The following is a 57671-nucleotide window of genomic DNA, read 5'->3' as shown; positions in this document are numbered from 1 at the left end:
GTTTGATGAACATCAGCGCACTGCGCGCGCAATCGTGACGGTCGCTGGCGGCGCCGAGCGCGGCCTCGCCGGTGATGCCGTTCATGAAGCGATTCGGCGGAAAGCCGTCGTGCCCGCTCGGGCCGGCCGCTTCCAGCACCAGACGGCCTTCGCCGATCGTCTCGATCGCGCGGGTGCGCGCCTGCACCGCGCGCAGCCAGTTCAGCAGCCGTTCGTCGCACGCGGCTTCGAGCGCACCGTGGCCGCCCGCAATGAACAGCACGTCGAAGCCGCTGCCGAAGCGCGCGTCGATACGATCGGTCCAGATGCGCGCCGACGACGAACTCGCGACACTGCCGCCGTCCATCGAAAGAAATTGCACTTCGTAGGGCGGTTCTTCGCCCGAGCGCGAACCAAGGAGTTCGTTGGCGGTCTGGAACATTTCGACCACCGTGCCGGGCCCGAGCAGCCAGAAGCCGTCGAACAGCAGCACGCCGATTCGCCGCGCGGCAGTACGCACGTTCAGTGTCGGCGTGTGTAGCCAGGTGACCCTCGCAGTATCCAGGTGCATGTGCGGCATGATCTTTCCCCAAACTATCGTAAGTTGTGGACCCCGCTGACCCGTCGGCCGGCTGTTTTTATCGAGTTGAATACGGCGATTGAAAATCGCTGACAACGCCGCTTGCCGGATTATGCGTAATGCTAGCGGAAGCAACCGCTATAGTAAATTTGAAAACAATTGATTATTGGTAAAGTCAATGTATGACGAAACGTATTATTGCGCGTTTCATATGACAATCATCGCACGCGCCGGACGGTTCTGCGCGGATATCGCAACATTTCGATGGACCAATGTTAAGAACCGCACACAGCCTGCGTTACGGGCCGACGTCCGTGCGGAACCGCGGAGCCGTGACACGGTGAATCGAATAACGCCATTCAGGAGAATACCGACGAAAAGTGTTTCAAACATGAAATAAAAACATCGCGGATAATGAACACACAATCCGCGAATTATTCGCAAACCGGGAATTTAAGCCGTGGCATGCGGTGATAATTAGCGAATTGCTATCCGATTCGTCGATTCACCGCAGAATGATCCGGACACCATTAACAGCACGATCAAAAAACGTTTCTATATTGAAACATGCGACCTGATAAAGTATGAATTAATCGTCTCCTGAACTTCGCCGCACGTTCGACCTCGGATGAACGCAAAACCGCGGCACGGAACGCGCCCTTCGTCCTTAAACAAAGTTTCATCAACGGATGATTCGCTTTAAGGCTCGTCTAAGAGTCGCGGCGGCATAATTTGTCCACCGTGATAGCTACAAGGAGCACCGCCATGACGCGCCCGATGAGCATCGAGAAGGTCAACGAGTATGGACAACACGCGGTTCGCATCGCGATCGACCAGAGCGCCGTGCTGCTGGAAGCCGACGATCTGGACGCGCTGATCGAACATCTTTCCGCGCTGCGCTCGAGCATGCGCCCGGAAATTCCGAAGGAGCCGCTGCGCTCGCATCAGTACGTGATCGAGATCGATCCGTGCTGGCACACGGAAAAGCACCCGCTGCAGGACAACACGATGCTGTTCCTGCGCCACTCCGGTCTCGGTTGGGCCGGCTTCGCACTGCCCACCGAAAGTCTCGCGAGACTCCATCACGCGTTGACGCAGCAACTCGAGGCCTCGCTCGAAGTACACGGCATGCTCAACTAGGCAGGCAGCACTTACGCGCTGCCTGCTTGTTGCCTGCTTGTTGCCTGCTTGTTGCCTGCGTGCCCCCCGCTTATTGCATTTGACGCAGCACAGCGTTTCAGATTGCACGCGCAGCGCGCGGCACTCCGGCCCTATACTTCACTCGCCGCATCACTGCGGTTACTTTCATTCAAGTCTCTTTCCGAAGCGCGGCTCCGTCCGCGCTCTTTTTTTGTATTTTCCTTAGTCTTGCTGACGATCAGCGTACGCGATCCTGTCATCGCATCGACCGGTTCATGAACATTGCACAAAATTAAAAAAGACTTAATCCACCTAGCAGCGCCGTTTTATCCACCATCGCCGATGATGCACGCATCGCCCTTCTCTACTGTGCTCAACATGAACCAGCTACAAGCGATGCGTGTCTTCACACGGGTAGTCGATCTCGCCAGCTTCCACCTCGCGGCGAGACAGTTAGGCATGTCCGCCGCCGCGGTCACGCGCAGCGTGGGCACGCTGGAAGCGCATCTGAACATGCGGCTTCTGAATCGCACCACGCGTAGCCTTTCGTTGACCGACGTGGGCCGCGAGTATCTCGACGGGTGTCGCGCGATCATCGAAAAACTCGACGAAATGGAATCGAATCTGCTGGAGACCACGCGCGATCCGCAAGGCACGTTGCGCATCGCCACGCCGATGACATTCGCGAGCGCCGGCCTCGGCGCACTGCTGGCCGCGTATCGTACGCTGCATCCGCGAGTGGATTTCGACGTGACGACCTTCGATACGCCGATCGATCTGGTGGAAGGCGGCTTCGACGTGTGCTTCTGCGACGACAAGCGGCTCCCCAATTCGACGCTGGTCAGCCGCACGCTCACCAGCGTCGACGAAATGGTGGTCGCTTCGCCTGCTTACCTTGCGCGCCACGGCACGCCCCGCGATCCATCGGCGCTGAACCGGCATGGATTGCTGACGGTATCCGACGGCACCTCGCGCAGTTGGGAGTTCTCCGACGCCGACGGCATTTACCGCGTCAGCACCGGCAGCGCGCTCACCGCGACGAGCAGCGCGATGGTGAGGGTTGCCGCGCTCAATCACATGGGTATCGCGCTGCTGCCGACGCCGATCGTCGCCGACGATCTGGCGCAAGGCCGACTGATACCGCTTCTCGAACAGTTCGACATCAACGGCGGCCCGCGTCAGGTGTCGATCCTGTACTCCGGCCGCAATTACCTGTCGATGCGCGTGCGCAGTTTCATCGACTTCGCGGTCAGCCAGTATCGCGCACCCGACCGTCAGGTCGCACTGCGGGCCGTGGCCTGACCCGGGCGCTGCGCATCATGCCCAGAATACTGACTATCGAAGACGACGAGCTGATCGCCGACGACATCGTGCGGACGCTCAGCGCGAACGGCTGCACGGTCGACGTGGCGCGCACCGGCCGCGAAGGCATGGCCAAGGTGATGGCAGGCGACTACGACGTCGTGACGCTCGATCGCATGCTGCCCGATCTCGACGGCCTCACCATCGTCGCGACGATGCGGGGCGTCGGCATGGAAACGCCGGTGCTCGTCATGAGTTCGATGTCCGACGTCGACCAGCGCATTCAAGGCCTGCGCGCAGGCGGCGACGACTATCTGACCAAACCCTTCTCGCCCGACGAGATGTCCGCGCGCATCGAAGTACTGTTACGCAGACGGCCACGCCACGCAAAAGTCGAAACGCTGTTGCGCAGCGGCGCACTGGAACTCGACCTGGTCAAACGCAAAGTCACCTACCGGCAGCGCGAACTCGATCTGCAACCCACTGAATTTCGCGTGCTCGAATTCATGATGCGCCACACCGGCCAGGTGCTCACGCGCACGATGATTTTCGAGGCGGTGTGGGGCTGCCGCTTCGACCCCGGCACCAACCTGATCGACGTGCACGTGGGCCGTTTGCGCAAGAAAGTCGACATGCCCGGCGAGCGTCCGTTGATTCGCACGATTCGCGGTTCAGGCTATCTGTTCGGCTGAAGCGCTGCTGCCAATGGCGCTGTCAATAGCGCCATTTCCCATGCTGCATGCGGTGCAAACGCCGCTGCACCAGCACACCCGCCAGGTGCGCGGCTTCCTAAAACTAGTTTCATTTGTTTAGTCCGTGGCTGTTAGGGCCCGCTCTTCAGAATGCCGTCACCAGGCCGCGTTTTCATTTCGCGCCTCCATCGCCACACGCCCGCGCAGATTCAATCGCGCCTCTGAACGGAGCAGCCTTCGATGTTAAAAATAGTCCGGTTAGCATTGACCCGGCCCTACACCTTCATCGTGCTCGCGATGCTGATTCTTCTGATCGGCCCGCTTGCCGCGTTGCGTACGCCAACGGATATCTTTCCCGACATCCGCATTCCGGTGATCAGCGTGGTCTGGAGTTATGCGGGTCTGCAACCGGACGACATGTCCGGGCGCATCGTCACCTACTACGAACGTACGCTCGGCACGACGGTCAACGACGTCGCGCATATCGAGTCTCAATCGTTTCGCGGCTACGGGATCGTGAAGATTTTCTTCCAGCCGACCGTGGATATCCGCACCGCCACCGCCCAGGTCACGTCCGTCTCGCAGACGGTGCTCAAGCAGATGCCGCCCGGCACCACGCCGCCGCAGATCCTGAACTACAACGCGTCCACGGTGCCCGTTCTGCAACTGGCGCTGACCAGCAACACGCTCGACGAACAGCAACTTGCCGATTACGCGACCAACTTCATTCGTCCGCAACTGCTGAGCGTGCCGGGCGTCGCGATTCCGAGCCCGTATGGGGGCAAAACCCGTGAAGTGCAGATCGATCTGAACCCGCAGGCGCTGCAGGCAAAGAAACTCTCCGCGAACGACGTGGCGACCGCGCTCGCGCAGCAGAATCAGATCATTCCGGCGGGCACCGAAAAGATCGGCCGCTTCGAATACAACATCAAGCTGAACAACAGCCCGCTCGCACTCGACGAGCTGAACGCATTGCCGATCAAAACCGTGGACGGCGCGACGATCTATATCCGCGACGTCGCGCACGTGCGCGACGGCAATCCGCCGCAAACCAACGTGGTGCGCGTGGACGGTCATCGTGCGGTGTTGATGAGCATTCTGAAGAACGGCTCCGCGTCGACGCTCGACATCATCGCCGGCGTGAAGGCCCAATTGCCGCGCATCGAGGAAACGCTGCCGCCGAGTCTCAAACTCGTCACGATGGGCGACCAGTCGACTTTCGTGAAAGGCGCGGTGAGCGGCGTTGCGCGCGAAGGCGTGATCGCCGCCGCGCTGACCTCGCTGATGATCCTGCTGTTCCTCGGCAGCTGGCGCTCCACGCTGATCATCGCGGCCTCGATTCCGCTCGCGGTGCTCGCCGCGATCGCCGGGCTCGCGGCGATGGGCGAAACGCTCAACGTGATGACGCTCGGCGGCCTCGCGCTCGCGGTGGGGATTCTCGTCGACGACGCCACGGTCACGATCGAAAACATCAACTGGCACCTCGAGCAAGGCAAGGACGTCAGGAGCGCGATCATGGACGGCGCCGCGCAGATCGTCGCGCCCGCCTTCGTGTCGCTGCTGTGCATCTGCATCGTGTTCGTGCCGATGCTGCTGCTCGACGGGATCGCCCGTTTCCTGTTCGTGCCGATGGCCGAAGCGGTGATCTTCGCAATGGTCGCGTCGTTCATTCTGTCGCGCACCTTCGTGCCGATGCTCGCGCAGTATCTGCTGAAGCCGCATGCGTCGGGCGGTCACGCGTCCGGTGAACTCGCCGCATTGATGGACCCGCATGGCGGCCACGTGCATGCGCCACCTTCGCGCAATCCGCTGGTACGTTTCCAGCGCGGCTTCGAAAAACGTTTCGAGCGCGTGCGCAGCGTCTACCGGATCGTGCTCGGTCTCGCGCTGACGCATCGCAAACGCTTCGTCACGGGTTTTCTGATCGTGGTGGGCGCATCGTTTCTGCTCGCACCGTGGCTCGGCCGCAATTTCTTCCCGGACATCGACTCCGGCGAAATTGCGATTCATGTCCGCGCACCGATCGGCACGCGCATCGAAGACACCGCCGCGCAGTTCGATCTGATCGAAAACGCGGTACGCCGCACGATTCCGCCTAACCAGTTGCGCAGCATCGTCGACAATATCGGGCTGCCGAACAGCGGCATCAACCTGACCTATAACAACAGCGGCACGGTCGGACCGCAGGACGGCGACATCCTGATCGCGCTGAATGAAGACCATGACCCGACTGCCGGTTTCGTGCGCACGCTGCGCGAGACGCTGCCGCGTCAATTCCCCGGTACGACCTTCGCGTTCCTGCCGGCCGATATCGTCAGTCAGATCCTGAATTTCGGCGCACCTGCGCCGATCGATCTGCAAGTCGCGGGGCCGAACCAGGCCGCGAATCACCGTTACGCGAACGAAGTGATGCAGCGCATGCGGATGATTCCGGGCATTGCCGACACACGCATCCAGCAGGCGTCGACGTATCCGCAATTCACCGTGTCGGTGGACCGCTCGCGCGCCGATCAACTCGGCATCACCGAGCAGGACGTCACCAATTCCGTGGTGGCGAGTCTGTCGGGCACGAGTCAGGTGTCGCCCACCTACTGGCTGAATTCGAAGAACGGCGTGTCGTATCCGATCGTCGCGCAAACGCCCGAATACCGGATGACGTCGCTGTCGAATCTGAACAACCTGCCGGTGACCGGCAAGACCGGCGACGCGCAGATTCTCGGCGGCATCGCAACGATTCAACGCGGCGTCGGCAACGCGGTCGTGTCGCACTACAACATCGAACCGCTCTACGACGTATTCGCGACCACGCAAGGCCAGGACCTCGGCGCGGTCGCAGCGAAGATCGACGACATCGTGCATGCGACCGCGAAAGACGTGCCGAAAGGCTCGCTCGTCACGCTGCGCGGCCAGGTGCAGACGATGAACAGCGCGTTCCTCGGTTTGTCGCTGGGTCTTGTCGGCGCGATCCTGCTGATCTATCTGCTGATCGTCGTGAACTTCCACTCGTGGAGCGACGCGTTCGTGATCGTCACCGCGCTGCCTGCGGCGTTGGCCGGCATCGTCTGGATGCTGTTCACCACGCATACGCCGCTGTCGGTTCCCGCGTTGACCGGCGCGATTCTCTGCATGGGCGTCGCGACGGCGAACAGCATTCTCGTGGTGAGTTTCGCGCGCGAACGGCTGGCGGTGACCGGCAACGCGCTGGTCGCCGCGATGGAAGCCGGCTTCACCCGCTTTCGCCCGGTGCTGATGACGGCGCTCGCGATGATCATCGGCATGGCGCCGATGGCGCTCGGTCTCGGCGACGGCGGCGAACAGAACGCGCCGCTCGGCCGCGCGGTGATCGGCGGGCTGATCTGCGCGACGTTCGCGACGCTGCTGTTCGTGCCGGTCGTGTTCAGCCTCGTGCATCGGCGCGACGCCGCCGATCCTCACGCCTCGCAAGATCCCTCGTTATCCGAATCCGGAGTTCATCATGTCCACTGACATCGAGATCAATTCGCCCAAGCGCTTGCGTCATCTGAAGCTCGTCGGCATCGTCGCGCTGCTGGTGGCGGCGGGCATCGTCGCCAGCGGTATCGCGAGCCGTGTGCACGCGAAGCAGGAACTGACCACGTGGTCCGCACAGCAGGCGGTGCCGACCGTGGTCGCGTACACGCCGAAACACGATACGAGCGGGCAAGCGCTGGTGCTGCCCGGTCGTCTGTCCGCATTCGTCAATGCGCCGATTTATGCCCGCGTATCCGGTTATCTGCACGCGTGGTACGCGGATATCGGCACGCATGTGAAGGCCGGCCAGTTGCTCGCGTCGATCGACACACCCGACCTCGATCAGCAATTGCAACAGGCGCGCGCCGATTGGCAGAACGCGGTGGCCAACGAGAAGCTCGCGGCGACCACCGCGCACCGCTGGACCGAAATGCTGAAGCAGGACTCGGTCGCCCAACAGGATGCCGACGAGAAGACCAGCGATCTGACCGCAAAGCAGGCCACGGTTGCCGCCGCTGAAGCAAACGTGCGGCGGCTCGAAGCGCTCGAATCGTTCAAGCGGATCACCGCGCCGTTCGACGGCGTGGTCACCGCGCGGACCACGGATATCGGCGCGCTGATCAATGCGGGTGGCGGCAACGGGCCGGAGTTGTTCTCCGTGTCCGACGCGCATCAGTTGCGGGTCTACGTGAGCGTGCCGCAGGGCGATGCCGCCGCGATCAGGCCGGGGATGACGGCGACGCTTACCGTCCCCGAGCGGCCGGGCCTCACGTTCGACGCGAAACTCGTCGACACCGACGACTCGATCACGCCCTCCTCCGGTACGTTGCTCGTGCAACTTTCCGTCGACAACCAGAAGGGCCTGTTGATCCCCGGCGAGTACACCGAGGTTCATTTCGTGTTGCCGACCGATGCGCACGCAATGTCGATTCCGGCGAGCTCGCTGATTTTCCGGCAAAACGGGCTGCAGGTCGCGGTGGTCGGCAACGACAATCGCGCCGTGTTGAAGCCGGTTTCGGTGGCGACGGATCTCGGCACGCATGTCGAGATCGCCTCGGGTCTGAACCCGACCGACCGTGTGATCGACAACCCACCCGACTCGCTGGCGGACGGCGACGAAGTGCGGCTCGAAGCTCACACCGCCGATGCCGCCAGCAATGCCGGCACGTCGCTCGCCGCACGCCGTGCCGCGGAGGGCACTCATGGATAAACGCCGCCTCTCAATCGCGCTGGCGGCCGCGGCGCTGGTCAGCGGCTGTTCGTTCGCGCCGCCGTATCACGCGCCGGCCACTGCCATCCCGACGAGCTTCAAGGAAAGCGGCCCCTGGCAACTCGCGCGGCCGGCAGACCGCGTGCCGCGCGACGCCTGGTGGCGCGTGTATCGCGATCCTGTGCTCGACCGTCTGGAGCAACAGGTCGCCATCGCCAATCCCGATGTCGCCGCCGCGATCGCGCGCCACGACGAAGCCACCGCGTATCTATCGCAGGCGCGCTCCGGCCTCTTTCCGACGATCGGCGCCGAGGCGTCGGTGGAACGTCAGCGGCAATCGGACAACCGGCCTTTGCGCGGCGCCGATCAGCCGTCCGTGTACGGCACCAATGACGTCGACATCGGCATCGGCTACGACCTCGATCTGTGGGGCAAGATCCGCAACGAAGTGTCGGCCGGCCGCGCGGCAATGCAGGCCAGCGAGGCCGATCTCGCGTCGGTGCGCCTCAGCTTGCAGGCGAATCTCGCAACCGCGTATTTCAACCTGCGCGGGCTCGACGCCCAGCAGCAATTGCTCAACGATACGATCGACACCTACAAGCACGCGTTGAAGCTGACCGTCAGCCGTCACGCCGGCGGCATCGCGTCGGACCTCGATGTGTCGCGCGCGCAGACGCAGCTCGACACCGCACGCGCTTCCGCCGACGACGTCGCCGCGCGCCGCGCGCTCTACGAACACGCGATCGCGAGCCTGACGGGTGCGCCCTCTTCGAGCTTCGCGCTTGCACCGGTCACGGACGCCGCTTATCTGCCGTCGATTCCTGCCGGCGTGCCCGCCGCCTTGCTGCAACGGCGGCCCGACATCGCCGCGGCCGAACGGCGCGTCGCCGAGGCCAATGCGCAGATCGGCGTGGCGAAGGCGGCGTTCTTCCCGGACATCTCACTCGGTCTCGACGGCGGTTTTCAAAGCGATACGCTGTCGCCGTGGCTGGCGGCGCCAAACGAAATCTGGTCGGTCGGGCCGAGCCTCGTGTTGACGCTGTTCGACGGCGGCCGCCGCGAGGCGATCACGCAGCAGGCCCGCGCGAAGCTCGCCGAGAACGGCGCGAACTACAAGGCGGCCGTGCTGCTCGCGTTCCAGCAGGTCGAGGACAATCTCGCGCAACTGCATCATCTCGGCGACGAAGCCACCCAGCAGAACGAAGCGCTCGTCGCCGCGCAACGCACGTTGAAGCTGTCGATGTCGCGCTATCGCGACGGCGTGGTCAGCTATCTCGACGTGGTGACCGCGCAAACCACCGAGCTCACTACGCAGATCGCCGCATTGAACCTCGATACGCGGCGTTTGCTGGCTTCGGTGGGCCTCATCGAGGCATTGGGTGGCGGCTGGTCGACAGACGGCGCTGCGGCCGTTCCTGCCGTGCAGGCAGTGCAGACCTCACAGGCCTCGCAGGACTCACAGGCATCCCCTCCGCGAACACTCGCTTCCGCTGACTGATCCGCACAGAGCGGCTGAAGCAAAAAAATCGCCGGCGTGATGCGCCGGCGATTCTGTTTGTGTCGAGCCCGTTCGAAAACGAGCTCTGACAGCGAGATCAGAAGCGATGCCGCATGCCGACGCCGACGATTGCCTGCCGGTCGCTCGACGAGGCCGCGAGCGAATAGATCGACGCATTGCCCAGCACCGAGATGCCGTCCGCGCCCGACACGTGTTGATACACGCCTTCCAGATAGACGTCGGTGCGGCGCGACAGCGAGTAGTCCGCCTGAAGCATGAACTGATTCCACTTCGGCGACACGCTGCTGTTCGCGGTGCTGAAATGGCCGTCGGTGAAGGTGTACGAGCCGCCCAGCGACAACGCCGGCGTCAGCGCGTAACGAGCGTTCAGTTCGTAGTTGTTGAAGGTCAGCAGATTGCCGTTCAGCGTCGAATATGCGCCGCCTTGCGTGATCTGGTGCGGATCGTCGAGTATGGTGCGCGTGAAGACGAGGCCGACCGTCGCCGCGCCGAACGTATAGCGCCCTGCCGCGCCGAGGATGCGCTGGCGTGCGCCGGTGAAGGTCGCGTCGCCGTCGCTGCTGCTCGCCGCGCCGCCGGCGTTGGTCGGCTGGTTGACGCCGCCCGGCTGGTTCAGTTGCAGGTAGGCGACCGCGAGGTTGAACGGACCGCCCGCCCACTGCGCGCCCAGGCTATACGCGCTGTTGTTGCTGAAGCCGCCCGCTGCGTTGCTGAACGCGTACGCGCCGCCGAAGCTCAGACCGTCGTAGGTGGCGCTGCGGAATTTCACTGCGTTGTTCAGGCGCAGATCGTTGTTGAGGTTGTCGTTGTCGAACGGATGATCGGCAATGTTGCCGCCGAAGCCGGAACCGGTCGCCGACAGCGGCGCCACGAAGTCGACGATAAAGTCGTATTGGCGGCCGAGCGTCACCGTGCCCCACTGCTTGCTCGCAATCCCGACCCACGCCTGACGGCCGAATTCGTCGCCGCCGTTCGAGAACTTGCCGTTGTCGATGTTGAAGCCGTTCTCGAGATCGAAGACCGCGCTCAAGCCGCCACCCAGATCTTCGTTGCCACGCAGACCCCAGCGGTTCGTGCTCACATTGCCGCTTTCCATCATCCAGTTGCTTTTCCCGCCCGACCCCGCTTTCTGATTGCTCACGTAGTCGAGACCGGTATCGAGCGTGCCGTACAGCGTCACGCTGCTTTGCGCATGCGCAGCCGCGCCGAGAGTGCCGGCCAGCGCGACGAGTGTGGTTGCCAATGCTTTATTCATGTTTGATTCCGGGTAAGAGAAGGCGCCGGTCCGCGCATCGACGGACCGATCCCGCACACCGTGCGGGTAGCCGCAATGTAGATTCGCGCGGTGACATACCCGTGATCAAAACGGCCCGCTTCATGAAACGTTTTTTAACTTCGTGACATGTATCGGCAAGACTCCGCGAATACCGCCGCGCCGACGCTCGAACGGATAAATATCTTTTCATGCGCGCACCGCCGATCCGCTATACCCCGGTGACTATCCTTCTTATCAACCGATCCACGAATGCCATCCGGTTCGCGAGTCGGTCCCATCCAATCTGATTTGTGAGGATTACGACATGAAATCTCTGACACTCGCCATCGCTTTCATCGGTGTCACGGCAACCGCCTCTGCATTTGCCCAATCGACTCCTGCGCCGTCGCAACAAAACGCGGCGCCGGCACTGCAAGTCGCGGCGAACAGCACGGCCGCCGTCAATGCCGCGGGTTCATGGGTGCCGCCGTACGGTCAGCCTACTGTGGGAAAGACGCGTGCGCAGGTCTATCGCGAACTCGTGCATGCGGAGCAGGACGGCCAGCTCGCGTATCTGAACTCGACGATCTACGCGCACTGACGCGTGCGTGTCGAGCGAGCGTGCGCGGCGGCATGCCGTCGCGACGCTGCTTCGGTTCGCTGGCATTGGCATCGCCGGCGCTGAATACTCCGCCATTTCAGCTTCACGACATCGATGACATTTCGTACTGCACTCAAGCGATCCGCACGCTACGCGATTGCGGCGGCGGCAGCCGGGCTGCTGTTATCCGGCTGCGCGACGACGGCTCCGGCGTCCGCCGACAGTTGTGTCGGCCCACCCAGTTTCTGCAACATCTACTTTGGCTCATGAGAAAAAAGAGCGCGCGGCCCATCCGGACCGCGCGCTCTTTGATCTGGCGCGAACGTTTTAGAACGAGTGCCGCACACCGATCCGGCCGACTACCTGTTTGCCGTCGGACGACGGATCGAAGCCGGCGATCTGCGCGACCGCACCGCCGCTTGCTCTTTGCAACGCAGCGAGTGCATAGAGTGCGGTACGCTTCGACACTTCGTATTCCGCACTCAGATTGAGCTGCTGATACTTCGGTTCCTGATCGGTCGCGTGATCGCGGCCATCGGTGTACGTATAACCGACGGCGAGATTCAACTGGCTGGTCGCCGCGAACGTGCCGGCGATTTCATAGTTCTGGAATTTGACGTCCTGCCCCGCGTCGCCTTGCTGGAAATCCACGTTGGTGAAGTTGCCCATCACCTTGAACTTGCCGATCTGATAAGCCGCGCCGACCGCAAAGATGCCCTGGCTGCGCGCATTGGCCAGATAGGTGCCGTACACCGCATTGGTAAAGCCTGAACCGTTCTGATAGCTCTGCACGGCCACTTCGGGATCGTTCACGCGCAAATAACCCGCGCCGGCAGAAAAGCCGCCGTTGACGTAGTTCGCGGCCGCGCTATACGCCGAGTTGTTGGAGAACTGCCCTGCCTGACCGCCGAACGAATACAGTGCTTCGCCGGTAAAGCCGCCGATGGTGGGACTCGTGTACTTCACTGCATTGCTGATGGCGAAGCCGTTATCGAGGTTATCCATATCGTTCGGATGGGAGAAGTACCAGCCGCCGTAGGTGCCGTTCAGCGAAAACGGTTCGATGAGATCGACGAGCGGATCCCACTGGCGCCCGAGCGTCAGCGTACCGGCAGTTTGACTCGCGAGCCCGACATAGGCGTTACGCGAGAAACCCAGACCGCTCCCAAGACTACCGTTAGCGGAATTGAAGCCGCTTTCCAGATCGAAGATCGCCGACAGTCCACCGCCGAGATCTTCTTTACCGCGAACGCCCCAGCGGCTTCCCGCACTGACGCCGCTCGCCATCTGATACAGATGGTTGCCGTTGACGTTGCTGGCGAAGTCGATACCGGTATCGAGCAAGCCGTAAAGCGTAACGCTGCTTTGCGCGTAAGCGGAAGATACGGCGCCGATGGAAAGGAGCGCTCCGACCAGGAAGGTCAGCTTCATCTTTTGACTCATGAATCACCTGTAGATTTAATTAAGGATGCCTGACAGCAGTGGAGACTGATTTGCGTGTGACCACGAGACAAATATATCGACGCCTAAAAGCGTCGCAGCTGCAACACAGACTTTCAGAATTTGCGTTGCATTTTCATGAATGCATCATTGACCTGAACCGCGATGCGTACTCGCATCCGCGATGCATGAATCGGTCCACCATCAAGTCAACCTACCAAAACGGTCTGACACAGACCATTTTGGTATATAGTTCGGCACTCGACACTTGATGAGCGATTCGGGCTCGCGACATATCCGGACATGACTACCCACTCTGACATCTCCCCCTCGCTGCGTGTGCTGCCGTCCGTGTGGCACGGCGTACTGGTCTACCTTGCGTATACGGCCGTGTTCTATGGCGTGTTCATTCTCATGAGGGTCGAATATGCGCGTGTCGGCGAAAGCGCTGACACACTGCGCAGCTGGCTATTGCCGCCGACGATCGCAGGATTCGTCGTGGCTGTGGTGCTGGTGTCGGTATACGGCTGGTGGCGGCTCGCACTGACCGATCGACGGCGGCTGCCTCGCTGGGCCGCGTTCGTTCCCGCCCTCGCGGCGGTCGTCGCGCTCGTCAACATGCTGCTCGGCAACTACGCCACCGTTACCCCGCAGATGTGGGTGTACCTGATCGGCGGCTGCGCGATGGTTGGCTTCAACGAGGAGATGGTCAACCGCGGCACGCTCGTCGTCGCGCTTCGCAGCCGGTTCGGTGAGACCGGCGTGTGGCTTCTGTCCAGCGCGATGTTCGCGGTGTTCCACTTGCCGAACATCTTCTTTGGTCTGGGTGGCCTCGCGATCGTGCAGGTGGTTATCGCGTTCGGCATGGGAACCGTGTTCTACCTTGCACGCCGTACGACCGGATCGCTGATTGCGTCCATGCTGCTGCATGGCCTATGGGATCTATCGGCGTTTGCCTCTCACGTGCCGTACAGCGGCGTGCTGGCACCGTTGCTCGGTATTGTCGCGGTGATTGTCGCTGCGATCGTGCTGGCCCGCGAGCGGCGTGGAAAAAGCGCCGCCGGTCTGGCGACGGCCCGGCAAGGCTGACAGGCGCAGCGCCAGGAGCGACTGAGCAACCGGTTCGTTGTGTTCAATCGACCAGAACCTGATACCCGAACCGGCTCACCGTTTCAATACTGACTTCAGGCAAATCAAAAGAAAGCTTGCGCCGCAATCGGGAGACAACAAGATTGACGCTGGCAGGATCGACGTCTTCCTTCTCAGGCCACGCATACCGGATCAACTGATCCCGTGCCACCGGCGCACTCACCTGCTTCAACAGGCACTCGAGCAAAAGGAACTCGCGCCGCGTCACCGCCACTCTCCTGCGCCGAAACACGAGTTCGCGAGTCGCGGCATCGAGCGAGATATCCTGAACGACGGTTGAAGACACTGCTGTCGCGCGAGCCGACCCGATCCGTCGTAAAGCCTGCATCCTCTCGTGCATTTCAATAAACGAATAAGGCTGACAGAAACAGGCATCGGCGCCCGCGCGAAGGATTCTGGTCCGCTGCTGCGCGTCGGCAACCCCTAGCACGACAACCAGCGCGGCCCCGCCCGCAGCAGCAGAAAACTCCGCGACGAGTTCATGCAAACCGGCATACGCCCCAGCATCGAGCACCATCAGCACAACGGCATCGAACGCTTCCTGCGACGCAAGAAAAACCCCGTCCCGCGGATCGTCGGCGCGCTGCAAACTATGCGCGCTTTCCTGCAGCGCCTTGAAAAGCCAGCCGGCTTCGGGATGAGAAGGCCCTACGAACAGCACGCGCATTCACTTACCTGCCAGAACGAATGAGTCGAAAAAGAATCATGCAAGCGTCCTCGACCAGCATTCGATGGACACCTTCGCGCCAGGCCCGGCACTGCCGATCTTCAACGTGAAATCGTGCACGCGCATCACAGCGGAAACGATGCTCAGGCCAAGACCGGACCCCGCGAGATGCCGGGTACTCTCTCCGCGATAAAACCGCTGCAACACCGCGTCGCGTTCACCGGCCGCGATGCCCGGACCGTTGTCGACGATATCGACCTGCGGGCCGGCCGCGGTCTGAGTCAACACCATGCGCACCGCGCCGCCTTCCGGTGTGAACTTGATTGCGTTGTCCACCAGATTGCTCAGTGCTTCGAACAGCAACGCGCGATCGCCGTGAATGATGTCGACGGTTTGCGCACGGACGGAAAACTGAATCCCGCGGCTCTCGGCCAACGGCTCGTAGAGTTCACCGACTTCCTGCACCAGCGTCTCCAGTTGCATCTCGCCGAAACCGCCGCGCCGTTGCAACGTGCCGATTTCGGAGATCCGCAACATCGCGCGGAAACGATCGAGCAGCACGTCGGTTTCCGTGCGCGCCCGTTCGACCAGTTTCGCGAGTTCGGCATCTTCGTGCGTCTTCGGACGTTCGGCCGCGTGCGTCAACAACGTCCGCACATGCGCGAGCGGCGTGCGCAGATCGTGCGCGATCCCATCGCACGCGCCCTTCACCTCGTTCATCAAACGCTCGACTTCGGTGAGCATATGGTTCACAAGATGCGCGAGCATATCCACTTCGTCGTGCCCGCCGATCGGCAGACGCTGCGCGAGATCGCCCTGCGCGATGCGCTGCGTGACCCGCCGGATCGCCTTCAGCCGGCGCATCTGCCGCACGCTCAGCGCAAGGCCGCCGATTACGCCCGCGACGAGGCACAACACACCGCCGCCCACCAGCGCATTGAGGATCGTCTCGCGAATCTGCAAGATGTGCGTAAGGTCGCGCGCGACCACGAGTATCGAGCCGTCCTGGCGCCGCTCCGCCATCACCCGAACCACCGGCGGCGACTCGTTGCCGGCCCTCGAAAGCAGCAGATCGCGGGTCGAGCCGGTCCGTTCCATCGGCATCGACGGGTCGGGCAGCAGCGCCGTCAAGTCGGGCGGCAGCGCCAGCACGTCGCCGGCCACCTGCCGCCCGTCCGGATTGAACAATCCGTAGTAGTTGGTGTGCATGCGCTCGTGCTCGACGCGCCGGCGAATCGCGTCGGCCAGTCCTAAATCGGGCAGCGTATCGAAGTAGATCAGTTGCCAGACCAGCACCTTATCGGTCGCGCGCTCCATCACACCGGTCACCGCGCTCGCGATGAATCCCAGCAGCAGCATCACCGACAGCGAAAAGATGACCGCGTAGACCGACAGCAAACGAAAGGTAGTGGACTGCCAGCGCCGGGCGAGTGCCGAGCGGGCAGGGAAAGTCGTGTCCATCAGAAAGCCCTGCTCATGCGAGGATATAACCCGAACCGCGCACGGTCTGGATCATCGGCTTGACGCCGGGCGGATCGATTTTTTTACGCAGACGGCCCATATGCACGTCGATCAGATTCGTGCCCGGGTCGAAGTGATAACCCCACACCGCCTCGAACAGCATCGTGCGCGTGATGGTCTGGCCGGCGTGACGCATCATGAATTCGAGCACGCGGTATTCGGTCGGCAGCAGCACGATTTCTTCGCCGTCGCGCTGAACCTTGCGGGAAATCAGATCGAGTTCGAGCGGGCCGACCCGCAGATGCGTGTCGAGCTGCGCAGCCGGCGTCTGACTGCGGCGCAACAGCACTTCAAGGCGCGCGGTCATTTCTTCGGGGTCGAACGGTTTGGTGAGGTAGTCGTCGCCGCCGGCGCGCAGACCGCGCACCCGTTCGTCGACGTCGCCGAGCGCGCTCAGCATCAACACAGGCGTTTGAATGCCGATACTGCGCATCGTGGTGAGAATCGTCAGACCGTCCACGCCCGGCAGCATGCGGTCGAGCGTGATGACGTCGTAGTCCTCGCTGATCGCGCGAGCCATGCCGTCGCGGCCGTTAGCCACCCAATCCACGGTGAAGCCGCGGCTTTTCAGCTCACCGACAATTTCATTCGCGGTAATTTCGTCGTCTTCAATCGTGAGTACTCGCGACATGATCATTGCACGCGCCGCAGCCAGTTCTACCGACTCAAGCGGCGGACGCGACCGGTTATCAGTGGAAGGACATAATGCCATATTCGGCTTGCGTGTTTGGTGCCCGGGCTTGCGACGACGGGTGTCGCCGCTTCGTTCGGGGCCTGCACGCAGGCTACGCCGTGGGAGCTAGCGCGGGCGTGTCCGGTTCATGAAGAAAAATTTAAGTTCGCGGCCACTTGCCGAGCATGCTGGACATGCCGGAACGATAAAACAAATTTCATCCTGCCGACGCCGCTCCGGTAAGCCCTCTCCACTAGTCTGACTCCGTCGCGCTGCCGCTTTTCATCCTTTTCCGGCGCGATTCGAATCCTTCTCGTGGACGACATGACAATGAAACTCGTAACGAAAACCCTCGCCAGCGCGCTTCTTCTGATCGGCAGTGCATCGGCGATGGCCGCGCCCGGCCTGACGCAGCAACAATGCCACGACTATCCGTTCGTACGGACCAAAGGCGAAGTGACGCACAAACAATTGATGCAGGAGTTGGGCGAACTCGAAGCGGCCGGCTACAGCCCGGACGATTCGAACACCTACCCGGACGATCTGCAAACCGCCGAGCAGAAAGTGCAAGCGGAATATCGCGCGGACTGCTTGCAGCCTGCGGTGCCGACGTCCGCGCAGGCTTCGAGTCAACCGGCGGGTTGAGAGGTCGGCTTAGCGTGCAACTGCTTGCGCGGGTTGGCATCGTGAGCGCGGCGCATGAAACCGCGAACGCGCAGCAAGCCACGCGCGATCAGCGGCCGTTCGTGAGGCGCCCGTTGTTTTCACTGGCCGCGCGGCGCGCTCGCCGCTCTTCACGCTTACGCCGCAATTCGCCGAGCCGCCGCCGTCCATGCGTGAGCGACGCCACCGCGTAAAACGCGGCAGGCGCGAACACGAGCCCGAACAAGGTCGCCGCGAGCACGCCGCCGAACACGCCGGTACCGATCGAGCGGCGACTCTCGGCGCCCGCTCCGCTCGACAACACCAGCGGCACCACGCCCAGCAGAAACGCCGCCGAGGTCATCACGATCGGCCGGAAACGCGCGGCCGCTGCTTCGGTAACCGCGCGCGTCAGCGGCAACCCGCGAGCGTGCAGATCGCGCGCGAACTGCACGATCAGAATCGCGTTCTTCGCCGCGAGGCCGATCACGGTAATCATGCCCACCTTGAAGTACACGTCGTTGGGCATCCCGCGCAACAGCACCGCGACGATCGCGCCGATCACGCCGAGCGGCACCACCATCAGCACCGCGAGCGGCACCGTCCAGCTTTCATAGAGCGCGGCGAGCGCCATGAACACCGCCAGCAGCGACAACGCGATCAGCAACGGCGTTTGCCGCGCCGCCGCGGTTTCCTCGCGCGCCGCATCGACCCAGTCGTAACCGATGCCGGCCGGCAGCGTCGCGGCGAGCCGCTCCATTTCCGCCATCGCCGCGCCCGAGCTATAGCCGGACGCCGCGCGGCCGCTCACGTCGAGCGACGGATAGCCGTTGTAGCGCGTGAGCGTCACCGGACCGATCGTCCAGTGACGCGTGGCGATCGCCGACAACGGCACCATCCCGCCCGACGAATTCGGCACCGACAAAGCCATCAGGTCGGCTTCGTTCATTCGCGTCGCGGCGTCGGCGGCGATCATCACGCGACGCATGCGGCCACCGGCGGGAAAGTCATCGATATAGGTGGAGCCGAAGGTGCTGCCCAGCACCTCGGCGATCCGCTCGAACGGCACACCGAGCGCATACGCTTTCGCGCGGTCGATCACGAGTTCGACGCGCGGCGCGTCCGGCAGATCTTCGGAATGCACGGAGGCCAGCACCGGGCTCGCGCGGGCTTTGTCGAACAGTTGCTCGCGCGCCGCCTTCAGCGCGTCGAGGCCCATGCCGCCGCGATCCTCGAGCCGGAACACGAAGCCGTCCGAATGCCCGAGACCCGGCACCGACGGCGGCAGTTGCGCCTCCACGTCACCGTCGAGAATCTTGCCGAACTGTTCGTTGAGCCGGTCGCGCAACGTCAGCGCGTCGGTGTGGCGCTTGCTCCAGTCCTGCAACTGGACAAAGCCCATCGCGACGTTCTGCCCGCTGCCGGTAAAGCTCCAGCCGATCACGCTCGTGACGTTCGCGATCGCCGGTTCCGCGCGCAGCACCGCTTCCATCCGTTCGACAACCGACAGCGTGCGCGCCTGCGTCGCGCCCGCCGGCAACTGCACCATCACCTGCAGTTGCCCTTCGTCCTCGCTCGGCAGAAAGCCGCCCGGCATCTGCCAGTACAGCAGACCGCAGAAGCCCACGAGCACCGCGTAGATCGCCAGCACCGTGCCGATGCGGCGCAAGCTGCGCGCGGTGAAACCGCGGTAGCCGTGCGCGGCCCGCTCGAAGGCCGCCGCGAAACGGCTCGCGCCACGCGCGGCCAGCCCGCGCACGCCGCGCCGCGCTTCACGCTCGCGCACCGGATGCTTGTGCGGCTTCAGCAGATTCGCGCACAACGCGGGCGTCAGCGACAACGCCATGAACGACGACACCAGCATCGACGCGATCATCGCGACCGCGAACTGCCGGTAAATACCGCCGACGCCGCCCGGAAAAAACGCCATCGGCACGAACACGGCCGTCAACACCGCGGTCACGCCGACAATCGCGCCGCCGATCTGCGCTATCGCCTTGCGCGTGGCTTCGCGCGGCGGCAGGCCTTCGTCTTCCATTACGCGATGCACGCTCTCCACCACGACGATCGCATCGTCGACCAGAATGCCGATCGCGAGCACGAGGCCGAACATCGTGAACACGTTGATCGACAGCCCGCATGCGTACATCGCGAGAAACGCGCCCATCAGCGTGACCGGAATCACGACGGTGGGCACGAGCGTGTAGCGCAGATCGCGCAGGAACAGCCACATCACGAAGAACACCAGCACGACGGCTTCGGCGAGCGTCACCAGTACTTCGTGAATCGCGATCTTCACGAAATGGGCATTGTCGAACGGTATTTCGACAGCGACGCCGGGCGGCAAGCCCTTCTCCAGTTCGGCGAGACGCGCGCGAATTGCATTCGACGTTTCGAGCGCATTGCCGCGCGGGCCGAGTTGAATACCGACGGTAGCCGCGGCCTTGCCGTTCAACCGCGAGTAATACGAGTAACTGTCGCGCCCCAGTTCGACCCGTGCGACGTCGCGCAGACGCACCGCCGAGCCGTCGGGCTGCGCCTTCAATACGATCTGGCCGAACTCTTGCGGCGAGATCAGTTGCCCTTTCACGCTGACCGATGCGGTCAGTTGCTGGCCGGGCACGAATGGCGCGTCGCCGAGCGTGCCCGCGGTGACGGTGGCGTTCTGCGCAGAGATCGCCGCATTCACCTCGGCCGCGCCGAGCCCGTACTCGCGCAATTTCATCGGATCGAGCCAGATACGCAGCGCCTCGTCGGCGTCCCACAATTGCGCGGAGCCGACGCCCGGTGCGCGCTTCAGCTCGCGCATCACGTAGCGGCTCAGGTAATCGCTCAGTTGGACGGAGTCGCGCGTGCCGTCGGTGGACGTAAGCGCGACCAGCATCAGAAACGTATTGGCCGCCTTGAACACCGATATGCCCTGCTGCACGACCTGCTGCGGCAAACGCGGCTCGATCTGCTTGAGGCGGTTCTGCACGTCGACCATCGCCATGTCCGGATTCGTGCCCGGCGCAAAGGTCACGTCGATTTCGAGCTCGCCGAGGCTGTCGCTGGTCGTCTCGTAGTACAGCATATTGTCGGCGCCATCGAGACTCTCCTCGATGATGCTGCCGACACTCTCGTCCACCACCTCGGTCGATGCTCCCGGATAGGACGCACTGATCACGACGCGCGGCGGCGCGAGACGCGGATATTGCGCCACCGGCAACTGCGGAATAGCCAGCGCGCCCGCCACCACGATGGCGAGCGCGACGATCCAGGCAAAGATCGGGCGGTCGATAAAAAAGAATGGCACTCGGATTTCCGGTCAGGGGGCCTCGAAGCGCGTTGCTTCGATGGGGGCCGATGTACGCTTCGTCGATCTGCGGCGGCGCGCATAGCGCGCGCTGCCGCGACACGTCGATCATGATAGCGTCGTGAGCCGTCAATCCTAACTCAGCGCCGGGTGCGCGGCGCGGGCGACATGCCGTAAGCGTGGCCGCGCACCGGGTTACACGCTCATAGCGTCAACTCGAAAGACTTCGCCAGCACGCCGGGCAATTGCATACCGCCCGTGGCACGCTCGCCCCAGGTCGAGTCGCTCAACAGCAATTCGGCGTGCGCGCCGAGTTGTTCGAGTTCGCCGCCGAGCAGACGGTACAGGCTGTCGTCGAAACGCATCGCGTCGAGCGGCGCGACGATCTCGCCCCCTTCCACCCAGAACGTGGCGAAGCGCGTCATGCCGGTCAGTCGGCAATTCATCCGGTCCGAAAAGTTCACGTACCAGAGATTGCCGATGTAAAGACCGGTATCGAGTTTCGCAAGGACGTCTTCTTCCAGCAGATCGCCGGGCGCCATCGCCAGCGCGGCCGGCGACTCGTTCGACAGCGCGCCGTTCGGCGTCAATCCGTACTCGCGCGCACTGCGCGCATTGGTCAGACGTTCGGCGCTGCGGCCCGCATGAATTAGCGACACGCTTTCGCGCAGATAGCCGTCGTCGTTGAAGCCCGGCGTGATGCCGAGATTCAGGTCTTCGCTCAGGCTCACGCGCGGATCGAGTGTGACTTCGCCGGTGTGCAGCTTGTAGAGCTCGCTGCGAGAACTCGCCTGGGCTCGCGCGGAAAAACCGCCCCATGACGCGACGCCGAGCAGTTCCGACAGTGCCGCGGGCGCAAGATACGAGCGATAGCGCCCGGGCGCCAAGCCGCGCGGCGTCAGTGCGAGCACCGCGAGCCGTGTGGCCGTCTGTTCGACCTTGCGCGCAAAGACGGCGTCGTTCCAGTCGTCGCCCGCGTAGGTGGTCTTGATCGCGCGGCCGCTCGGATCGTAGAGCGACCAGCTGAAATTGAAGTTGTCGACTTCGTACCAGCCGCGACTGCCGCGGGTGGACGCAAAACCGCGCACGATCGTGCCGCCCGCATAGAAGCCGACGAAATCGAGCCCGCTTGCACACTCGGCGACCGTGCGCAACAGCGCCTGCGGCTCAGGCAATTTGCCCGAGCGCTGCGTGACGCGCTGCCATTGCGTCGTGTCGACCAGCAGATGAGGATCGTCCGCCGCGCCGCGCAGACCTTCACGCAATGTGGCGAGCGCGGCGCTCACTTCGTCGAGATCCTGCTGCAGATCGCCGCACACGGTCAGTGTCGAATAAGCCTGACGCGCGCCATCGATCAGACGCAAGGTCAGCTTGCCTTGCGACACGTTGCCGATCTGCCGCACCTTGCCCGCGTTGAAGCGGATGAAATCGGACTGCTCGCCGGCAAACGAACTCAACGTGAGTTCGGCGCCTTGCTGAAAGCGTTCGATCGCGTCGGCCAGCGCGGTGAAATGCGTTTGCCAGTCGAACGACGCACCGGTTCGGGACGACATGAACTGGCTCATCACGCGCCTCCGAACACGTCGACGTTGCTGAACACGCAGGCCGGCGACGCATGGCCCACGCGAATGATCTGCATCGGTTCGCCCTTGCCGCACATCGAGGTGCCGTACACCTCGCGCGTGCCTGCATTGCCGACCGCGCTCAGACTGCGCCAGAAATTCGCCGAAATGCCGCGGTAATTCGGCTGCTTGACGACTTGAGTCAGTTTGCCGTTTTCGATCAACTGCCCGAACTCGCAACCGAACTGGAATTTGTTGCGATGGTCGTCGATCGACCAGGACGTATTCGTGCGCATCAGAATGCCGTGTTCGATATTGCCGATCATCTCGTCCAACGTACTCGCGCCCGGTTCGATGTTCAGGTTCGCCATCCGGTCGATCGGCGGCCGGTTCCAGTTCGACGCACGCGAATTGGCCACGCCGGGCATCTGTGCACGCTGTTGCGAAAGCGCGCCGCCGAGCGGCCGTTCGAGCACGCCGTTGCGAATCAGGTATTGCTTGTGCGCTTCGGTGCCGTCGTCGTCAAATGCGTAGGCGGCGGCCTCTTCGCGCAATTCGGGATCGAAGGTCACGTTCAGCAGTTCCGAGCCGTAGCGGTAAGAACCGAACATATCCTGTTTGACGAAGCTCCAGCCCGCGAAATTGCGTTCGTCGCCGAGAATGCGATCGAGTTCGAGCGGATGACCGATCGACTCGTGAATCTGCAACATCATCTGGTCGGGCATCAGCAGCAGATCGCGCTTGCCCGAAGGACAATTCGGCGCGGCCAGCAATTGCAGCGCGTCGTTCGCGACGCGCGCGCCGGAGCCTTCGAAGCCGAAGCGCGCCAGCACTTCGACGCCGCCCTGCGCGAGCGTGCCGTAATTGCCGCCGAGCGTGCGCATCTGCGTGTCGCCGTTCGCATGCGCGGCCACGCTCAGTTGCGGCATGACGAAGCGGAACTGTTGATCGATCCGCACGCCGTCGCTGGTGAGGTAAAGCTGGTCTGTGTGCGTGATCTGCACCGCCGCGATCCGTTCGACAATGCGCGCGTCGAGCTTCGCGCTCGCGCATTCATGACCCAGCAAGTCGAGCCATTCGCTGCGGGCCGGCAACGCCTGCAATGCATTCGGCGATGCATACTGCCCACTGACGGCCGGGCGCGCGACCTCGCGATGGTCGATCAACGACAGCTCCGCGCTTGCTTCCGCGCGTGCGGTGGCAATATCGAGCGCCGCCTGCAAACCCGCCGCCGACAGATTCGCGGTCGCCGCATACCCCGCCCCCGCGCCGACCCACGCAATCAGCATCGCCCCGCGATCGCGCACCGTACGCAGCGGCTGCGCGATGTCGTTGCGGACTTCGTGGTCGTCGATCTGTTCGTCGACAATCCGCAGCGACCAGAACGCCGCACGGCTCTTCAGCGAGCGGGCGGTTTGCGCCCAACGTTCGTCAATCATTCGAGGTTCTCTGATGAGACGTTGTTGAACCCGGCTGCCGTGGCCACGGCAGCCGGGGATAAGGGTGCGAAGCGACGCGGAACAGGCGCTGCTGCGCGCTAGCCGTTCGTGCCTTCGCTCACTTCGACCGGCGCCGCCCGAACGTTTCCGGCGCGCGCGAGTACCGGCTTCAACGCAGCGCCCGTGTGACTCGCACGAACTTGCACGAGCCCTTCCGGATCGGTCGCCGCGACGATCGATCCGCCGCCCACACCGCCTTCCGGGCCGAGGTCGATGATCCAGTCGGCCTCCGCGATCACATCCAGATCGTGCTCGATCACGACGACGCTATGGCCGCCGTCCGCGAGACGATGCAGCACGCGAATCAGCTTCGCCACGTCCGCCATATGCAAACCGACGGTCGGCTCGTCCAGCACATAGAGCGTATGCGGCGCTTTCTGTCCGCGCCGCGTGATGTCGTCGCGCACCTTGCTCAACTCGGTGACCAGCTTGATCCGCTGCGCCTCGCCGCCCGATAACGTAGGCGACGGCTGACCGAGCGTCAGATAGCCAAGGCCGACGTCCTTCATCAACTGCAACGGATGCGCGATGTTCGAGATCGGCGCAAAGAACTCGACCGCTTCGTCGATCTCCATGGTCAGCACGTCGCCGATATTCTTGCCACGCCACGTGACCGCGAGCGTCTCCGGATTGAAGCGCTGCCCGTGACACACGTCGCACGCCACCTTCACGTCGGGCAGGAAGCTCATGCCGATCGTGCGCACGCCCTGGCCTTCGCAAGCGGGACAGCGGCCCTCGCCGGTGTTGAACGAAAAGCGCGACGCCGTATAGCCGCGCGCGCGCGCTTCGAGCGTACCGGCGAACAGCTTGCGGATGGCGTCCCACACGCCGATGTAGGTAGCCGGACACGAGCGCGGCGTTTTGCCGATCGGCGTCTGATCGACTTCCAGCACACGGTCGATCGTTTCCCAACCGGTAATCGAGTCGCAGCCTTGCCACGCATGCGTGACGTTCAGCGGCGCGCGGGGCGCGGTACGTGCCAGCACGCTCGAGCGCCGGTTCGCCGCCGGCTTCTCTTCCGCCGCCGCTCGCGCACGCCGCGTGGCCGGCGACGACAACACCGAGCGCCCGACCGCGTCGAGCAGATTGGCCATCAACACGTCGCGCGCGAGCGTCGACTTACCGGAGCCGCTCACACCCGTCACCGCGACGAGCCGCGACAGCGGAATGCCGACCGTCACGTTGCGCAGGTTGTGCAGCTTGCCGCCGTGCACCGTCAGCCAGTTTTCCGGCACCGCGGCCGCGCGCTTGCCTGGCGCGACGACCTGGCGGCGCGGTTGCAGCGGATGCACGATCGGCGACGCGAGGAACTGCCCGGTCAGCGAATCGGGCTGTGCCGACAGATCCGCGACGCTGCCTTGCGCGATCAGCGTGCCGCCGCGCTTGCCCGCGCCCGGCCCGATATCGATGATGTGATCGGCGCGCCGGATCGTGTCTTCGTCATGCTCGACGACGACCAGCGTGTTGCCCTTCTCGCCCAGCTTGCGCAATGCATTGAGCAGAATCTGGTTGTCGCGCGGATGCAAACCGATCGTGGGTTCGTCCAGCACGTAGCACACGCCTTGCAGGTTGCTGCCGAGTTGCGCGGCGAGCCGGATGCGTTGCGCTTCGCCACCGGACAAGCTCGGCGCCGCGCGATCGAGACTCAGATAGCCGAGCCCCACCTCTTCGAGGAATTGCAGGCGGCTGCCGATTTCACTGACCACGTCACGCGCGATTTCCGCGTCGCGGCCCGTCATTGTCAGCGCGTCGATCCATTTGCGCGTATCGGACACCGTCCATTGCGCGACGTCGACGATCGCCTGCGCGTCGAACGTGACCGCACGCGCGGTGGGATTCAGACGCGTGCCCGAGCAATCCGGACAGGGTTCGTCGGCGAGACCTTCCGGCTCCTGCTCCTCGGACGGCAAACTCTGTTCGCGGCCGCGATTGTCGTCGACGACGATCGTGTCGTCGTACGCCGCGCGCTGTTCACGCGTCAACGCGAGGCCCGTGCCGACGCAGGTCGTACACCAGCCGTGCTTGCTGTTGTACGAGAACATACGCGGATCGAGTTCCGGATAGCTGGTGCCGCACACCGGACACGCGCGTTTGGTGGACAACACCTTCACCGCGCCGAGCTTCGCGGTGGTTCGGCCACCGCTGATCGCGTCGTGCAGGCCGTCGAGCGGCGCGAGCAGATGCATGACGCCCTTGCCGATTTCGAGCGTCTGATCGAGCGCGCTGCGCAACTCCGCTTCGTGATCGGCGGACACGACGAGATCGGTCACCGGCAATTCGATCGTGTGTTCGCGGAAACGGTCGAGCTTCGGCCACGGATCTACCGGCACGAACTCGCCGTCCACACGCAGATGCGTATTGCCGCGCGCTTTCGCCCACTTCGCCAGATCGGTGTACACGCCTTTGCGGTTGACGACCAACGGCGCGAGGAAACCGACATGCTGGCCCTTGTGATCGCGCAGCAATTGCGCGGCGATCGATTCGACGCTCTGCGACGTGACCGGCGTGCCGTCGTGAATACAGTGCTGCAAGCCGAGCTTCACGTACAGCAGCCGCAGGAAATGCCACACTTCCGAGGTGGTCGCGACAGTACTCTTGCGGCCGCCGCGCGACAGACGCTGCTCGATCGCGACGGTCGGCGGAATGCCGTACACCGCGTCCACTTCGGGACGGCCGGCCGGCTGCACGATGGAGCGCGCATACGCGTTCAGCGATTCGAGGTAACGGCGCTGCCCTTCGTGGAACAGAATGTCGAAGGCGAGCGTGGACTTGCCCGAACCGGACACACCGGTGATCACATTGAACTTGCCGTGTGGAATGTCGACGTCGAGCGACTTCAGATTGTGCTCGCGCGCATTGACGATGCGCACCACGTCCTCACCTTCGATCGCCCGACGCGCGCGCGCCGCGCTCAGCGCCTTTTGCAGCGGCACACCTTGCGCGGACGTCTCGTGATTCACCGAATTCATCGCACGGTCGTATTGCAGCAGCGCCTCGCCGGTATGCGATCCGGCGCATTGCTTGACCTCATCCGGCGTGCCCGCGCAGAGCACGCGCCCACCGCCGTCGCCGCCTTCGGGACCGAGATCGATGATCCAGTCGGCCGCGCGAATCACGTCGAGGTTGTGTTCGATCACGATCAGCGAATGGCCGCTCGCGAGCAGCTTGCCGAACGCCTGCATCAGCTTCGCGATGTCGTCGAAATGCAGGCCGGTGGTCGGCTCGTCGAACATGAACAGGCGCTTGGCCACCGCCTGCTTCGCGCTGCGCGCAGTGCGCGCCTGCGCCGATTCCGCGAGGAAACCGGCGAGCTTCAGACGTTGCGCCTCGCCGCCCGACAACGTGGGCACAGGCTGGCCGAGCTTCACATATTCAAGACCGACGTCGACGATCGGTTGCAGCACGCGCAGTACCTCCGCGTCTTTCGCGAAGTACGCGACGGCTTCGTTCACCGTCAACTCCAGTACGTCGGCAATGCTCAACGCACGCGCGGGCTCGCCGCGCTCGATCTTCACCTCGAGCAGTTCCGCGCGATAACGGCGACCGTCGCAATCCGGACAGCGCAGATACACGTCGCTCAAGAACTGCATTTCGATGTGCTCGAAACCGGAGCCGCCGCAGGTCGGGCAACGCCCGTCACCCGAGTTGAAGCTGAACATGCCGGGACCATAGCCGCGTTGCTGCGCGAGCGGCGCCTTCGCGAACAGCTTGCGGATCTCGTCGAACGCGCCGACGTAGCTGGCCGGATTCGAGCGCGCGGTCTTGCCGATCGGCGACTGGTCGACGAATACGACGTCGGTGACCTGGTCGGCGCCCGTCAGGCTTTTGAACGCGCCGGGCGATTCGGTTGCGAGACCGAAATGGCGCGCCATGGCCGGATACAGCACGTCTTGCAGCAACGTGGATTTGCCGGAGCCCGACACACCGGTGACCACCACCAGCCGTTCCAGCGGAATCTCGACCGTGACGTCGCGCAGATTATGTTCGGTCGCGCCTTCCAGCACGATGCGCGGCGTCCTGGCCGTCACCGGACGCTGCGACCAATGCGCGGCGTCCGCGACATGCCGGCGGCCACCGAGATATTCGCCGGTCAGCGTGCCGGACGAACGGATCGCCTCGGGCGCGCCGTCGTAAATGATCGAACCGCCGCGCTCGCCGGGCCCCGGGCCCATGTCGATCAGGCGGTCTGCCGCGAGCATGACCGAAGGATCGTGCTCGACCACCACCAGCGTATTGCCCGCGTCGCGCAGACGATGCATCGCCTCGACGATCCGGTTCAGATCGCGCGGATGCAGGCCGATACTCGGCTCGTCGAGCACGAACAGGGTTTTGGTCAGCGACGTGCCGAGCGCGGTAGTGAGGTTGATACGCTGCACCTCGCCGCCCGACAGCGTGCGGCTTTGGCGATCGAGCGTCAGATAGCCGAGGCCGACGTCGCACAGGTATTTGAGACGCGTACGCACTTCGGCGAGCAGCAGCTTGAGCGCGTCGTCGAGCAACGCGCTCGGCAGACTGATTTCGTCGAAGAAGCGCCGGATGCGTTCGATCGGCAACAACATCAGGTCGTGCACGGTCAGGCCCGGCAACGCTTCGAGCTGTTCGCGCCGCCATTGAACGCCGCGCGGCATGAAGCGTTTTTCGGGCGCGAGCACGTCGTCCGCATTCTGCTTGCTGCCGAGACGCCACAGCAGCGATTCCGTTTTAAGACGTGCGCCGCCGCAGGTTTCACACGGCGTATAGCTGCGGTACTTCGACAGCAGCACGCGGATATGCATCTTGTACGCCTTCGATTCCAGATACTCGAAGAAACGTTTGACGCCGTACCAATGGGTTTGCCACTTGCCGTTCCAGTCCGGCGAACCGTTGATGACCCAGTCGCGCTCGGCGTCGGTCAGTTCGCCCCACGGCGTGCCGCGGCGAATGTCGGCTTTCGCCGCATAGCGCATCAGATCGTCCTGGCATTCCTTCCAAGCCGGCGTTTGCATCGGTTTGATCGCGCCGTCGCGCAGCGTCTTGCGCGCATCAGGAATCACCAGACCGAGATCGACGCCGATCACGCGGCCGAATCCGCGGCAGACTTCACACGCGCCGTATGCCGAATTGAACGAGAACAGCGCCGGTTGCGGCTCCGCGTAGCGCAGATCGCTGTCGGGACTATGCAGCCCCGTGGAGAAACGCCAGATTTGCGGCTCGGCTTCTTTGGCTTCCGGCGCTTCAGGCGCGGGCGGCAGCACGTAAATATTGACGCGGCCGCCGCCGCGCTTGAGCGACGCTTCGATTGCTTCGACCACGCGCTGCTTGTCGGTGGAACTCAGCCGGAAACGGTCGGCCACCACGTCGAGCAGCTTGCGCTTGCCCGTGGGCGAATCGACTTCGCGTTGCGCCTGCACGCGCGTGTAGCCGCTCGCCGACAGCCATTGCTCCACCTCCTGCTCGGACGCGGATTCCGGCAACTCGACCGGGAACGTGACGACGAGCCGCGGATCTTCTTTCGCCGTGCGTTCGAGCAACTCGGCGTAAATGGTTTCCGGCGTGTCGTGACGCACCTGATGCGAGGTCTGACGGTCGAACAGTTCGGCCGCGCGCGCATAGAGCAGCTTCAGGTGGTCGTTGAGTTCCGTCATCGTGCCGACGGTGGAGCGCGAACTGCGCACCGGATTGGTCTGGTCGATCGCGATGGCCGGCGGCACGCCGTCGACACGGTCGACTTGCGGCCGGTCCATCCGGTCCAGAAACTGCCGCGCGTAAGCGCTGAAGGTTTCGACGTAGCGCCGCTGCCCTTCCGCGTAAAGCGTGTCAAACACGAGACTCGATTTGCCGGAACCGGACGGGCCGGTCACTACCGTCATCTCGCCGGTTCGTACGTCAAGATCGACGTTTTTCAGGTTGTGCTGACGCGCGCCGCGAATGCGGATCAAATTATTAGATGCCAATTTTCCGACCGTCTGAATGAGTGGGCCACCTCTCACGGACGCCTCGCGGCCGCGCAAGTTCAGTACGGCCCGGCCGGCGGGACCACACGCCGAAGGCCGGGCTGCAACGGGATACTATACTGTATATTTATACAGTTTTCCATGACACGGCACGGTGGAGGGGGCAATACGCGCCGCGCGCTGAACGGCAGTGCGGGACGCACGCCGTGCAGGTGTGCCGCAAGCGCTGTGCCGCCGGGAAAAAGCAGAATTCCGGCTCCGGGCTCGGCTGCGGGCTCGGTTGCGAGCCGGGAGCCGAAGGCTGGAACTACCCGTACGCGCGTTCCGCGCCGAGCCGGTGAGCCGCCACGCGCATCGTCTTCACCGGCGCGCGGTCCGCCATGCTTCGTGCGCCCAGCGCATAGGCCACGCAGCGTTTCGCGAGCACCTCGGTCGGATCGACGAGCCGCACCACGACGCCACCCGGACGCGCGAGCGTCGAGCCGCGCAGCAGTAACGGCAACTCGGTACAGCCGAGCACGATCACTTCCACGCCTTGCGCGATCAGGTCGTCCACCGCGGCGTAAAGATCGTCGATGCACTCGCCCGACGTGAAACCGGCCTTCGCGCCGTCATGGCCGTAGACCGCATTCATCAGCCGCGCCTGCGCAGCGGGAGACGGCACGACCGGCACGAAACCGCGCGCCTGCAAAGCCGTTTCGTAGACACGGCTCGCGAGCGTGCCCGAAGTGGCCAGCACGCCGACTTCCCGCAACGCCGGAAAAGACTCGCGCAGATGATCGGCGGCGCAGCTCAGCATATTGACGATCGGAATGCTCAACGACGGCTGAATCGCGTCGACGAACGCATGCGCGGTATTGCAGGGAATCGCGATGATATCCGCGCCGCCCTCCTCCAGCGCCTTGCACGCCGCGTACAGCGCGAGTGTCGGATCGTCGCCGTTGCCGAGCAACGCGGCGGTGCGATCCGGAATCTTCGGATTCTGTTCGACCATCACCTTCAGATGGTCCTGATCGCGCGTGGCTGGCGTGTTGCGCACCAGTTTCGACATGAAGTCGACGGTCGCCGCGGGGCCGACGCCGCCCACCACGCCCACCTTGAAACCACGCCGCGGTTGCGGAAATCGTGCGCTCGCCGCGTAACGCGCATAGACCAGGTTGGAATCGATCAGCGGCACTTCCAGCGGACCGAGCGCACTTGCGACCAAACCGATTTCGGCGAGTCCCGGCACGATGATTTCCGCGCCCTGCGCAATCAGATCCGCGCAAGCCGCGCGCAGTAACTCGACAGGCCGGCCGAACAGAAAGCCGCTGCGAATACCGTTGTCCGCATACACCGCGCTCGTCACGCGATCGACGCCCGCTTCGTTACGCGGATGCAATACGTCGAATTCGGTGGAGTCGAAATGACGCTCGAAGAGGCCGTTCGCGCGAATCGCGTCCGACGTCAGCACGCCGATGCGGCGCACCGACGGAAACGCTCGCCGCACATGCGCGGACAACGCGCTCATGATGTTGGCCACCGGCAGCGCGAGACTCGCCTCGAGTTCGCCGATGAACGTATGACTCAGGAAACACGGCAGCACGATCGCATCGACATCACGGCGCTCGAAAGCGCGGATCGCATCGAACACATGGAGTTTGAATCGCGTGCTGGCCGCGCTCTCCGAAGCCGGGCCCTGCCAGGGGCTGCGCTCCATCGCGAAGTCGAACGGCTGGGCGATGCAGGAACGGCGCGACGCGGCGGTCAACTTGCGCAGCACATCGGCGCTGGCGAGCGGCGCAGCGCCGGTCACGATGCCCAGCGAACGATAGCGATTCATGATGACTTCCCCCGTCGTTTTTCAAGTTCGCGTCGATCTTAGGCTGGTTTTGTGACTTTGAGGATTGGATTAACTACCAAGTGAATATTTTTGCCTTACCAACCACCGGCGCGTAAGCCGCGACCGCCGTGCAAAAACGCAATCGTCACTCGTCGCGCCGCCCTTCGATCGCAGTCAACAACCGATGCGCGACCATATCCATCGCCGGTTTGATCAGGCCGTTCTTGTCGGTCCACACTTTGGGCGTCAGCGCACCGCTCAACGCAACGCTGTCCGCATCGTTTAGCGCGAGCAAGGCGGTTTGCAGGTCGTCGTCGAACGCAATCACATTGACGAAAATCGTATCGCCATCGTTGGTGGTCGCCCGCACCTTGCAAGTCACGAACCGCTTACCGTTCTGCCCCGTGCGAATCTGCGCGTCGCCGTACAAGCGCCCGCCCACCAGTCCATCGATCATCGTCCTGCTCCTGTTATCTGCTCATCGTGCCAAACACTATCGCTCGCACGGCCCGTATGATCTCACGACATGCCGCACGGCCCGCGAACGTCCGACCCATTCACACCGAATCCGTCGTCGCGCTCGCCGCCTCGAAGATATCGCGCAGCCACTGCGCAAACACCCGCACCCGCGACGACAACTGCCGGTTCTGCGGGTACAGCACGGAAACCGGCAACGGCGGCGGCGGAAAGTCTGCAAGGATGATTTTGAGGTGCCCCGCCGCGAGTTCCGCCGCGACGCGATAGCGCGGCACCTGCACGATGCCGAGGCCCGCCACCGCCGAGCCGGTGTAAAGCTCGGTTCCGGTGACCGACACCGCGGCCGGCAACCCCACCTCGCTCACACGACCGTCGACGGTAAATTCGAGCGGCAACGCTTTGCCCGTCGCGCTCGACAGATAGTTGACCGCGCGGTGCGCGGAGAGCGCCGCCGGATCGGTCGGCTCGCCATAGGTGTCCAGATAGGCGGGGCTTGCCACCGTCACCTGCGGCAGTTGAGCGACGCGCCGCCCTACCATCGACGAATCCTGCAGATTGCCCGCCCGCAACACGCAGTCGACGCCCTCGCGAACCAGATCGACCAGCCGGTCGTCTTCGCCGATCGTCAGTTCGATGTCCGGAAACTGCGCGAGAAACGCCGGTAACGCGGGCACGACGAAGTGCCGCGCCAGCGTGCCTTGCAAATTGACGCGCAGCAGCCCCTTCGGCGCGATGTTCGTAAACGACCCTTCCGCTTCCTCCATGTCGGCGATCAGCCGCACGCAACGGCGGTAATACGCGTCGCCGTCGTGCGTGAGCCGCACCGAACGCGTGGTGCGCTCCAGCAAGCGCGCGCCGAGCCGCTGTTCCATCCGCTGCATCAGGTTGGTGACGGTAGCGCGCGGAATCTGCAGGTCGTCTGCGGCGCGCGTAAAACTTTGCCGCTCGGCAATCCGCACGAACACCCGCATTTCCTCGAATCGATCCATGTTTGCCGCCTCCACGCGGCCTTCCCGGCACAATTGTTAAAGTAAATGGAATTATGATAGCAAATTACACCCAATTATCTCAGCGACGAATGCGTCCATGATTCCTCTCACCCACTCACCCGACACAAGGAAGCGAATCATGAACACGACCACCAACGCCCGCGTTGCCATCGTTACCGGCGCATCCCGCGGCATCGGCGCAGCGATTGCGCGGCGTCTCGCCGAAGACGGCCTCGCGCTCGCCGTGAACTACGCGTCGAGCGCGAAAGAAGCCGACGCGCTCGTCGCCGAATTGACGGCAGCCGGCGCCAAAGCGATCGCGGTGAAGGCCGACGTCGCGAATGCCGACGACGTGCGCCGCATGTTCGAGACCACCGAGCAGCAACTCGGCAAGGTGGACGTGCTGGTCAACAACGCCGGTGTGCTGAAGACGCTGCCGCTCGCCGACACCAGCGACGCGCTCTACGACCAGACCTTCGACATCAACGTGCGCGGCACCTTCAATACGCTGCGCGAAGCGGCTGCGCGGATGAACGACGGCGGGCGCATCGTCAATTTTTCGAGCACCACGCTGGCGCTGAACCTGCCGGGCTACGCGATCTACAACGCGACCAAGGCGGCGGTCGAAGCGTTCACGCATGTGTTCGCGAAGGAGCTGCGCGGCCGCAACATCACCGTCAACGCGGTCGCGCCGGGTCCGGTCGCCACGGCGCTGTTCCTCGACGGTAAGACCGACGAGCAGATCCAGACCTTCGCGAAAATGCCGCCGCTGCAACGTCTCGGCCAACCGGACGATATCGCCGCGGTCGTGTCGTTCCTCGCCGGCGCGGACGCGGGCTGGGTCAACGGCCAGATTCTGCGCGCCAACGGCGGCATTGCTTAAGCGCGCGGCGGTTTCGTCGCGGCTCGGACCACGCTTGCATCGACGAATCGAACTCCTGATGAAACCCCCGATCCTGATCGCCTGCGCCGTGCTGCTGCCGCTTCTACTCGCCGCGTGCGATGGTCGAACCGAGCCGCACGCCGCATCGTCCACCACGCGGAGCATGGCAATGAAACCCTCGGTGACTTACCTTCATTTGTTGAAGCACACGCCGTTTTTCACGAGTCTCACGACCGCGCAGTTGCGCTCGGTGATCGGTCATTCGCGCGAATGGGAAGCGCAGCCCGGCACCGTGGTCGCGCAATGCGGCGACGCTGCGACGAACGATCGCGCGATGTGGATTCTGCTGGACGGCGGCTGGCAGGTTGAATTCGCAGACCATGCGTATCCGGCGGATCATGCCGGCGCGGGGAAGTGGTTCAGTGCGGGGCTCGACACCGCCGGGACGGGCACGCGATGCCGGCTCGTCACGACCGAACACAGCTATGTGATGAAGATCGAACGCGCCGACTTCGACGCGATGATCGAACAAGGTTTCGCGTTCGGCCCACATCTCGATGCGGGCCGCCGCTACTATGACGAACTGTTTGCTGCTCCAGCCGGTCACGTCGTTAAATGAAGCCGGGCCGGAGCGATGAAACGACGCTATACGGCGCAGGAAAACACTGCGCGCTTAAACCGCCTTCGGATTGCGCTCCGTGAATCCTTCCTGATGCCAGTACGGATACGCGGGACGCACGGCGCTCGCTTCGTCGAGTTTAGCGACCTGCTCGGGCGTCAGATTCCAGCCGACCGCGCCCAGGTTCTGCCGCAACTGCTCCTCGTTGCGCGCGCCGATCAGCACCGTCGACACCGTCGGCCGTTGCAGCAGCCAGTTCAGCGCGATCTGCGGCACGGTCTTGCCGGTTTCCTGCGCAACTTCGTCGATCGCGTCGAGCACGCGGAACAGATAGTCGTCCGGTACCGGCGGCCCCATGTCGGCGGTCTTGTGCAAACGGCTCGTGGCAGGCAGTGCTTGCCCGCGCTTGATCTTGCCGGTCAGGCGCCCCCAGCCGAGCGGACTCCACACTACCGCGCCCACACCCTGATCGGCGCCGAGCGGCATCAGCTCCCATTCGTAATCGCGGCCGATCAGCGAGTAATAGGTCTGATTCGCGACGTAGCGCGGATAGCCGTAACGGTCCGCGACGTCCTGCGATTTCATCAGATGCCAGCCCGAAAAATTCGACACGCCGGTGTAGCGGATCTTGCCGGCGCGCACCAGATCGTCGAGCGTGGACAGCACTTCGGCAACCGGCGTTCGCGCGTCGAAACCGTGCAACTGGAACAGGTCGATGTAATCGGTCTGCAAGCGCTTGAGCGCCGCGTCCACCGCCTGAATCAGATGGAAGCGCGACGAGCCGACATTGTTCGGTTCGTCGTTGAAACGGAAGGTCGCCTTGGTCGAAATGATCGCTTTATCGCGCTTGCCTTTGAGCGCTTCGCCGAGCACCGACTCCGATGCGCCGCTCGAATAGATGTCCGCGCTGTCGAACATCGTGACGCCCGCGTCGAAACAGATGTCGATCAGACGACGTGCTTCGGCGACATCCGTCGCGCCCCACTCCTGAAAAAATTCGCCCTTGCCGCCGAACGTGCCCGTGCCGAAACTCAGCACCGGCACCTTGAAACCGGATGCACCCAGATGTCTGTATTCCATTGATGAATCTCCATGGCATTGCCGTCGATAAAACGGACGTTCAGTCTACGCGTGTCCGGAAAAATTCGTCGGCGGGCGCGCAGGGTCGAGGCTTAAGTCGCGAGTTCCGCAAGCGCTTTGCGCGCGGCTTCGATCGTGCTGTTCCAGTCGCCTGGAGCGGGCTGCCGGAATAGCGTCGCGCTGCGATACCAGGGCGTGTCGGTGCGCTCCAGCATCCAGCGCCAGCAAGTGTCGAAGCGATTCAGAATCCATACCGGCTTGTCAAGCGCGCCGGCCAGATGCGCGGTGGATGTGTCCACCGAAATCACCAGGTCCAGGTTGGCAACGAGTGCCGCAGTGTCGGCGAAGTCGTCGAGTTCGGCCGTGTAGTCGACGATGTCCGGCGCCGATGGATAATCGGCGAGTTGTTGCGCGGGCGGCCCCTTCTGCAGACTGACAAACTGCACATCCGGCACGGCGAGAAGCGGCGCGATCCGCTCGAACGCGATCGACCGGCGCGCATCGTTCTTGCGAAGTTCCGCCACATGCGGCCGGTTTCCACCCGCCCACACCAAGCCGACTTTCAGACGGCCGTCCGCTTTTGCATCGATACGTTCGCGCCATTGCTGGGCCGCTTCGGGTTCGGCGAACAGATACGGCGTGTGCGACGGAATGCTCGCGAGGTCGGTCTTGAAAGCGAGCGGCAGACTCAGCAGCGGACAGTGGCAATCGAACGGCGGCAGCGGCTCGCCGGCTTCGATCAACTGGTCCACGCCGTCGAGCGTCGACATCAGCCGCGTCAATTCGCGCGGCGCCTCCAGCACCACCTTCGCGCCGAGCTTCGACACCAGCGCGGCATAGCGGCAAAATTGCAGCGTATCGCCGAGCCCCTGCTCCGCGTGCAGCAGAATCGTTTTCCCTTCGATCGAAAAATCGCCGAGCCACAGCGGTTGCGCGAACACGCGCTTCGTCGCCTTGATGCGGCTGCGCTCCCAACGCCATTCGTATTTCTGCCAACCGGCTTCGAGCCGGCCCAGTTGCAGCAGACACAGCGATTCGTTCCAATGCGTTTCCGCTGCATCTGGATTCGCGGCCAGCGCGCGTTCGTAGCTCTGCAACGCTTGCGTGTGCTGGTTCAAGTCGATCTGCGTGAGACCGAGGTTGTTCCAAGCATCGGCGAATCCGGGCGCCAGTTCGAGTGCGCGACGATAGCTGCGCTCGGCCTCTTCAGGCTGATTCAGATCGCTGAGCGCATTGCCTCGATTGCTCCATGCGTCCGGATAGCCCGGTTGCAACGCGAGCGCCTGATCGCAACTCGCGAGCGCATCGGCGGGACGGCCCAGATCGCGCAGCACACATGCGCGATTGTTCCAGGCTTGCGCAAAAGCGGGCGTCAGCGAAAGCGCGCGGTCGAAGCTGGCGAGCGCGTCGAGCGACCGGTTCAAACCCGCCTGCGCGTTGCCGCGATTGTTCAATGCATCGGGAAACTTCGGCTGTATCGAGAGCGCGCGATCGGCGCTTGCGAGTGCATCGGCGAAACGTTGCTGGACGTTCAACGCATACGCGAGATTCGAATGCAGCGGCGCCTGCTTCGCGTTGATCGCGAGCGCCTTGTTGAGCAGGTCGATGCCCTCGACGATGCGGCCGGTTTGCAGCGAAATCGCGCCCAGCAATTGCAGCGCTTCGAAGTGGCGCGGCTTGAGTTCGAGGATCTCGCGGTAGAGCGCTTCGGCGTCTGCGAGTGCGCCGTTCTGCTGTAGCGCGACGGCTTGCCGAAGCATGTGGTCCAACTGTTGCGGGAGATTGGCGGGCTTGCTCATACGGTGAGCTTGGGATCGGAACGAAATCGGAGCGGCTTTCGAAACGCGTTGAATGGCACGTGTCGACGTGTCACCTAGTGTTCGAAAGAAAGAAGCCGATTATCGCCGAAAAGACTGCATCCGATTCGCCGCCGGTTACTTCATGCGTGTCGCGCCGCGGCACGCCACGGCACGACATGCGCTACACGTTACTGCGTCGTCGTGGCCAGATGCTTGCGCCTGGCGAGTTCCTGCGCCATCGCGTAATGCTGCTGGATGGTCGGCAGCGCCTTCGTTGCCGCGGCCTTCAACTGCTCGTCGCGGCCCGACGCGATTTCCGCCTGGAACGCGGACAGCGCCTTCTGTTCGCCGGCGAGCGCGACCTGTTCGATGTAGGTCTTGTCGAAGTCGGCGCCGCGCAGGTTGTTGATGCTCGCGAGCACCGCCGCGTCCGGATCGTTCTTCGGCACATCCACGCCGCGCGGGCTGGCCGCGCGCAATGCGTCGGAGATCTTCGCGTTGTCGGTCGACACGCGTTCGGCAAACGCCTTCACGTCGCGGTCGCTGGAACGCGACGTGGCGATGCGCGCCGCGTCGCGCTGGGTCGCCACGGCTTGAGTCGCGTCGGCGATGAACGCCTGGTCGGCGGCATGCAAACGGCCCGCGTCCGCGGCGGCGGCATTCGGCGCGGCCGGTGCGGTCTGAGCGCTGGCCGCGGTGGCGACGGCGAGCAGGCTGGCCATGCAGGCACTGGTGAGGGCGAGAGGCAAGCGGATCATACGTTCTCCTTGGAATGAAAGCGAAACTCGGGCGATGCGTGTGCGTCCCGGTATCCGCAAACGATTGCGGCAGTCCTTGCAGTTCGCTTGCAGATATCGATGAAGACGCCACGCGTGATCGCTGTGCATTCTAGAAGCCGCGCTACAGCCCATGTGAAACGACGCTGTCGCTTCTGTAACCTTAGGTAACCTTCATAGGAATGTCGCATCGTTGTGCTGATTAGGCCTCCTCTTTGCGCCCCGTTTTGCGAACGCACACAGCGCGCGCCAGCACGTGAGTGTTAACCAGCACACGCGTGTGAATCGCTGAACTTTCCCCATCCCGCGCCGATAACACAAGCTATGGCGCGGATATGGCGCATCACACGCACCGCAAACCCAGGAGAGTTCCGATGGCAGTAGACCAACGCGCGACGGACGAACGCAGCAACCTGACGAGTTCCAACAAGTTCGAGTTGCTGCTGTATCGGCTGGGCTCCGTTCCCGGCAGCGACGCGCACGAGCTTTACGGCATCAACGTGTTCAAGGTGCGCGAAATCTCGACGATGCCGCAGGTCACGCCGATCGCCGGTTCGTCGCCGTACGTGATGGGCGCGGTGGACATTCGCGGGCAGATCATTCCGGTGATCGATCTGCCGCGGCTGATGGGTTGCGAACCGACGCGCGGTTTGAACATCCTGCTCGTGACCGAATTCGCGCGTTCGACGCAGGCGTTCGCGGTCGAAGAAGTGGACGATATCGTGCGGCTCGAATGGAACCAGGTGTTGTCGGCGGAAGGCGCGGCGGGCGGCAATCTGGTCACGAGCATTGCGCGTATCGACGGCAACACGGGCGACTCGCGGCTCGCGCAGGTGATCGACGTCGAGCAGGTTTTGCGCGACGTGTTTCCGTCACAGCATCCGAGCGTCGACCCGGCTTCCGTTGGCGACGCGCTGGGCATCAAGGCCGGCGCGAAGATTCTTGCCGCCGACGATTCCGGTTTCGCGCGCAAGCTGATCGAACAGGCATTGAGCGCAATAGGCGCGGACTACGTGATGACGAAAACCGGCGAAGAGGCGTGGCATACGTTGCAGGCGATTGCTCGCGACGCGCAGTCGAAAGGCACGCGTGTGAAGGACAGCATCGCGCTGGTGCTGACCGATCTCGAGATGCCGGAGATGGACGGCTTCATGCTGACCCGGCAGATCAAGGCCGACGAACGGACTCGCGACATTCCGGTGATCATCCATTCGTCGCTGACCGGCGCGGCGAACGAAGCGCATGTGAAGAACGCGGGCGCGAACGGCTATGTCGCGAAGTTCGCCGCGGCCGAGCTGGCCGATGCCATACGGAATGCGCTAGCGGCGTGATGCGCTCAACGATGCGGCTCGAGTTCGACTGACAACGCGAGCCGCCCGATCTCGACGCCCATCGTGTTGAGCATTTTCGGCGCGTGGAACGCGTCCAGTGCCGCGCGCTGCGCGACCGTGCCAATGTCGAGTTGCGCGAGCAGTTCGGCCACCACCGCATAGAGCACGCCGAGATTGCCGTTTTCGATCTTCACCGCCATGCCGATCGCGCCGTCGGCCTCGGCGAGCTTCGCCGTTTGCGCGGACGCCCGCACGCCGATTGCATAACTGCCGTCCGCGCCCACTTTGCCGACCAGCGCGCCGTCGAACGCGCGCATCAGCAGCGTGAAAAAGCGCCCTTCGCCGCCAACCAGCTCCGGATAGCGCGTCATTGCGCGGTAGATGCGCGCGAGCGCCGCCGTGCGCGGTGTGTCGCCGGACGAGCCCGAAGAACTCGCATCCTGCGCCGCGGCAAGCTTCGCAAACAATCTCGCCAGACGATCGAGCGCGAATGCGGGCGTCGGCAGATTGCAGCCGTCGGTGGCCCATTCGACCGCGTCGTCCGGCAAGTCGCAAACATCGGCGACCGTATGCTTCACGCGCTGCTGCAACGGGTGATCCGGCAATTCATAACCGCTCAGCGCGGCGCCGATCGAACGCGCACCGGCCAGCATCCCCGCGTGCTTGCCCGAACAATTGCTGCACACGCCGCCCGGTTTGAAGTCGCGCTTCAACCAGTCGACATACACCGCGTCGGACAAAGGCGGATGACCGCCGCAGCGCAAATCCGCTTCGCCGACGCCGGCTTTTGCGAGCATCTGCTGCGTGCGTTCGATATGACGCGGCTCGCTGCTGTGCGACGCGCACATCAGCGCGAGATCGGCTTCGTCGAAACCGAAGCGCTCGAGCGCGCCGGTTTCGAGCACCGCCAACGCTTGCGCGGGCTTCGCCGCGGAGCGCACCAGGGTCATCCGATACGGGTCGCCGAACGAATACAGCAGGCGACCGTTCGCGTCCACCACCGCGACATGCGCGAGATGCGTGTTCTCGATCGAATCGCCGCGGTAGACGGTTGCCGCGATAGATGTGCTTGTGCTTGCGCGTGTGCTCATGCCTGTTCTCCTCCTGATCGCCTGCCCGGATGGTTGTGATCGCACTCGCTCGTGCCGATCACACTGAATGATGTTTTAGGTTAGCCTGCGCGATTCTACAGTCGGCTCTTTCACAGGAGACCTATCCGCGTCACGGCGTGCGTTTTTATGCATGCTTATTGCGAAGGCTGGATACGCTGCGCCAGGTAGTCGATCAACACCCTCACCTTCGGCGGCAGGAAACGATTCGGCGGATAAAGCAGCCACACGGAACCGACATAAGGCCGCGCTTCGATAGTCCAGTCGGGCAGCACCTGCACCAGTTCGCCGCGCAACAACGCGTCGGTCGCGGCGAATTCCGGCAAGCTGGCGATGCCGAAATCCTGTTGCGCCGCTTCGAGCCGTGCGCCGACATGGTTGGCGATGTAACGGCCTGTCACGTCGACGCTTTGCGTTTCCGTGCCGCGGCGAAAGCGCCAGCGATTGTCGTCCGCGGTTTCGCCGAGATAGATGCAGTCGTGCTTCAGCAGATCGCGCGGCTGTTGGGGCGTGCCCCGCGCATCCAGATACGCGCGCGACGCAACCAGCAGCCAGCGCACCGAACCCAGCCGCCTTCCCGCGAGACCTTGCGGCGGATGCTCGGTCAGGCGGATCACCAGATCGATATCGTCGGCGAGCGGATCGATGTCGTGATCGGTGAAACGAAGTTGCAAGTCGACTTCATCGTAGGCACGCAGGAAGTCCGGGATCAACGGATGGATCACCTGCTTCGCGAACGCGGTGGGCGCGCTCAGGCTCACCTTGCCTTGCGGCCGGCCGGCCAGTTGCCCGGCTGCATCGACCGCGCCCGACGCAGCGCTCACCATGTCGCGACAGAAGCGCACCACCTGGGCGCCCGATTCCGTCACTCGCACCATGCGGGTGGAGCGTTCGAGCAGGCGCGTGGCCAATGCGTCTTCGAGCCGCTTGATCTGGCGGCTGACCGTGGAAGGTGTGCTCCCCAGCTGCCGCGCGGCCACCGAGAAGTTACCGGCATCGACCACGCGCGCGAACACCGCCATGTCGGGGAGTAAAGCGAAAAGATCGGTTGGGTTCATCTTTGGCTGACTTCCTGAGCAGACAGACGGGACGTGCGGATTAATGCATCTACGACATAAACACTGTGCGCATCGGCCCGATTATCACCGCATACGCAAAGCTCGACAATACGCGCTCATCTGCGTTGAGGTCCGCCATGTCGAAACAAGAACGCCTGCTCCTGCTTTCCGATCTGATGCTGCTCGCGGTCGCCGTGGTGTGGGGCACCAGCTACGGCGTCGTCAAAAGCGCGCTGGTCTTTTACCCGGTGCTGGGTTTGCTGGCGATGCGCTTCGGCATCACGTTCGTGATTCTGTCGCCGACATTGCGCCACCTGCGCGCCGCCGACGCCCGCACGCTGCGCGGCGTGCTGATCGCCGGCGCGCTGCTGCTCGGCATCTTTCTGTGCGAAACCTTCGGCATTCTGCTGACGCACGCGGCCAACGCGGCGTTTCTGATCAGCCTGTGCGTGGTGCTGACGCCGCTCGTCGAATGGTTATTGCTCAAGCGCCGGCCGACCCGGATCGAATGGGCGGCGGTAGCGTTGTCGCTGTTCGGCGCCTGGTTGCTGGCCGGCGACGGCGCGCTCAGCTTCAATCCCGGCGACGCACTGATTTTGCTTGCGGCACTGCTGCGCGCATTGAATGTCTGCGTGACCAAACGTGTGATGCGCGATTCCGCGTTGCCGCCTTTGTCGGTGACCGCGGTTCAGTCGGGCGTGGTGGCGTTCGGCAGCGCAGCGGTGGCGCTGCTGTTGATGCCGCATCAGTGGCAGCCGGTGCCTGGGTTCGCCGGACACGCGGCGTTCTGGGGCTATATCGCTTATCTGGTGCTGGCCTGCACGTTGTTCGCGTTCTTCGCGCAGAACTTCGCGATCAAGCGCAGCAGCCCGACGCGCGTGTCGCTGCTGATGGGCAGCGAACCGGCGTTCGGCGCGTTGTTCGCGTGCCTCTGGCTAGGCGAAAAGATTTCGCTGACGGCGTGGGTAGGCGGTGCGCTGATCGTCGCCGCGGCGATTCTCGCGACAGTGCGATGGCGTGCGTGGCGTGTGAGCCCGGCGAACGCGTGACGGTTTGCGGCGACGGGATCGAAGTGGAAACACGCACAACGCTTCGATCCGGACCCAAACCCGCGGCACGGTGCTTGCTGCCTTCATCGTCAAGCAGGCAGCGACCGTCTGCTTTTCTCTATTTCAGTCCGATCAAGGAGGGAGAGGTCATGAGTAAGGCAACCAGCACATTAATCGCGGCCCTCGCCGCGCTCACGCTGTCGGGTGGCGCTTATGCCCAGGCGGCCGGCGGTTCGAGCGGCAACGGCACATCAGGCAGCACGGCGAGCCCGTCGAATCAGGTCAGCCAGCCGAACAACGCAACGGGCGGCTACGGCACGCCGGGCACCACCCATTCAGATAGCGGGATGTCCGGCAGGGCGCCGAATTCGGGCCTGCCGAGCAGCAACAGCAACTCGACGACGACCAGCGCGCCGAAGACCAACAACACGCTGGCGACTCCGAGTGTCGTGTCGCCGGCTGCCGGCCAATAACAGCGGTAAAGATGACAAACCGTTGCGAATAAGCGCGACGGGTTAAATCGCGTGGGGCGCGGGTTGTTCGATCCGCGCCCCTTTTACTTTGGCGCACCGAGCCCCGCGAATAGAAGCGCCACATGGGGGCGCGGTAGAATATGGGGTTAATACACGCACGCACCTCTCGTTGAATCCACGCGGGAATAACCCATCCAACAGCCGTCCGCTCCCACCGATGCATTTGTCTTCGTCGCTTCGCCTCGCTGTCCTCGTGCCTTGTTACAACGAGGCCGCAACGATCCTCTCTGTCGTGAACGATTTCCGCCAAGCCCTTCCGGGCGCCGAAATCTATGTCTTCGACAACAACTCGACCGACAACACGCTGGAAATCGCGCGCAACGCCGGCGCTATCGTGCGTCAGGTTTCCTATCAGGGTAAGGGCAACGTCATTCGCAGAATGTTCGCGGATATCGACGCCGACGTTTACGTCCTCGTTGACGGCGACGACACGTACGACGCGTCCGCCGCGCCGGCGCTGGTTGAACGTTTGATCGAAGATGTTCTGGATATGGTGGTGGCGCGCAGAGTGTCGGATGAACAGGAAGCGTACCGGCTCGGGCACCGGTTCGGCAACGTCGCGCTCACTCGCTTTGTCGCATCGATCTTCGGCAAATCGTTCACGGACATGCTGTCCGGATACCGCGTGTTCTCGCGGCGCTATGTCAAATCGTTTCCCGCCCATTCGACCGGCTTCGAAACAGAGACGGAACTGACCGTACACGCCCTCGAATTGCGCATGCCGGTCGCCGAAATTGCAACGACCTATAAATCGCGGCCGGAAGGTTCGGTCAGCAAGCTCAACACTTACCGTGACGGTTTCAAGATCCTCGGGATGATTCTGAAGCTGTTCCGCGCCGAACGGCCGTTGGCGTTTTTTTCCATAGGGTCGGCGGTCTGCGTGCTGACTTCGGTTTTGTTGGCGCTCCCCCTTTTTGAAACGTACTTTTCCACCGGGCTGGTACCTCGCATACCGACCGTCGTTCTGTGCGCAGCGTTGGCCATCCTCGGCGGCATCTTCCTCGTGTGTGGAATCGTGCTCGATACCGTGACTCAAGGGCGAGGCGAGGTCAAGCGCGTCGCGTACCTGAGCCAACCTGCGCCGGGCAGCGGTACAGGACGAGCGCTGCAATGAAACGGGAGTTGGTTCGATTCGCAATCGCCGGTGGCGTAGGCTTCGCGGTCGATGCCGGCATTCTGTACGGGATGCTCGCGATTGGAGCGGGCTACTTCGTCGGTCGGCTGGTGTCGTTTCTGGCGGCCGTATGGACAACCTGGCAGATCAATCGGCGCTTTACGTTTGCGCCGAACGACTCCGGCACGCTCTGGCAGGAATGGTGGCGGTATTTGTCCGCGATGCTCGCTGGCGGATCGCTGAACTATGCGGCCTATAGCGTGACCGTGATGCTTCTTCCAGGTACTCCGCTCAAGCCGCTGTGCGCTGTCGCCGTGGGCTCGATTGTTGGCATGATCGTCAACTTCCTCAGCGCGAAGCTGTGGGTTTTCAAAAAGCGGTAGCAACACACCATGAACTTCAAATTCCCGCGTTTCGATACGCCGCGCTCGATCACGCGGGCGTGCATTCTCGTTCCGCTTCTGTTCGGCCTCTATTCCGTCTGGCTGGGTGCCGATTCAAACTGGGACCTCTACAACTACCATCTTTATAACCCGTTCGCGTGGTTGCATGGAAAGCAATCGATCGATCTCGCGCCAGCCGGGATGCAGTCGTACTTCAACCCGCTCATGGACGTGGTGCTGTTCACACTGAACACACATCTGCCGTCCCGGCTGGTCGGATTCCTGTTGGGAACGTTACATGGGTTGACGTTCGTTCTTCTCGTCGGCATCGCACGTCATGCGTTTCCCGACGCATCGGAGACCGGGCGCATGCGCGTTCCGGTGCTGCTTGCCGCGGCCGGATGCCTGACGGCCAATTTCCTCTCCGGCCTGGGCAACTCAATGGGCGACGATACGACAGCGCTGCTCGTGCTGGCAGGCGTGCTCGTCGTGCTCTCCAACTGGAAACAACTCGTGCGGGCTGATGGAGCGGCTCTGGCCGTCTCGGTCGGAAGCGGTGTTCTCGTGGGCCTCAGCGCCGGTCTCAAGCTCACCAATGCGATTTTCGCCGTTGCGCTGTGTCTTGCACTGCTCAGCTACCCCGCCCCCTTGCTCGCGCGGCTCAGAATAAGCTTCCTGTTCGGTATCGGCGTGTTGGCCGGCATCGCGATCACCGGCGGGTACTGGATGGTCCACATGTGGAACCTGTATGGCAATCCACTGTACCCACAGTTCGGCGGGTTCTTTCCCAACGTCCTGACGCAACCCGGCGCGGCAGCCGATTCGAGATGGCTGCCGCATGGACTATATGAGTCGCTGCTGTGGCCCTTCATCATCACGGCCGATTCTCATCGCGTCGGCGAGACGCCGATCCGGCAGATCATCTGGCCGATCGTCTATCTCGCTTTCATCATGGCCGGCGTCGCGTGGGCGAAACAAAGGCGCTCCCATGCAACGCATCCGTCGTTGGATCCCAGGCAGCGACTTGTCGTTCTCTTCGTCGGCCTCGGCTTTATCGTGTGGATGAAAGTCTTCAGCATCTACCGTTACCTCGTCGCCGTGGAAGTACTGGCTCCGATGGCTGTGTGGATCCTGCTGAACTATGCACTGCCACAACAGCGGCATGCGAAGCGCGTAGCAATAACGCTGCTTGTCGTCGCCTCAGGTGTCGTCGTGACCGGGGGAGCGCGAACGTGGGGGCACGAGGGTTGGTCGGATCCCCTCTACCATGCCGAGATTCCTCCCCTCACCGAACCGGACCGGACGACCGTTGTGATCGTCAGTGGAACGACCGCATGGGGATGGGTCGCGACCCAGTTCCCTGATAGCGTCGCGTTCACACAGCTTGAAAGCAGTTTTCCGGCAACAGATGTGTTCCGCGGCCGGATACTGTCACTGGCCCGGGAGCGCAGTGGGCCAGTTTTTGGGCTGATCAACGGCACCTATAACTGGCGCGACGACAACGTCGCTGACGTGAATCGGCTGGTGGGCCGTCTCGGGATTAACGAAGGACCACGCGGATGCGCTGCGATGCGTTGGGCCGTATCGAGGTTACGACTGCACGCAAGCGTAGTCGATAGCAGTGCCGCGAATGAACAGTGCCGCCTGACCGTGCGGGCCGACGACATCCGCGACACCGTATCCGAGAATCGCGCCATCGTCGGCGAGGCGGCTCCGGTCTTTGAACGAAACGGATTTCATCTCGACGAGAAGTCTTGTGTGCCGTATCGGTCAGGCATTGGGAAGGGCGTACAGATCTTCCAGTGGTGCAGGTTGACGATCAAATAGGAACTTCAAAAGGATCGCCCCGAATCTGCATCAACCCGCCACAACCGCGCCTCGCTCGCTCACCACCTCGCCACGTTGCAGCACATACGCGAGGCGCTCGCCCTGCCCCGTCAACACGCCGATGTCTTTCAGCGGATCGCCATCGACCACCAGCACGTCGGCAATCGCCCCCACTCGGATCGCGCCGAGCTTGCCGCTCAGATCGACGATCTCCGCGGCGATCGCGGTAGCCGATCGCAGCGCTTCGAGATTGCCGAGCACTTCAGCGCGAATCCGCAATTCATCGCTCTGGAACGTATGCATTTCGCCCAGCAGGTCTGAACCGAAACCCATCCGCACGCCGGCGTTCGCGTAGATCTGCAACGAATCGCGCCCTGCCTGCCGCACGGTTTCGATCTTCGCAATCGAATCGGCCGGCAAGCCGTAATCGGCGCCGTGCCTGGCCAGCGCGTCGTAGGTCACGAGTGTGGGCACGGCGAACGCGCCGTGCTCGTGCATCAGTTTCGCGGCGGCTTCGTCGACCAGATTGCCGTGCTCGATCGTGCGCACGCCGCAGCGAATCGCCCGCGCAATCGCGCGGCCGGTGTACGCATGCGCCATCACGTAGGTGTTGGCGGCCTCCGCTTCGGCGACGATCGCGCGGATTTCATCTTCGGAGTACTGGGTATTGCTGATCGGATCGGTCGGCGAAGCCACGCCGCCGGAGGCCATGATCTTGATCTGCGTCGCGCCCTTCTGAATCTCTTCGCGCACGGCGAGACGCACCGCATCGACACCGTCGACAACCCGCGCAATCGCCCCCGCGCGAAACGCGCACGAACACGGTTCGAGCACGTCGCCGCGCGGACGGAAGTCGCCGTGACCGCCGGTTTGCGACAACGCCTTGCCCGATGGGAAAATCCGCGGCCCCGGAATCAGGCCGCTTTCGAGCGCCTGCGTCAAACCCCAATCCGCGCCGCCGGCGTCGCGCACGCTTGTGAATCCGCGGCCGAGCATCGCTTTCAGAATCGGCAGCGCGCGAATCGCGGTGAGGATATTCGGCTGCGCCGCATTCACGCCGAGATTCGCGCGCGACGCCAGCACATGGACGTGGCAATCGATCAGACCCGGCATCACTGTCTTGCCGCGCGCATCGATCACACGCGCATTCGGCAGATCGACCGGACGATCGGTGACTTCGACGATATGGCCGTTTTCGATCACCACATGATGATGCTCGAACAACACGCCCTGCACCAGATCCAATACGTTGCCGCCGCTAATTACCGTAATACTCATTACTTTCTTCCTGACTGAATGACTCGAGAATGCCTCAAGCCCGCACGCTGCCGGGAGCGCGCAGATAGAACGTGCCGACGAGGCTGATCGTCGCGGCGATCATCACGTAGATCGCGGGCGCCATATTGCTGCCCGTCGACGCGATCAGCCACGTGATGAAGAACGGTGCGAAGCCGCCGAAAATCGTCACCGCGAAGTTGTACGCAACCGACAGTCCCGTCGACAACACCTTGGTCGGGAACAACTCGGAGAACGCCGCGAGAATCGGGCCCGTGTAAGCCGCGATCAGCAGGCCGAACACGCCCTGAAACACCATCAGCGAAGCAAGACCGGGCGCACGGTTGATGTACGCGAACATCGGCCACGCAAGCACCAGGATCAGCGCTGCCGAGCCCGACAGAAAACGGCGACGGCCGAACGTGTCCGCGAGTTTGCCGACCACCGGCGAGAAGCACATGATCATCGCGCCGCCGAACATCCCCGCGAGAAAGCCGGTGGATTGCGGCAGGTGCAACGTGCGTACCGAATAGGTCGGCATGTAGAACAGCAGCACGTACGTGCATACCGTCCACAGGATCACCATCGAGAAGCTCGCGAAGGTTTCGCGCGGGAACGTGCGGAATACTTCGGAGAGCGGCGAATCCTTCTTCGCCTGCTCGGCGACCGCGCTGAACACCGGCGTTTCGTCCATCCGGCTGCGAATGAAATAGCCGACCGGGCCGATCAGAATCCCGATCAGGAACGGCATTCTCCAACCCCACGAATGCAATGCGTCCGCGCTGAGGTTCGCCGTGACGAAGGTGCCGACCGCCGCGCCGAGCAGCACCGCGAAACCGATGCTCGACTGGATCCAGCTCGAGTAATAAGCGCGCTTGCCGGCGGGCGCATATTCGGTGAGAAACGCGGTCGCGCTGCCCATTTCGCCGCCGGCCGAAAAGCCTTGCAGCAAACGCGCGACCACGATCAACACCGGCGCCCACACGCCGATCTGGTCGTAAGTCGGCGCGAGACCGATGAGCGCGGTGCCGCCCGCCATCAGCAGAATGGTCAGCGAAAGCGCGGCCTTTCGTCCGACCTTATCCGAGTACACGCCGAGCACGATGCCGCCCACCGGCCGCATGAAAAAGCCCACGCCGAAGGTCGCGACGGCGAGCAGCAGCGAGGTCAGTTCATTGCCGGTCGGGAAAAACAGCTTCGCGATGATGACCGCGAAAAAGCTGTAGACGGTGAAGTCGAACCACTCGAGCCCGTTGCCTAGCACGGTGGCGATAATCGCGCGGCGCCGCTGCCGCGCAAGCGTATCCACGGATATCGCGACGTTGGATGAAAGCGTTCCTTGCATGGTCTCTTTCCTCATCTGGCTGCCTGTCTGGCGGATCTGTCGTCACACGCCGCGCCATCTGGAGTAGCGCTTTCGCATGCATAAAGCCGATCGTAGAGAGACCTGATTTGTTTTCGAAACGAAAGATTCGCATGCATGCATGCGTGCAGCGCATGCGAACTTCGCTTAGGCCGCCGCCCTGCCGACCTGTTCTTCCGCCTGATCGAACAGCCAGCGCGTGAATACCCGGGCCGCCTGGTTTTGCGCGCGCTCGTTCGGCGACACCACGTAGTAGCCGCCGCCGTGACTCGCGGACGCTCGCGTGGCCCGCACCAGCAGCCCTTCGTCGAGGCATGCGTCGATCATATGACGCCAGCCGAGCACCACGCCCTGGCCGAGAATCGCCATCTGCACGAGCTGCGGATAATGATTGATGACGACGGTGTGCGGCGCGCCCGGCATCGGCACGTCGTTCAGACGGAACCATTCGGCCCACGACATCCATTGCCGCTGACCGTCTTCCTGCATCAGCAGCGTTTCATGCGCGAGGTCGGCGGGTGTAAGCACGCGGCCCGCGAGATAAGCGGGCGAGCAGACCGGATAGACCTCTTCGTCGAAGAGACGGCGGGCCGTGAAATGCGGCTCCGCGCGCTGGCGGATGTAGTACAGGCCGACGTCGAATTCCGCAGGCGACAACGACGCGAGGCCGTCGCGCACGATCATCCTGATCTTCACGTGCGGATACGCGGCGCGGAAAGCGCCGAGCCGCGGCGTGAGCCACAACACCGCGACGCCGGATGAACAGGCGATCGTCAATTCCTGATCGCCGTAGCGCTTCATCACGTCGAGCGTTGCTTCGGAGCATTGGGTCAGTAGCGTTTGCACGTGCCTCGCATATTGCTCGCCCGCGATCGTCAGACGCAACGCGCGGTGCTCGCGCACGAACAGCGAGCGGCCGAGGAAATCTTCAAGTTGCGCGATCTGACGGCTGATCGCGCTTTGCGTCAGATGCAGCTCAGCGGCCGCTTTGGTAAAGCTCGCGTGCCGCATCGCCGATTCGAATGCGATCAGGCATTGCAGCGGGGGTAAAGGAGCGATGCGCATGATGAGCGTGTCCGTTGCGATGACGTGAACATCATCATAGCGGCTCGCGCGCCGCGTCCATTCAGGGCGCACGCCACCTCGCTCATCGACTCGGCGCGAGATCGTCTTCGCGCGCGAGCGAGCGCGTGCGCTTCAACTCCGGAAAGAACCGCATCCACAGCAACGCGACCGTGATCGTCGCGATGCCGCCGAACAGCACCGCGGGTCGCGCGCCCCACCAACCGGCCGTCACACCGGACTCGAATTCTCCCAACTGGTTCGACGTCCCGATGAAAAGCGAATTCACCGCGCTGACGCGTCCCAGCATTTCATTCGGCGTGCGCAGTTGCACGAGCGAAAGCCGCACGACCACGCTGATGGTGTCCGACGCGCCGAGCACCATCAACGCGAACAGCGACACAAAGAACTCATGCGACAGTCCGAACACGATGGTGGCCGCGCCGAACGCGATGACCCCGCCGAACATCGCAGCGCCGGGCCGGTTGCGCAACGGAAAATGCGCGAGCCAGATGGTGCCCGCGAGCGCGCCGATGGCCGTGCCCGAGCGCAGCAAGCCGAGACCGAGCGGTCCCGTATGCAGCATGTCGCGCGCAAAAACCGGCAGCAGCGCCGTGGTGCCGCCGAACAGCACGGCGAACAGATCCAGCGACAGCGCCCCCAGAATCACCGGCTCCTTGCGGATGAAGGCGATCCCCGAGAACACCGATTCGAGCGTGACAGGTGGGCGATTCGCCGGCTTGGCCTGCAACGGAATCGCCCATACCGCGAGCGCCGCGGCGCCGAACGACAGCATGCACGCGAGATACGCCGCGCCCGGCCCGACGCCGTACAGCAGCCCGCCCAACGCGGGTCCGGCGATCTGCGCGGTTTGATTGGCGGACGTGGCCCATGCGGTCGCTCGCGGCAATTCGCCGCGCGGCACGACAGCGGGCAGCAGCGACGCGACCGCGGGCGATTCGAACGCGCGCGCTGCGCCGACGCATGCGGCCAGCACATAGATGACCGGCGCGCTGATCCACCCGCCGAAGGTCCCGCAGGCGAACAGCAACGCAGCGACGCTTTCTATGCTTTGACAGATGGCCGCGATACGGCGACGGTCGTAGCGATCGGCGACATGGCCGACCACCAGCGTCAGCATGAACATCGGCAGGAACTGCGCGAGGCCGACGAGGCCGAGGGCGAACGCGCTATGCGTGAGCGCATAGATGTGCCAGCCCATCGCGACGGCGAGCATCTGGAACGACAGCGAAGAAAGGATCCGTGTGCACCAGAATCGCTGGAAGGCGGGGTGCTTCGGCAAACTGAAGGAGGACGAACCAGGAGGGTCGGCGGGAGCTGGAGGCATCGATGTCTTGCTCTCTACGGAGCTGGCTTGGGCGGGCCGCTAGTGTAGTGCAAGACGAATTGCCTTGCTGAGGCGGCCCACGCGGCGCGCGTCGCGGCTGCGAGGCATGAAGGAGCGCGCCGCGCTGGAAGAAGCGATGTCGATGCAGGCTAAATTGCTGGCAGAAATGCAGACGCAGCATAGATGACGCAAGCCGCATACCTTGAACGCCAATAGCGCGGCGTAAGGCACTAAAGTTTTTTCGAAAGCCGCCGATAACGCGTTTGGAATATTTACTACAAAGCCAACAAGCGGCGAAACGACCGCATCGAGGGAATCGCACGTGCCCCTGCGCGTCGAGAAGAAGACCATGCAACACAGAAAAAATAGAGGTGAGCGCAGTGATGTACTGAGAGCGTCGCGATGCTTGTGCAGCCTATGCATTGCGAGCGCCCATGCTTTCGCCTACTCACGAGCGGCCGGCCGTCGGCCGGCTCCGACGGCTGCCGTATCCGATGCGCGCGGGGCTCCGCCGACTCGCCTCCCGGCGCACGCCCACCCCACTCTTCGAGCCCCCCTTCATCCGCGGCGCTCAATTCCGCCGACCTCATGCCAAACGCGGCTCCCCGAGTCACGCACGGCACGACACTGCCTCCCAGTCCGGCGCTTGTAACCACGGTGCTCTGTCACCGTGCTTTCTGTTAGCGCAGACATTCAATCGTCTTAACAGTTTTATCGAATAGGAAGATCAATGAATTCGACTAAAAAATACGGCGTCGTACTCGCGGCCGCCATCGTCGCCTTGAGCGGTTGCGCAACGGAGTCGTCGCGCTCGCTGCCGATCGCGCCGCCCGTTAGCGTGCAGCGGCCGGCCGTCGGCAAGCCGGTGCAGATCTCGGTCGGCAAGTTCGACAATCGTTCGAGCTACATGCGCGGCATTTTCTCCGACGGCGTCGACCGTCTGGGCGGCCAGGCGAAGACCATCCTCGTCACGTCGCTTCAGCAAAGCGGACGCTTCAACGTGCTCGATCGCGACAACCTCGACGAGATCCGTCAGGAAGCGGGCTTCGCGAAGAAGACCCAGGCGATCAAAGGTGCGAACTATGTGATCACCGGCGACGTGACCGAATTCGGCCGCAAGGAAGTGGGCGATCACCAGTTGTTCGGCATCCTCGGCAGCGGCAGAAACCAGGTGGCGTACGCGAAGGTGAGCCTGAACGTGGTCGATACGACAACCTCCGAAGTCGTGGCGTCGAGCCAGGGCGCGGGTGAGTTCAGTCTGTCGAGCCGGGAAATCATCGGCTTCGGCGGCACGGCCAGCTATGACTCCACGCTCAACGGCAAGGTGCTCGATCTCGCGATCCAGGAAGCGGTCAACCACCTGGCCGATCAGGTCGACGCGGGCGCGCTCAAGCCGGCGCACTAGACGGGCCGCGAGGGCCTGTCGTCAAATCATTCACGCTTGATAAAAACAACCACGCTAAAGGGGTTCAAAAAATGAAATACATCGGCACGATTCGGGGAATCTGCCTGCCGGTCACGGCGGCAACTCTGCTGCTCGCGGGATGCGCGAACAACGCTACGCCGCCGCTCTATCAATGGAGCGGTTATCAGCCGGCGGTCTACGACTATCTGAAGGGTGAGAAGTCGCCGCAGGAGCAGATCGACGCACTCCAGAAGGCAGTCCAGCTGATTAACGCGAAGGGCAGCACGCCGCCGCCCGGCTTTCACGCGCAACTGGGCATGCTGTACGCGAGTGTCGGCAACGACGGCCAGGCCATGCAGGAATTCGACGCCGAGAAACATCTGTTTCCCGAGTCGTCGACCTACATGGATTTCCTGATGAAGAAGCCGAAACAACAATAAGCGAGCGAGTCCGTTATGTCCAAGTTCCTTTCTCCCAAGCTCTGGTTTGCCTTGTCCAGCCTCGCGCTGCTTGCTGCGTGCGCGCAGCCCGTGCGGCACGTCGATTACACGGCCTTCAAGGATGCGCATCCGCGATCGATCCTGGTGCTGCCGCCGGATAACGCCACGACCGATGTGCAAGCGTCGAACAGCATGATCTCGCAGATGACGATGCCGCTGGCCGAAGCCGGCTACTACGTGGTGCCGGTCGCGGTCATGGAAGAGACGTTCAGGCAGAACGGCCTGACGACCGCCGGCGATATCCAGCAGACTCCGCCTGCGAAGCTGCGCGAAATCTTTGGCGCCGACGCGGTGCTGTATTCGAAGATCACGCAATACGGCACGACGTATCGCGTGCTGGATAGCGCGACGGTGGTTTCGACATCGGCGAAACTCGTCGATCTGAAAACGGGCACCGTGCTTTGGCAAGGCAGCGCGAGCGCCAATAGCAACGAGGGGAATAACGCTAGCGGTGGCGGTCTGATCGGGATGCTGGTGATCGCCGCGGTCAAGCAGATTTCCAACTCGCTGACTGACAAGAGTCACGATATTGCCGGGATCACGAGCTATCGGTTGCTGCATGCCGGACCGCCGACCGGGTTGCTTTATGGTCCGCGCTCGCCGAAGTACGGGACCGATTGATTGTTGGGAAAGCTGGGAAATCCTGCGATGGTGGTTTGCGAACCGGTCCGTGACCGGTTCGCATGCCGATTGTGTGCGGCAAGTCATTTGAACGTCATACCGTCGCAGGATCGGATTCACGCTTCGCGCAACGCGCCTGCAATTCGGTAGTGCGCTTTCCCGGTACTACGTCGGCGTGCAAGCTCACAAGCTTGCGTGCTACGTGGACAACACCGTGATTACTAACAGACCGGCTTCTTCAACCCAGATTCCATCGACATTATCCCGCGACAACGAATCGCTCATTTCCCCGTCGGGTGGGCCGTCACCCAAACCGGACGGGCAAGGGCAACCCTTATCGGGCGGATCGGGTGGAAATAAGCGTAAGCGTGATGGAGTACTCGAAGGCCTGCCCACTCGCAATGCAACGCCGGAAGCACGCGAAGCAAAGAAGCTTCGTACAGGTCCTGCAATTAAACGTGATCTGGCCGCTCCCGTCGCGGAATTAGGCGCCTATCTCACGGCGAAGGCCGCATTGGGTGAGCATGTCGAAGGTACGCCGCTGAAGGATTTATGCCTCGCGACAACCGCGATGGAAAGTGCGCGGACGAATTTCCCGTTCGGCCCCGGCAACGTTACCCAGGCACTGCGTCAATACAACCACGAAGGCGGATTGCGCACTGACGCGGCGAAACATCCTGGCGTCGGCGTGCTCCTGACGCCTTTCGGAGATCATCGACTGCCGGAACTCTTTGCGTCCGCCAGTCTTACCCAGGCAGGGAGCTGCGGCGAATTCGCTGCTCACACCGCCGTTCGTGCTCTCGAAAGGCTTAACGCCCAACCACCCCGCAGTGCGCTCGACGACCGGCTGGTCGAAATGGTGACTCATACGGATATCGATCATGGATGGGCTCAATTGTCACCAGCCAATCCCGAGAGCGACGCGCCTTCCGTTGCGATGGACGCGTGGTCGATCGGAGCGGCGGTTCTATCGACCGATGGCCGGTTTAGCAGGCAACCGGAAAACACCGAAGTCGACGAGTTCTACACGGCGGAAGACCTACCCGGTCTCAAAGACGACATTACGGAGCATCGTTCGAAAATGGCCGCCGCGATGCCCGAATACGCAGAAACTCTCGCGTCGCTTCGCGAGGAAAATTTCTCCGCGCAGCAAGGAACGGATGGGCTGTGGGATGCGACAACTACCGTCAGTGAGCAATTTGCGTCACGGGCTCGCGCACGCATGACCAGAGCGTCTGTTGTGCCGCCGGCGTTGGTGGAATCCGCGGCGCTCAGAACGGCGGCCAGTCAGCGCGACGTGGCAAACGAATTGCACGCGACCGTAGCGCTGCATTCCATTGGCGTGCCAATCTCAACAGCAGCGGCGCAGGCTAACGAGGTCGCTGAACGGGCAAAGCGCCTGGATGAGGTGCCGCCGGGGCATCCTTGGGGCACGGCAGATAAGCGCGGCTCCGACAATTAAGCAAGGAGGCTGCATGCAATCGGGTTTGCGATCGTTTTGCATGCTCTTGCGAGCCTCCTTTCGATTTCCAAGTCACTGCGGTGTGGCCGGCTTGTTCGCAGTGGCGGTCGAAAGATGCTGATCTGATTTCCAGGAATGTACGCTTGCGCCTGCCTGACCCAGCGCTGTCGCGATTTGCTTCAGTCCGCGTATTGCGAGGTCGTGTTCGATGAATGACACCGGGCAAATTGCCATTGCGGTCTGGAACGCACTTTTTGCTTGAGGATTCTGTCCATGGGATGCGTAACGCTCGCCGATGTATGCGCTAGCCTCACATAGGTGCTCCTGCGATGTGATCGGGTCTCCTCGCGAGGCGGCTGCGCGCAGTTGCGTCTCGTCGATCCTGGTGAGCGAAAACTCGATCAACGGATACGGCCATTGATCGCGAATCGGTAATGGCGAAGTTGCGGCCTCCAGGTCAGCGCGGTCATCAATGCGTTGACGTTGCATCGCGATGTGCCGCCAAAGCAGCGTATAGGCGACGTTGACAGGATCCTTGGACCTGGTCGGCGCAGCCAACCACGCGTTCGCATCAGCGACAGCACCCGCGTAATCACCCTGATAAAAGAGGAACTGCATCCGCGAATGAACCAGGCGCGGCGTACCGGGCGCAATACGCTCAGCCTCAGCGTAGTCGCGTCGTGCTTCGACATCTCGTCCCAGTTCGGTGAATATCTGTGCGCGAGCGACGTACGACTCGGCCGAATCCGGCGCTAAACGAACTACTTCGTTGTCTTCGTCGAGTGCGGCTTCTTTCTGGCCCATCGTGTCCAGCAGATCGGCAAGTGATTGATGCTGGTCGACATCAGTGGGGTCGAGGCGTACCGAGGTCGTGTAGTCGTTCAGTGCGCGTCCGAGATCCCGTTGCTTTTTGTACATGCGGCCACGGGATTGGTAAAGATCCGCGTCGTGCGGGTCCAGGTCGATCGCTTGTGAAAGAACAGCGACTGCTCGCCCATTTTGATTGGCCTTCTCGTACATCAGTCCCGCCAGGTGAAAAAACAGCGATGGCGTTGTGGGGCTAATCCTGCCTGCAGCAAAAAAATCATCGCCGGCCTTCGTATATTCCTGAGCATCCTCAAACACGTGTGCACGTAGAGCGAGCGCGATCGTGGAGAATCTTGGGTCCGGAGCGAGCGCAATTGCCGCATTCAAATCGTCGAGAGCAAGCGCGCGCTGCTGCCGCGCGATGTAGACACTTGCTCGACCGAACAGCGCGTCTGCGGAGCGCGAGTCGCGCGCCAGCACTGCCGAGTAGTCTGTGAGCGCCGAATCCAGCTGACCGATTAGCATGTAAGCACTCGCCCGGCCGATGAGCGCGGGCTCAAAATAGCCCGCCTTCAAGGCCTTGTTGAAATACGTCACCGCGTCGTCGTAGCGTTTGGCCTGGAGTAACTGTTGGCCGATGCTTACCAGTTCCGCCGCCGTCAAAATCGCGTTGGCGTCCGTTCGCGATTTCACCTCGGAACCCGACGCATCTGACAACGCTGCCGGAGCCGGTGCGACGCGCTCGATAGTGGAAGCGCTCACGTATTTGCAAAAAGCAAGTAGCGCAAGGGACGTTAGGATAAGTGGTGCGGAGCCGGAAACGCGCATATA

General features: G+C 62.9%; 44 protein-coding genes (1 of these 44 running past the window's edge). 21 read left to right on the top strand and 23 right to left on the bottom strand.

Annotated elements, in window-relative coordinates:
- On the bottom strand, positions 1–559 hold the 5' portion of the coding sequence (locus PQQ51_RS28205) for a GlxA family transcriptional regulator (RefSeq protein WP_408500458.1). 437 nt of this gene lie to the left of the window's left edge; only the first 559 of its 996 coding nucleotides appear in the window; it begins with the start codon at positions 557–559; its stop codon lies off the left edge, out of view.
- A 765-nt stretch (positions 560–1324) separates the two neighbouring features.
- Here PQQ51_RS28205 and PQQ51_RS28200 point away from each other — a divergent pair.
- The 6 genes from PQQ51_RS28200 to PQQ51_RS28175 all read left to right on the top strand — a co-directional run bounded on the left by PQQ51_RS28200 (position 1325) and on the right by PQQ51_RS28175 (position 9890).
- Positions 1325–1699 (top strand): hypothetical protein, encoded by a 375-nt coding sequence (locus tag PQQ51_RS28200; RefSeq protein WP_408500456.1) that lies wholly within the window; start codon positions 1325–1327, stop codon positions 1697–1699.
- A gap of 378 nt (positions 1700–2077) precedes the next feature.
- Entirely contained in the window at positions 2078–3001 is a 924-nt protein-coding gene (locus tag PQQ51_RS28195) for a LysR family transcriptional regulator (RefSeq protein WP_408500454.1), read from the top strand.
- Between the two features lie 17 nt (positions 3002–3018).
- The gene (locus tag PQQ51_RS28190; RefSeq protein WP_408500453.1) at positions 3019–3693 is read left to right on the top strand and encodes a response regulator transcription factor; all 675 of its coding nucleotides are present in this window, start codon (positions 3019–3021) and stop codon (positions 3691–3693) included.
- Between the two features lie 240 nt (positions 3694–3933).
- Entirely contained in the window at positions 3934–7179 is a 3246-nt protein-coding gene (locus PQQ51_RS28185; RefSeq protein WP_408500451.1) for an efflux RND transporter permease subunit, read from the top strand.
- A complete protein-coding gene (locus PQQ51_RS28180) occupies positions 7169–8392 on the top strand; it encodes an efflux RND transporter periplasmic adaptor subunit (protein WP_408500450.1) in 1224 nt (407 codons plus the stop codon). The genes PQQ51_RS28185 and PQQ51_RS28180 overlap by 11 nt, the downstream gene beginning before the upstream one ends.
- A complete protein-coding gene (locus PQQ51_RS28175; RefSeq protein ID WP_408500448.1) occupies positions 8385–9890 on the top strand; it encodes an efflux transporter outer membrane subunit in 1506 nt (501 codons plus the stop codon). The genes PQQ51_RS28180 and PQQ51_RS28175 overlap by 8 nt, the downstream gene beginning before the upstream one ends.
- Positions 9891–9987: 97 nt before the next feature.
- Here the strand turns inward: PQQ51_RS28175 and PQQ51_RS28170 are convergent, their stop codons facing one another.
- The gene (locus PQQ51_RS28170; RefSeq protein WP_408500446.1) at positions 9988–11166 is read right to left on the bottom strand and encodes a porin; all 1179 of its coding nucleotides are present in this window, start codon (positions 11164–11166) and stop codon (positions 9988–9990) included.
- Between the two features lie 325 nt (positions 11167–11491).
- On the opposite strand from PQQ51_RS28170, the gene PQQ51_RS28165 reads away from it, so the two are divergent.
- Entirely contained in the window at positions 11492–11767 is a 276-nt protein-coding gene (locus PQQ51_RS28165; RefSeq protein WP_408500444.1) for a DUF4148 domain-containing protein, read from the top strand.
- Between the two features lie 327 nt (positions 11768–12094).
- Here PQQ51_RS28165 and PQQ51_RS28160 read toward each other — a convergent pair whose 3' ends face one another.
- On the bottom strand, positions 12095–13198 hold the full coding sequence (locus PQQ51_RS28160) for a porin (protein ID WP_408500442.1): 1104 nt from the start codon (positions 13196–13198) through the stop codon (positions 12095–12097).
- Between the two features lie 312 nt (positions 13199–13510).
- Between PQQ51_RS28160 and PQQ51_RS28155 the strand changes: the two genes are divergently transcribed.
- A complete protein-coding gene (locus PQQ51_RS28155) occupies positions 13511–14296 on the top strand; it encodes a CPBP family intramembrane glutamic endopeptidase (protein WP_408500441.1) in 786 nt (261 codons plus the stop codon).
- 43 nt (positions 14297–14339) lie between these two features.
- Here PQQ51_RS28155 and PQQ51_RS28150 read toward each other — a convergent pair whose 3' ends face one another.
- From PQQ51_RS28150 to PQQ51_RS28140, 3 genes are read right to left on the bottom strand one after another with little or no spacing between them, the layout of a single operon-like run.
- On the bottom strand, positions 14340–15023 hold the full coding sequence (locus tag PQQ51_RS28150; protein ID WP_408500439.1) for a winged helix-turn-helix domain-containing protein: 684 nt from the start codon (positions 15021–15023) through the stop codon (positions 14340–14342).
- Between the two features lie 36 nt (positions 15024–15059).
- Complete coding sequence (locus PQQ51_RS28145; RefSeq protein ID WP_408500437.1) at positions 15060–16484, bottom strand: sensor histidine kinase; 1425 nt, start codon at positions 16482–16484, stop codon at positions 15060–15062.
- Between the two features lie 13 nt (positions 16485–16497).
- The gene (locus PQQ51_RS28140) at positions 16498–17175 is read right to left on the bottom strand and encodes a response regulator transcription factor (RefSeq protein WP_408500435.1); all 678 of its coding nucleotides are present in this window, start codon (positions 17173–17175) and stop codon (positions 16498–16500) included.
- A gap of 372 nt (positions 17176–17547) precedes the next feature.
- Here PQQ51_RS28140 and PQQ51_RS28135 point away from each other — a divergent pair, with 372 nt between their 5' ends.
- Positions 17548–17862 carry a DUF4148 domain-containing protein gene (locus PQQ51_RS28135; protein WP_408500433.1) on the top strand — a complete coding sequence of 105 codons (315 nt, stop codon included), beginning with the start codon at positions 17548–17550 and terminating at the stop codon, positions 17860–17862.
- An 88-nt stretch (positions 17863–17950) separates the two neighbouring features.
- On the opposite strand, the gene PQQ51_RS28130 is transcribed toward PQQ51_RS28135, so the two are convergent.
- The 7 genes from PQQ51_RS28130 to PQQ51_RS28100 form a co-directional block, all read right to left on the bottom strand.
- Complete coding sequence (locus PQQ51_RS28130) at positions 17951–21154, bottom strand: multidrug efflux RND transporter permease subunit (RefSeq protein ID WP_408500431.1); 3204 nt, start codon at positions 21152–21154, stop codon at positions 17951–17953.
- A 203-nt stretch (positions 21155–21357) separates the two neighbouring features.
- The gene (locus PQQ51_RS28125; RefSeq protein ID WP_408500430.1) at positions 21358–22719 is read right to left on the bottom strand and encodes a TldD/PmbA family protein; all 1362 of its coding nucleotides are present in this window, start codon (positions 22717–22719) and stop codon (positions 21358–21360) included.
- Positions 22719–24155 carry a TldD/PmbA family protein gene (locus PQQ51_RS28120; protein ID WP_408500429.1) on the bottom strand — a complete coding sequence of 479 codons (1437 nt, stop codon included), beginning with the start codon at positions 24153–24155 and terminating at the stop codon, positions 22719–22721. The genes PQQ51_RS28125 and PQQ51_RS28120 overlap by 1 nt, the downstream gene beginning before the upstream one ends.
- 98 nt (positions 24156–24253) lie before the next feature.
- Positions 24254–30148, bottom strand: a complete 5895-nt coding sequence (gene uvrA, locus PQQ51_RS28115; protein WP_408500427.1) for an excinuclease ABC subunit UvrA — start codon at positions 30146–30148, stop codon at positions 24254–24256.
- 307 nt (positions 30149–30455) lie between these two features.
- Complete coding sequence (gene cuyB, locus PQQ51_RS28110) at positions 30456–31970, bottom strand: cysteate racemase (RefSeq protein ID WP_408500426.1); 1515 nt, start codon at positions 31968–31970, stop codon at positions 30456–30458.
- A 145-nt stretch (positions 31971–32115) separates the two neighbouring features.
- Positions 32116–32427, bottom strand: coding sequence for a single-stranded DNA-binding protein (locus tag PQQ51_RS28105; RefSeq protein ID WP_408500424.1), 312 nt, complete (start codon positions 32425–32427; stop codon positions 32116–32118).
- Between the two features lie 100 nt (positions 32428–32527).
- Complete coding sequence (locus tag PQQ51_RS28100; RefSeq protein WP_408500422.1) at positions 32528–33436, bottom strand: LysR family transcriptional regulator; 909 nt, start codon at positions 33434–33436, stop codon at positions 32528–32530.
- A gap of 139 nt (positions 33437–33575) precedes the next feature.
- Here PQQ51_RS28100 and PQQ51_RS28095 point away from each other — a divergent pair, with 139 nt between their 5' ends.
- Both PQQ51_RS28095 and PQQ51_RS28090 read left to right on the top strand, forming a co-directional pair.
- Complete coding sequence (locus PQQ51_RS28095; RefSeq protein ID WP_408500421.1) at positions 33576–34319, top strand: SDR family oxidoreductase; 744 nt, start codon at positions 33576–33578, stop codon at positions 34317–34319.
- Between the two features lie 58 nt (positions 34320–34377).
- Positions 34378–34938, top strand: coding sequence for a cyclic nucleotide-binding domain-containing protein (locus PQQ51_RS28090; protein ID WP_408500419.1), 561 nt, complete (start codon positions 34378–34380; stop codon positions 34936–34938).
- A 54-nt stretch (positions 34939–34992) separates the two neighbouring features.
- Here PQQ51_RS28090 and PQQ51_RS28085 read toward each other — a convergent pair whose 3' ends face one another.
- The 3 genes from PQQ51_RS28085 to PQQ51_RS28075 all read right to left on the bottom strand — a co-directional run bounded on the left by PQQ51_RS28085 (position 34993) and on the right by PQQ51_RS28075 (position 38575).
- A complete protein-coding gene (locus PQQ51_RS28085; protein ID WP_408500417.1) occupies positions 34993–36018 on the bottom strand; it encodes an aldo/keto reductase in 1026 nt (341 codons plus the stop codon).
- A 92-nt stretch (positions 36019–36110) separates the two neighbouring features.
- On the bottom strand, positions 36111–37817 hold the full coding sequence (locus tag PQQ51_RS28080; RefSeq protein ID WP_408500415.1) for a tetratricopeptide repeat protein: 1707 nt from the start codon (positions 37815–37817) through the stop codon (positions 36111–36113).
- 188 nt (positions 37818–38005) lie between these two features.
- Positions 38006–38575: a DUF4142 domain-containing protein gene (locus PQQ51_RS28075; protein ID WP_408500414.1), complete on the bottom strand. Its 570-nt coding sequence runs from the start codon at positions 38573–38575 to the stop codon at positions 38006–38008.
- Positions 38576–38967: 392 nt separating this feature from the next.
- On the opposite strand from PQQ51_RS28075, the gene PQQ51_RS28070 reads away from it, so the two are divergent.
- Complete coding sequence (locus PQQ51_RS28070; RefSeq protein WP_408500412.1) at positions 38968–39924, top strand: chemotaxis protein; 957 nt, start codon at positions 38968–38970, stop codon at positions 39922–39924.
- 5 nt (positions 39925–39929) lie between these two features.
- On the opposite strand, the gene PQQ51_RS28065 is transcribed toward PQQ51_RS28070, so the two are convergent.
- Complete coding sequence (locus PQQ51_RS28065; RefSeq protein ID WP_408500411.1) at positions 39930–41015, bottom strand: asparaginase; 1086 nt, start codon at positions 41013–41015, stop codon at positions 39930–39932.
- 155 nt (positions 41016–41170) lie between these two features.
- Positions 41171–42091 carry a LysR family transcriptional regulator gene (locus tag PQQ51_RS28060; RefSeq protein ID WP_408500409.1) on the bottom strand — a complete coding sequence of 307 codons (921 nt, stop codon included), beginning with the start codon at positions 42089–42091 and terminating at the stop codon, positions 41171–41173.
- A 137-nt stretch (positions 42092–42228) separates the two neighbouring features.
- Here PQQ51_RS28060 and PQQ51_RS28055 point away from each other — a divergent pair, with 137 nt between their 5' ends.
- The 5 genes from PQQ51_RS28055 to PQQ51_RS28035 all read left to right on the top strand — a co-directional run bounded on the left by PQQ51_RS28055 (position 42229) and on the right by PQQ51_RS28035 (position 46997).
- Complete coding sequence (locus PQQ51_RS28055; RefSeq protein WP_408500407.1) at positions 42229–43140, top strand: DMT family transporter; 912 nt, start codon at positions 42229–42231, stop codon at positions 43138–43140.
- 149 nt (positions 43141–43289) lie between these two features.
- Positions 43290–43613, top strand: a complete 324-nt coding sequence (locus tag PQQ51_RS28050; RefSeq protein ID WP_408500405.1) for a hypothetical protein — start codon at positions 43290–43292, stop codon at positions 43611–43613.
- 217 nt (positions 43614–43830) lie between these two features.
- Complete coding sequence (locus PQQ51_RS28045) at positions 43831–44787, top strand: glycosyltransferase family 2 protein (protein WP_408500403.1); 957 nt, start codon at positions 43831–43833, stop codon at positions 44785–44787.
- Entirely contained in the window at positions 44784–45170 is a 387-nt protein-coding gene (locus tag PQQ51_RS28040; protein WP_408500402.1) for a GtrA family protein, read from the top strand. Before PQQ51_RS28045 ends, PQQ51_RS28040 begins: the two co-directional genes overlap by 4 nt.
- Before the next feature lie 9 nt (positions 45171–45179).
- A complete protein-coding gene (locus PQQ51_RS28035) occupies positions 45180–46997 on the top strand; it encodes a hypothetical protein (RefSeq protein WP_408500400.1) in 1818 nt (605 codons plus the stop codon).
- Positions 46998–47027: 30 nt separating this feature from the next.
- On the opposite strand, the gene PQQ51_RS28030 is transcribed toward PQQ51_RS28035, so the two are convergent.
- From PQQ51_RS28030 to PQQ51_RS28015, 4 genes are all read right to left on the bottom strand, one after another.
- Positions 47028–48275, bottom strand: coding sequence for a metal-dependent hydrolase family protein (locus tag PQQ51_RS28030; protein WP_408500399.1), 1248 nt, complete (start codon positions 48273–48275; stop codon positions 47028–47030).
- A gap of 34 nt (positions 48276–48309) precedes the next feature.
- Positions 48310–49617 carry an MFS transporter gene (locus PQQ51_RS28025; protein WP_408500398.1) on the bottom strand — a complete coding sequence of 436 codons (1308 nt, stop codon included), beginning with the start codon at positions 49615–49617 and terminating at the stop codon, positions 48310–48312.
- A 165-nt stretch (positions 49618–49782) separates the two neighbouring features.
- Positions 49783–50700 carry a LysR substrate-binding domain-containing protein gene (locus PQQ51_RS28020; protein WP_408500397.1) on the bottom strand — a complete coding sequence of 306 codons (918 nt, stop codon included), beginning with the start codon at positions 50698–50700 and terminating at the stop codon, positions 49783–49785.
- 82 nt (positions 50701–50782) lie between these two features.
- Positions 50783–52045 (bottom strand): MFS transporter, encoded by a 1263-nt coding sequence (locus PQQ51_RS28015; protein ID WP_408500396.1) that lies wholly within the window; start codon positions 52043–52045, stop codon positions 50783–50785.
- Between the two features lie 730 nt (positions 52046–52775).
- Here PQQ51_RS28015 and PQQ51_RS28010 point away from each other — a divergent pair.
- The 4 genes from PQQ51_RS28010 (at position 52776) to PQQ51_RS27995 (ending at position 56033) form a co-directional block, all read left to right on the top strand.
- Positions 52776–53450 carry a CsgG/HfaB family protein gene (locus PQQ51_RS28010; protein WP_408500395.1) on the top strand — a complete coding sequence of 225 codons (675 nt, stop codon included), beginning with the start codon at positions 52776–52778 and terminating at the stop codon, positions 53448–53450.
- Between the two features lie 71 nt (positions 53451–53521).
- Entirely contained in the window at positions 53522–53890 is a 369-nt protein-coding gene (locus PQQ51_RS28005; RefSeq protein WP_408500393.1) for a DUF4810 domain-containing protein, read from the top strand.
- A gap of 15 nt (positions 53891–53905) precedes the next feature.
- Positions 53906–54571, top strand: coding sequence for a DUF799 domain-containing protein (locus tag PQQ51_RS28000; RefSeq protein WP_408500391.1), 666 nt, complete (start codon positions 53906–53908; stop codon positions 54569–54571).
- Positions 54572–54773: 202 nt separating this feature from the next.
- The gene (locus PQQ51_RS27995) at positions 54774–56033 is read left to right on the top strand and encodes a hypothetical protein (RefSeq protein ID WP_408500390.1); all 1260 of its coding nucleotides are present in this window, start codon (positions 54774–54776) and stop codon (positions 56031–56033) included.
- 72 nt (positions 56034–56105) lie between these two features.
- Here PQQ51_RS27995 and PQQ51_RS27990 read toward each other — a convergent pair.
- Positions 56106–57671, bottom strand: a 1566-nt coding sequence (locus PQQ51_RS27990; protein WP_408500388.1) for a tetratricopeptide repeat protein, incomplete at its 5' end; no start/stop codon positions are given.

It is taken from the genome of Paraburkholderia xenovorans, assembly GCF_046030735.1.
GTDB classification, from domain to species: Bacteria; Pseudomonadota; Gammaproteobacteria; order Burkholderiales; family Burkholderiaceae; genus Paraburkholderia; species Paraburkholderia xenovorans_A.
Note: the sequence above shows the minus strand (reverse complement) of the source record. Positions and strands in the feature narration are given on the sequence as shown.

Coding starts and splice junctions, on each gene's coding strand:
- PQQ51_RS28200 (WP_408500456.1), top strand. CDS start 1,325: ATGACGCGCCCGATGAGCATCGAGAAGGTCAACGAGTATGGACAACAC.
- PQQ51_RS28195 (WP_408500454.1), top strand. CDS start 2,078: ATGAACCAGCTACAAGCGATGCGTGTCTTCACACGGGTAGTCGATCTC.
- PQQ51_RS28190 (WP_408500453.1), top strand. CDS start 3,019: ATGCCCAGAATACTGACTATCGAAGACGACGAGCTGATCGCCGACGAC.
- PQQ51_RS28185 (WP_408500451.1), top strand. CDS start 3,934: ATGTTAAAAATAGTCCGGTTAGCATTGACCCGGCCCTACACCTTCATC.
- PQQ51_RS28180 (WP_408500450.1), top strand. CDS start 7,169: ATGTCCACTGACATCGAGATCAATTCGCCCAAGCGCTTGCGTCATCTG.
- PQQ51_RS28175 (WP_408500448.1), top strand. CDS start 8,385: ATGGATAAACGCCGCCTCTCAATCGCGCTGGCGGCCGCGGCGCTGGTC.
- PQQ51_RS28170 (WP_408500446.1), bottom strand. CDS start 11,166: ATGAATAAAGCATTGGCAACCACACTCGTCGCGCTGGCCGGCACTCTC.
- PQQ51_RS28165 (WP_408500444.1), top strand. CDS start 11,492: ATGAAATCTCTGACACTCGCCATCGCTTTCATCGGTGTCACGGCAACC.
- PQQ51_RS28160 (WP_408500442.1), bottom strand. CDS start 13,198: ATGAAGCTGACCTTCCTGGTCGGAGCGCTCCTTTCCATCGGCGCCGTA.
- PQQ51_RS28155 (WP_408500441.1), top strand. CDS start 13,511: ATGACTACCCACTCTGACATCTCCCCCTCGCTGCGTGTGCTGCCGTCC.
- PQQ51_RS28150 (WP_408500439.1), bottom strand. CDS start 15,023: ATGCGCGTGCTGTTCGTAGGGCCTTCTCATCCCGAAGCCGGCTGGCTT.
- PQQ51_RS28145 (WP_408500437.1), bottom strand. CDS start 16,484: ATGGACACGACTTTCCCTGCCCGCTCGGCACTCGCCCGGCGCTGGCAG.
- PQQ51_RS28140 (WP_408500435.1), bottom strand. CDS start 17,175: ATGTCGCGAGTACTCACGATTGAAGACGACGAAATTACCGCGAATGAA.
- PQQ51_RS28135 (WP_408500433.1), top strand. CDS start 17,548: ATGAAACTCGTAACGAAAACCCTCGCCAGCGCGCTTCTTCTGATCGGC.
- PQQ51_RS28125 (WP_408500430.1), bottom strand. CDS start 22,719: ATGAGCCAGTTCATGTCGTCCCGAACCGGTGCGTCGTTCGACTGGCAA.
- PQQ51_RS28120 (WP_408500429.1), bottom strand. CDS start 24,155: ATGATTGACGAACGTTGGGCGCAAACCGCCCGCTCGCTGAAGAGCCGT.
- cuyB (WP_408500426.1), bottom strand. CDS start 31,970: ATGAATCGCTATCGTTCGCTGGGCATCGTGACCGGCGCTGCGCCGCTC.
- PQQ51_RS28105 (WP_408500424.1), bottom strand. CDS start 32,427: ATGATCGATGGACTGGTGGGCGGGCGCTTGTACGGCGACGCGCAGATT.
- PQQ51_RS28100 (WP_408500422.1), bottom strand. CDS start 33,436: ATGGATCGATTCGAGGAAATGCGGGTGTTCGTGCGGATTGCCGAGCGG.
- PQQ51_RS28095 (WP_408500421.1), top strand. CDS start 33,576: ATGAACACGACCACCAACGCCCGCGTTGCCATCGTTACCGGCGCATCC.
- PQQ51_RS28090 (WP_408500419.1), top strand. CDS start 34,378: ATGAAACCCCCGATCCTGATCGCCTGCGCCGTGCTGCTGCCGCTTCTA.
- PQQ51_RS28085 (WP_408500417.1), bottom strand. CDS start 36,018: ATGGAATACAGACATCTGGGTGCATCCGGTTTCAAGGTGCCGGTGCTG.
- PQQ51_RS28080 (WP_408500415.1), bottom strand. CDS start 37,817: ATGAGCAAGCCCGCCAATCTCCCGCAACAGTTGGACCACATGCTTCGG.
- PQQ51_RS28075 (WP_408500414.1), bottom strand. CDS start 38,575: ATGATCCGCTTGCCTCTCGCCCTCACCAGTGCCTGCATGGCCAGCCTG.
- PQQ51_RS28070 (WP_408500412.1), top strand. CDS start 38,968: ATGGCAGTAGACCAACGCGCGACGGACGAACGCAGCAACCTGACGAGT.
- PQQ51_RS28065 (WP_408500411.1), bottom strand. CDS start 41,015: ATGAGCACACGCGCAAGCACAAGCACATCTATCGCGGCAACCGTCTAC.
- PQQ51_RS28060 (WP_408500409.1), bottom strand. CDS start 42,091: ATGAACCCAACCGATCTTTTCGCTTTACTCCCCGACATGGCGGTGTTC.
- PQQ51_RS28055 (WP_408500407.1), top strand. CDS start 42,229: ATGTCGAAACAAGAACGCCTGCTCCTGCTTTCCGATCTGATGCTGCTC.
- PQQ51_RS28050 (WP_408500405.1), top strand. CDS start 43,290: ATGAGTAAGGCAACCAGCACATTAATCGCGGCCCTCGCCGCGCTCACG.
- PQQ51_RS28045 (WP_408500403.1), top strand. CDS start 43,831: ATGCATTTGTCTTCGTCGCTTCGCCTCGCTGTCCTCGTGCCTTGTTAC.
- PQQ51_RS28040 (WP_408500402.1), top strand. CDS start 44,784: ATGAAACGGGAGTTGGTTCGATTCGCAATCGCCGGTGGCGTAGGCTTC.
- PQQ51_RS28035 (WP_408500400.1), top strand. CDS start 45,180: ATGAACTTCAAATTCCCGCGTTTCGATACGCCGCGCTCGATCACGCGG.
- PQQ51_RS28030 (WP_408500399.1), bottom strand. CDS start 48,275: ATGAGTATTACGGTAATTAGCGGCGGCAACGTATTGGATCTGGTGCAG.
- PQQ51_RS28025 (WP_408500398.1), bottom strand. CDS start 49,617: ATGCAAGGAACGCTTTCATCCAACGTCGCGATATCCGTGGATACGCTT.
- PQQ51_RS28020 (WP_408500397.1), bottom strand. CDS start 50,700: ATGCGCATCGCTCCTTTACCCCCGCTGCAATGCCTGATCGCATTCGAA.
- PQQ51_RS28015 (WP_408500396.1), bottom strand. CDS start 52,045: ATGCCTCCAGCTCCCGCCGACCCTCCTGGTTCGTCCTCCTTCAGTTTG.
- PQQ51_RS28010 (WP_408500395.1), top strand. CDS start 52,776: ATGAATTCGACTAAAAAATACGGCGTCGTACTCGCGGCCGCCATCGTC.
- PQQ51_RS28005 (WP_408500393.1), top strand. CDS start 53,522: ATGAAATACATCGGCACGATTCGGGGAATCTGCCTGCCGGTCACGGCG.
- PQQ51_RS28000 (WP_408500391.1), top strand. CDS start 53,906: ATGTCCAAGTTCCTTTCTCCCAAGCTCTGGTTTGCCTTGTCCAGCCTC.